General features: G+C 61.1%; 39 protein-coding genes (1 of these 39 running past the window's edge). 21 read left to right on the top strand and 18 right to left on the bottom strand.

Going from position 1 to position 57,671, the window contains the following annotated elements:
- A protein-coding gene (locus tag BV106_RS35050; RefSeq protein ID WP_051945088.1) for a serine/threonine-protein kinase crosses the window boundary here: on the bottom strand, positions 1-2,802 show its 5' portion. It extends 621 nt beyond the left edge of the window; the window shows 2,802 of its 3,423 coding nt (coding positions 1-2,802); the start codon lies at positions 2,800-2,802; its stop codon lies beyond the left edge, outside the window.
- A 118-nt stretch (positions 2,803-2,920) separates the two neighbouring features.
- Here BV106_RS35050 and BV106_RS04795 point away from each other — a divergent pair, with 118 nt between their 5' ends.
- Positions 2,921-3,661 (top strand): sigma-70 family RNA polymerase sigma factor, encoded by a 741-nt coding sequence (locus BV106_RS04795; RefSeq protein WP_051945085.1) that lies wholly within the window; start codon positions 2,921-2,923, stop codon positions 3,659-3,661.
- Between the two features lie 390 nt (positions 3,662-4,051).
- On the opposite strand, the gene BV106_RS04790 is transcribed toward BV106_RS04795, so the two are convergent.
- Entirely contained in the window at positions 4,052-4,948 is an 897-nt protein-coding gene (locus tag BV106_RS04790; protein WP_009958032.1) for an RNA polymerase sigma factor RpoD/SigA, read from the bottom strand.
- Between the two features lie 867 nt (positions 4,949-5,815).
- Here BV106_RS04790 and BV106_RS04785 point away from each other — a divergent pair.
- Positions 5,816-6,172: a VOC family protein gene (locus tag BV106_RS04785; RefSeq protein ID WP_265595347.1), complete on the top strand. Its 357-nt coding sequence runs from the start codon at positions 5,816-5,818 to the stop codon at positions 6,170-6,172.
- Positions 6,173-6,264: 92 nt separating this feature from the next.
- Here BV106_RS04785 and BV106_RS04780 read toward each other — a convergent pair whose 3' ends face one another.
- Both BV106_RS04780 and BV106_RS04775 read right to left on the bottom strand, forming a co-directional pair.
- A complete protein-coding gene (locus tag BV106_RS04780; protein ID WP_265595346.1) occupies positions 6,265-8,037 on the bottom strand; it encodes a hypothetical protein in 1,773 nt (590 codons plus the stop codon).
- A 447-nt stretch (positions 8,038-8,484) separates the two neighbouring features.
- Complete coding sequence (locus tag BV106_RS04775; RefSeq protein ID WP_038161292.1) at positions 8,485-9,390, bottom strand: LysR family transcriptional regulator; 906 nt, start codon at positions 9,388-9,390, stop codon at positions 8,485-8,487.
- A gap of 745 nt (positions 9,391-10,135) precedes the next feature.
- On the opposite strand from BV106_RS04775, the gene nhaA reads away from it, so the two are divergent.
- The 11 genes from nhaA (at position 10,136) to BV106_RS04715 (ending at position 23,463) form a co-directional block, all read left to right on the top strand.
- A complete protein-coding gene (nhaA, locus tag BV106_RS04765) occupies positions 10,136-11,998 on the top strand; it encodes a Na+/H+ antiporter NhaA (protein WP_038161286.1) in 1,863 nt (620 codons plus the stop codon).
- A 113-nt stretch (positions 11,999-12,111) separates the two neighbouring features.
- On the top strand, positions 12,112-13,014 hold the full coding sequence (locus tag BV106_RS04760) for a universal stress protein (protein WP_265595345.1): 903 nt from the start codon (positions 12,112-12,114) through the stop codon (positions 13,012-13,014).
- 171 nt (positions 13,015-13,185) lie between these two features.
- Positions 13,186-13,737, top strand: a complete 552-nt coding sequence (locus tag BV106_RS35045) for a GNAT family N-acetyltransferase (protein WP_051945082.1) — start codon at positions 13,186-13,188, stop codon at positions 13,735-13,737.
- Positions 13,738-13,768: 31 nt separating this feature from the next.
- Positions 13,769-14,233 (top strand): type III secretion system chaperone, encoded by a 465-nt coding sequence (locus BV106_RS04750; RefSeq protein ID WP_038161280.1) that lies wholly within the window; start codon positions 13,769-13,771, stop codon positions 14,231-14,233.
- 9 nt (positions 14,234-14,242) lie between these two features.
- The gene (locus BV106_RS04745; protein WP_038161277.1) at positions 14,243-15,193 is read left to right on the top strand and encodes a hypothetical protein; all 951 of its coding nucleotides are present in this window, start codon (positions 14,243-14,245) and stop codon (positions 15,191-15,193) included.
- Between the two features lie 158 nt (positions 15,194-15,351).
- Positions 15,352-15,768 (top strand): hypothetical protein, encoded by a 417-nt coding sequence (locus BV106_RS04740; RefSeq protein ID WP_265595344.1) that lies wholly within the window; start codon positions 15,352-15,354, stop codon positions 15,766-15,768.
- A gap of 384 nt (positions 15,769-16,152) precedes the next feature.
- Complete coding sequence (locus BV106_RS04735; protein WP_038161271.1) at positions 16,153-18,603, top strand: DUF1592 domain-containing protein; 2,451 nt, start codon at positions 16,153-16,155, stop codon at positions 18,601-18,603.
- Between the two features lie 49 nt (positions 18,604-18,652).
- A complete protein-coding gene (locus BV106_RS35040; protein ID WP_265595343.1) occupies positions 18,653-19,156 on the top strand; it encodes a four helix bundle protein in 504 nt (167 codons plus the stop codon).
- 154 nt (positions 19,157-19,310) lie between these two features.
- A complete protein-coding gene (locus BV106_RS04725) occupies positions 19,311-20,693 on the top strand; it encodes a DUF1552 domain-containing protein (protein WP_038161267.1) in 1,383 nt (460 codons plus the stop codon).
- 124 nt (positions 20,694-20,817) lie between these two features.
- Entirely contained in the window at positions 20,818-22,107 is a 1,290-nt protein-coding gene (locus BV106_RS04720) for a hypothetical protein (protein ID WP_038161264.1), read from the top strand.
- Positions 22,108-22,194: 87 nt separating this feature from the next.
- Complete coding sequence (locus BV106_RS04715; RefSeq protein ID WP_038161261.1) at positions 22,195-23,463, top strand: hypothetical protein; 1,269 nt, start codon at positions 22,195-22,197, stop codon at positions 23,461-23,463.
- 513 nt (positions 23,464-23,976) lie between these two features.
- Here BV106_RS04715 and BV106_RS04710 read toward each other — a convergent pair.
- The 4 genes from BV106_RS04710 to BV106_RS04695 all read right to left on the bottom strand — a co-directional run bounded on the left by BV106_RS04710 (position 23,977) and on the right by BV106_RS04695 (position 27,751).
- Positions 23,977-25,083, bottom strand: coding sequence for a hypothetical protein (locus BV106_RS04710; RefSeq protein ID WP_265595342.1), 1,107 nt, complete (start codon positions 25,081-25,083; stop codon positions 23,977-23,979).
- Between the two features lie 1,004 nt (positions 25,084-26,087).
- Positions 26,088-26,489, bottom strand: coding sequence for a VOC family protein (locus BV106_RS04705; RefSeq protein WP_038161253.1), 402 nt, complete (start codon positions 26,487-26,489; stop codon positions 26,088-26,090).
- A 406-nt stretch (positions 26,490-26,895) separates the two neighbouring features.
- Positions 26,896-27,279: a DoxX family protein gene (locus BV106_RS04700; protein ID WP_038161250.1), complete on the bottom strand. Its 384-nt coding sequence runs from the start codon at positions 27,277-27,279 to the stop codon at positions 26,896-26,898.
- Positions 27,280-27,307: 28 nt separating this feature from the next.
- Positions 27,308-27,751 carry a DUF5069 domain-containing protein gene (locus tag BV106_RS04695; RefSeq protein ID WP_051945076.1) on the bottom strand — a complete coding sequence of 148 codons (444 nt, stop codon included), beginning with the start codon at positions 27,749-27,751 and terminating at the stop codon, positions 27,308-27,310.
- A 145-nt stretch (positions 27,752-27,896) separates the two neighbouring features.
- Between BV106_RS04695 and BV106_RS04690 the strand changes: the two genes are divergently transcribed.
- On the top strand, positions 27,897-28,409 hold the full coding sequence (locus BV106_RS04690; RefSeq protein WP_051945073.1) for a TetR/AcrR family transcriptional regulator: 513 nt from the start codon (positions 27,897-27,899) through the stop codon (positions 28,407-28,409).
- A gap of 542 nt (positions 28,410-28,951) precedes the next feature.
- On the opposite strand, the gene BV106_RS04685 is transcribed toward BV106_RS04690, so the two are convergent.
- The 7 genes from BV106_RS04685 to BV106_RS04655 form a co-directional block, all read right to left on the bottom strand.
- On the bottom strand, positions 28,952-31,384 hold the full coding sequence (locus tag BV106_RS04685) for a DUF6288 domain-containing protein (protein WP_038161243.1): 2,433 nt from the start codon (positions 31,382-31,384) through the stop codon (positions 28,952-28,954).
- Positions 31,385-31,394: 10 nt separating this feature from the next.
- The gene (locus tag BV106_RS04680) at positions 31,395-32,645 is read right to left on the bottom strand and encodes a sialate O-acetylesterase (RefSeq protein ID WP_038161241.1); all 1,251 of its coding nucleotides are present in this window, start codon (positions 32,643-32,645) and stop codon (positions 31,395-31,397) included.
- Positions 32,646-32,686: 41 nt separating this feature from the next.
- Positions 32,687-34,765 (bottom strand): prolyl oligopeptidase family serine peptidase, encoded by a 2,079-nt coding sequence (locus BV106_RS04675; protein ID WP_051945070.1) that lies wholly within the window; start codon positions 34,763-34,765, stop codon positions 32,687-32,689.
- A 150-nt stretch (positions 34,766-34,915) separates the two neighbouring features.
- Positions 34,916-36,391: a hypothetical protein gene (locus BV106_RS04670; protein ID WP_038161238.1), complete on the bottom strand. Its 1,476-nt coding sequence runs from the start codon at positions 36,389-36,391 to the stop codon at positions 34,916-34,918.
- Positions 36,388-38,610: a c-type cytochrome gene (locus BV106_RS04665; protein WP_038161235.1), complete on the bottom strand. Its 2,223-nt coding sequence runs from the start codon at positions 38,608-38,610 to the stop codon at positions 36,388-36,390. Before BV106_RS04665 ends, BV106_RS04670 begins: the two co-directional genes overlap by 4 nt.
- Positions 38,611-38,690: 80 nt before the next feature.
- The gene (locus tag BV106_RS04660; RefSeq protein WP_038161232.1) at positions 38,691-39,791 is read right to left on the bottom strand and encodes a sialate O-acetylesterase; all 1,101 of its coding nucleotides are present in this window, start codon (positions 39,789-39,791) and stop codon (positions 38,691-38,693) included.
- A 12-nt stretch (positions 39,792-39,803) separates the two neighbouring features.
- Entirely contained in the window at positions 39,804-40,907 is a 1,104-nt protein-coding gene (locus BV106_RS04655; protein WP_038161229.1) for a cis-3-hydroxy-L-proline dehydratase, read from the bottom strand.
- A gap of 89 nt (positions 40,908-40,996) precedes the next feature.
- On the opposite strand from BV106_RS04655, the gene BV106_RS38115 reads away from it, so the two are divergent.
- Positions 40,997-41,401, top strand: coding sequence for a PAS domain-containing protein (locus tag BV106_RS38115; protein ID WP_265595341.1), 405 nt, complete (start codon positions 40,997-40,999; stop codon positions 41,399-41,401).
- Positions 41,402-41,458: 57 nt separating this feature from the next.
- Positions 41,459-41,734, top strand: coding sequence for a helix-turn-helix transcriptional regulator (locus tag BV106_RS38110; protein ID WP_265595340.1), 276 nt, complete (start codon positions 41,459-41,461; stop codon positions 41,732-41,734).
- A gap of 108 nt (positions 41,735-41,842) precedes the next feature.
- Here BV106_RS38110 and BV106_RS04645 read toward each other — a convergent pair whose 3' ends face one another.
- The 3 genes from BV106_RS04645 to BV106_RS04630 all read right to left on the bottom strand — a co-directional run bounded on the left by BV106_RS04645 (position 41,843) and on the right by BV106_RS04630 (position 48,235).
- Complete coding sequence (locus BV106_RS04645) at positions 41,843-43,336, bottom strand: neutral/alkaline non-lysosomal ceramidase N-terminal domain-containing protein (protein ID WP_038161225.1); 1,494 nt, start codon at positions 43,334-43,336, stop codon at positions 41,843-41,845.
- A gap of 225 nt (positions 43,337-43,561) precedes the next feature.
- Positions 43,562-45,103: a YifB family Mg chelatase-like AAA ATPase gene (locus tag BV106_RS04640; protein WP_038161222.1), complete on the bottom strand. Its 1,542-nt coding sequence runs from the start codon at positions 45,101-45,103 to the stop codon at positions 43,562-43,564.
- A gap of 570 nt (positions 45,104-45,673) precedes the next feature.
- Positions 45,674-48,235 (bottom strand): DUF4838 domain-containing protein, encoded by a 2,562-nt coding sequence (locus BV106_RS04630; RefSeq protein WP_038161216.1) that lies wholly within the window; start codon positions 48,233-48,235, stop codon positions 45,674-45,676.
- Positions 48,236-48,267: 32 nt separating this feature from the next.
- On the opposite strand from BV106_RS04630, the gene BV106_RS04625 reads away from it, so the two are divergent.
- The 5 genes from BV106_RS04625 to BV106_RS04605 form a co-directional block, all read left to right on the top strand.
- On the top strand, positions 48,268-48,501 hold the full coding sequence (locus BV106_RS04625) for a hypothetical protein (protein ID WP_038161212.1): 234 nt from the start codon (positions 48,268-48,270) through the stop codon (positions 48,499-48,501).
- A 202-nt stretch (positions 48,502-48,703) separates the two neighbouring features.
- Positions 48,704-49,975 (top strand): DUF1552 domain-containing protein, encoded by a 1,272-nt coding sequence (locus tag BV106_RS04620; protein WP_038161209.1) that lies wholly within the window; start codon positions 48,704-48,706, stop codon positions 49,973-49,975.
- Positions 49,975-52,707, top strand: coding sequence for a DUF1592 domain-containing protein (locus BV106_RS04615; RefSeq protein WP_265595339.1), 2,733 nt, complete (start codon positions 49,975-49,977; stop codon positions 52,705-52,707). The genes BV106_RS04620 and BV106_RS04615 overlap by 1 nt, the downstream gene beginning before the upstream one ends.
- Before the next feature lie 685 nt (positions 52,708-53,392).
- Positions 53,393-53,572: a hypothetical protein gene (locus BV106_RS38105; protein ID WP_265595338.1), complete on the top strand. Its 180-nt coding sequence runs from the start codon at positions 53,393-53,395 to the stop codon at positions 53,570-53,572.
- A 45-nt stretch (positions 53,573-53,617) separates the two neighbouring features.
- Positions 53,618-57,671 (top strand): Ig-like domain-containing protein (locus BV106_RS04605; protein ID WP_265595337.1); only part of this gene is annotated, 4,054 nt, incomplete at its 3' end.

Below are 57,671 nucleotides of genomic sequence, written 5' to 3'. Positions count from 1 at the left end.
CGGGTCTTTGTCCGCCATCTGGAGGATGGTCTGCACCTCCTTCAGCGCGGCCGTATGGTCCCCGGACTTCAGGTGGATGCCCGTCATCGCGAAGTGGATGGAGACGAGGATCTGGGCGTAGTGCCGGTTCCCAGGCGCTCCTTTGAGCGTGACGACCTGCTGGGTCAGGGCCTTCTGCAGCAGCGGACGCGCCCGCTCCCAGCCTGGCGTTTCGTCGATCAAGAGCGCGAGCTGACACAGCGTCTTGACGAGCGAATTGCGATACTCCGTGAGAGACGGGAAGGCGGACACCAGTTCCTCCTTCTCCTTGATGCCGCGCAGCATCGTCTGCTCCGCCTCCTGCTGCCGCCCCAGTCGCCATTGCATCACTCCCAGCCCATGCAGGCCCTCTGCCATGGCCAGCCGGTACTCGGGCACAGCGGGATTCTGCTTCATGAGCAGTTCCTGCAGGGCCACCGTCTTGTGAAATGCCTCCTCGGCCGGGCCAAACTGGTCGGCACGGAACAGCAGCCAGCCGTGGTTCCCGGTGCCGATCGCCAGAGCGTTGCGGTACTCGGTCACATCGGGGAACCGCGCCGCCAGATCGCTGAGCACCTCCGTCGCCCTGCGGGATGCCGTGGCGGCGTCGTCAGGTCGGTCTTGCTGACTGCAACACTTCGCCAGATCCGTCAGGATGCGGGACAGCCCCAGCTGATGATCCTGAGATATTGGGTCCTCCTGGATCAGGCGCTCCTGAAGGGCGAGCGCCTTCCGGAGCACTGCCTCCGCATCGGCCCAGCGTCCGCCCTTTGCCAGGAAGGCGCCATGGCCGCGCAGGGCCAGGGCGAGGGGGGCATTGGCACCCACCGTGGCAGGCCGGGCGGCCCCGTGCTGGGTGGCGGCCGTCAAGGCACTCTGAAACGCGGCTTCTGCGTCCGCAGGGCCGGAACGGGCAAGGTCATTTCCTGAATCCGCACGACTCTGCCCGCGGGTTTCGTCCTCAGCCAGCCCGCTGAGCAGCAGGCCCAGATTGGCATGGCTCGTGGTCAGCTCACTGGCGAACACCGCCTCCTTGGGGAAGCGGGCGGCCAGATCCTCCAAGATCTGGATGGCTCTGCGCAGGGAGAGGTCTGATTCATCAGAGCGCCCCAGCTTCTGCTGCACCACGCCCAGCACCTGCAGGCTTTTGGCCTCGATCTGCTTCGCCTTGGGTGCCGTCCTCTCTGCCTCAGGCAGTTGAGCCAGCCCGGAGATGGCTTTCCTCAGGCTGCTCTCCGCCTGCGCGGTATCACCGATGACAAACGAGATCGTCCCCAGGCGCAGGTAGGCTCCGGCCTGCTCCATCCGCACCGCGGGATCATCGCTCTGCTGCGCCACAAACTGCTGGTAGAAGGGGAGAGCGGTCTCCAGCAACTGCTGACGCAGGCTCTGGAGATTCGCCTGGGAGAGCCGCCGGTCGTCCGTCACCTTGTTCAGGAACTGGTCCACTGCCTCCCGCGCCCGGGCCAGGTTCGCCTGGGCTTCAGCCTGGCTCCTGCGGCTCTGGTCCAGCGCCTTCTGCGTATCCTTGCCCGCCTGGATGGCGCGGGCCGCCTGGGTGTAGCTGATGAAGGTGGCGGCCACCAGCGCGGCGGCCACCGTGGCCCCGGCGGTGACGATGGTCCGGTGACGCCGGACGAACTTGGAGGCCTGGTAGCTCCACGTGGGGGCGGCCGCACTCACCGGCTCCTGCCGCAGATGGCGGCGGATGTCCTGGGCCAGCGCGGTGGCGCTCTCATAGCGGCGGTTGCGGTCCTTCTCCAGCGCCTTCATCACCACCCAGTCCAGATCCCCGCGCAACCGGCGGGCGATGCGGCTGGTATCGGCCCGGCGGGCTTGACTCCCCGGGGCGGGCACCAGCTGGAGCAGCGCCTGGCTGGGGCGGGGCGGGGTGTGTTCCCGGATCCTGCGCAACCATTCCTCGAACCCCGCGGCGCGGTCGGTGTCCATTTGCAGGGGTGTGCGACCGGTGAGCAGCTCGTACAGAATGACGCCCAGGGTATAGATGTCACTCCGCGTATCCACATCCGGCAGGCTGCCGGCCTGCTCCGGGCTCATGTACTGGGGCGTGCCGATGATGAGGCCGCTGTGGGTGCGCAGGTGCTCCATGAGGGTGCCCACCCCGTCGGGCTGCCCCCCCAGGGCCTTGGCAATGCCGAAGTCGATCACCTTGGGCACCGCCCGGCCGTCGCGGTCGGCCACCAGGATGTTGGAGGGCTTCAGATCCCGGTGCAGGATCGCCTTCTGGTGGGCGTGCTGCACGGCCTGACATACCGGAATGAAGAGCTCCAGCCGCTGCTCGATGCTGAGCTGGTGCTGGTCACAGTAGGTGGTGATGGGCAGACCCTGCACCAGCTCCATCACGAAATACGGCCGCCCGGCGGACGTGGCCCCGGCGTCGAACACCGCCGCGATGTTCGGGTGATCCATCAGTGCCAGCGACTGCCGTTCGGTCTCGAACCGTGCGCTGATCTCCCGGCTGTCCATCCCGGGCTTGATGACCTTCAGCGCCACTTCGCGTCGGATGGGGTCCCACTGCACGGCCTTCCACACCATGCCGAAGCCGCCTTCTCCCAGCAGTTCCTTCAGTTCATAGCGGCCGATGAGTGTGCCCGCCGCAGCGAGGTCGCTCTGCGGATCGGCGGAAGCAGGAGGGGGCAAGGATGCCGTGGTCCCGAGCGACTCTTTCTGCGTGAAGCTGGCGAGATCGATCAGCCCGGAAAGAGGCTGGTCTTCACGGGACGGCTTGTGCGGGGCCGGTGGGGGATCGCTTGAGGCCGACATGGCTGCATCATGGGGTCATTTATGCGATACTCAACCGCGACGGCGCTTGTTGCAGGGTCATTTCCTCGCAATTGATTTGACGCTGCCGGGGCGGGGCTCTTTTTTCGGCACGTACCCTATGGAGCCCACGCAACATGCTGCCTTCCCTGTGACCCAGTGGACAGAGGTGGTGAGAGCCTGCCAGCAGGAGGACGGCACGCGCCGCCAGCGCGCGGTGGCCTCCCTGTGTGGGGAGTACTGGTATCCGCTCTACGCCTTCGCCCGCCGCACCGGGCGCAGTCAGCATGATGCGGAGGATCTGACGCAAGGCTTCTTTTGCCACGTGCTGGAGCGCAACCTCGTCGCCAATGCCGACCGTGAGCTGGGCCGACTCCGGACGTTCCTGCTGAGCATCTTCAAGCGCTACATGAGCGACGTGGATGACAAGGCCCGCGCCCTGAAACGCGGTGGCGGGCAACCGGCCGTGTCGCTGGACGCCCAGGATGCGGAGCAGCGTTATCTCTGTGAACCCGCCGATGCCGAAACGCCGGAGACCCTCTACCAGCGGGCCTGGGCTCTGGCAGTGTTGCAGAGCGCGGTGGAATCCCTGCGCTCGACGGAGCATGCTGGCGGGAATGGGCGACAGTTTGAGATCCTGGTCCCGCACTTGAGCCCCGACTCAGAAGCTGCCGGATCTGGGTATGAAGGCGCGGCAGAAGCCCTGAAGACCTCCGTGGAAAATGTGCGTCAGCTCGTGAGTCGCCTTCGGAAGAAGTATCGGACGTGTCTGCGCCAGCAAATCGCCGCGACCCTGCACGAGCCTGGCGAGGAGCAGATCGACCTGGAAGTCGCCGCGTTGAAAGCCGCCCTGAGGCGGTAGGGGGATGCCAGTGCGTCAGTGGGCGGTGCGTCAGTGCGTCAGACCTGAGGTCTGGGGCGAGGTGACACGGGCGTCCCGCCTGTGCGTGTTACCGGCATCCTGCCGGTCGTCACGCCAGGCGTAGCGCAGATCCTGTGCTCTGCGGCCACGTAACCTTGAACCTTGTTCCTGGGTAAAGGAGGCGGGGGTTCCCAGCCCCGCTCATCCAGACACCTCCTGACGTAGGCAACGGCTGGAGCAATCAAGCCTGCGCCAGCTCAAGTCTGGCGTCTGGCGTCTTCAAGTCTTCTGTCTCCCGCGCAGCGGGCAAAAAAACAGGCCGCGGATCTCTCCGCGGCCTGTTCTGAAAAACTTGTCTAGCTGGACCAGCGATCTGGTCCCTACCTGCGACTACTCCGCCGTCACCTTGTCCTTCTTGGACCGGCGCTTCTTGCCGCCCGCGTTGCGGAGGGCCTTCGGGATCGGGTCTTCCTTCTTCTGCAGCGCACGGCGCAGCTTGCGCAGCGCGATGTTTTGCAGCTGACGGATACGCTCACGGGTCACGCCGAACTCTTGGCCGACCTCTTCCAAGGTGCGGGCCTTCTGGCCGTTCAGGCCGAAGCGGGCGTCGATGATCTTGCGCTCACGCTCATCCAGAACGGTCAGGAGACCGTCGAGCTGGCTGTGCATGTTCTTGTGGCTGAGCAGGTCGAAGGGCGTCTGAGCGTTCTCGTCACCGACGATTTCGCCGAACTCCGTGCTGTCGTCCTCGCTGATCGGGGCGTCGAGGGACGCAGGGCGCATGGAGGCGACCTTCAGCTGGCTCAGCTTGCCACGGTCGATGCCGATTTCCTCGGAAAGCTCGTCATCAGTAGGCTCGCGACCCAGCTCCTCAGACATCGCCATGGCAACACGGCGCATCTTGGAGATCTTGTCCACCATGTGCACGGGCAGGCGGATTGTCTTCGACTGGTTGGCCAGAGCGCGCTTGATGGACTGTTTGATCCACCAGGCGGCGTACGTGGAGAGTTTGCCACCCTTATTAGGGTCAAAGCGCTCCACCGCCTTCATGAGGCCGATGTTGCCTTCGGAAATAAGGTCGAGAAGCGGGAGGCCGTAGTTGGCGTAGTCCTGCGCGATTTTCACGACGAGGCGCAGGTTCGCACGGATCATGTGCGAACGGGCTTCGGGATCACCCTTTTTGATGCGTTCGGCAAGCTCAACCTCCTGCTGCGGAGTCAGAAGATCGGTCTTGCCGATTTCGCGCAGGTAGATTTTGATGCCTCCATCGAGTTCCATGTTGGCCATAAGTGAGAAAGGGGAAAAATTTGGGGGGTTAGCAACCTAACTTGCTTTCTTGAAAATTCTTCCAAAAAATTGGGCAATTAATTTTAAGCAATTTCTCTGCCAGCGAACGCAGAGTTTTGCGGTCATATAGTGGTCTTCCTGATGGCGGGCTATGAGAAAGACGGAATTGCCGCCCTTCCGTTCAAACAAAAAAGCGGATTCTGGTCAATCTCAAAATCGAGAAATGCCAACAATTGGACACATTCAGTTTCAGTCACTTCCGTATCGTTGCTGGAATCTTCATAACGCGTGGCTCATGGGTTAGGACGATTGTGATCGCAAAAAATTGCGAATATTAATAAAAGGCCACTTTTTCCTGTCGTTGGCTCCGGAGCCGTCCACCCGAATGCAATGTCTGTTTTTTGCGAAGTGTTACGCCTGTTGTGCATTTGGTGCGCTTTTTCATGAGCCTTCTTTCACAGGAGCGGGGCCTCTGACCCCCCATTTCGGAAAAAGAAGGCTTCCTCGACCCTCACGCCCAGCATAGGGAAGGGCGGCAGTGTTCATCCTTGCAGTCATTTGGCTTCTCCTCAGCCTGTGACGCGCCCCATCCCCACCCGCCCCACCCGGGATCGCCGCCCGCTTCCGCCTCCCTGCCCGGCGTCAACTGCGCTGCGCGAGGCGGTGCTCTCTATTAAAGGAGAGGAAGCCATCACCCCCGAGCCCTGTAGCGCCGCGGAGTTCTTCAAAGTCCATGCTTCGGCTCCTTGGACGAACCATCTGCGGCGTTCGCCCGAACGAGATGGACTAAAAACCGACACTTTTGTAAGGCTACAGGAGTGTTTGCCGACACTTCAGCCGGTGAACCACACCTTCCAAGCCACGTTCATGAAAGCCTCCTTTAGCTCCATCACTCCATTGGTTCCCACCGGGGACAGCTTGGTCGCGGCGCTCAGCTTTTACACGGAGCACATGGGTTTCTCCATGACCTGGGAGGGCGGGGGCATGGCTGGCATCGAGCGAGACAGCGTCACCCTCAACCTTGTTGAGAACGATAATAAGACATGGGCGGACAATGCGAGTTTCAGCATCGGCGTCTCCGACCTTGAGGCGCTCTACAGCGAGTATCGCGCGCTTCCAGCCAAGGTCGGTCCACTCGAACTCAAGCCGTGGGGGAGGCGCGAGTTTCATCTCATCGCGCCATCAGGCGTCTGCTTTCAGTTTTACCAAACTGAAGTCGCCTAGCCACGACCCCCGGCTGGAGTTGAGTGGAGGAGGGGAAGTACATGTGAAATGTTTCAAAACGCGGACTGGCCCCTGACACCCCAGTGAACTGCTCACGCGAGCTCGGCGCTGAGCGCTTCACGTTCTCGCGACAGCTCCTCTGCACGTTCGTCACGCCCCAGCGTCTGCAGAGCCTTGGCGAGCTGGCCCAGGTCTTCGAGCATGGCCTTCTTGTCCCCATCTTCGCGAGACATCACCAGCTTCTCTTCCAGGCACTGCACAGCGGACTCCACGTACTCGTCGCCCATGTTCCCCGCGAGCAAGGCAAAACCCAGATTTCCCAAGGTGCGGGCCGTACGCTCCCGGTCACCCTGCTCCTTGAAGACGGGCAGCGCCTGCCGGAGATAGCCTGTGGCTGGGATGGTCTGGCCCATGCGCAAGTAGGAGCGACCGATGAGCAGATTCGCACCTGCAGCACCGAGGTCGTTCTCGATCAACTCCGCGCACTCCCGCTGGGTCAGCAGCCAGGTGAACAGCCGCTCCAGCACAAAGTACCAGGAACCAACCAGCTCCATCGGCAGGGAATCGACCAACTCCACCATGAGCGCGGCGCGCACCTCTGGGGAAACCACGTTCTTGCTGTCGATGCCGGAGCGCACAGGGGCGTTCGTGGCATCAGCTTCCTCATCGCCGCCGTCGTCTTCTTCATCCTCATCATCCAGCGAGGCATCCTCGTTGGGCAGCGGGTCGAGCCAGGCGAAGGCGGTGTCAAAGTGCAGCCGCTCCCGGGCGAAGATGGCAAGGGCATCCCAGAAGTGTTGCTGCGCGGCTATACTCGCCATCTCCTTCGCGAGCTGGATGAGGTGCTTCGCATGCGCCACATGGAAGGAGGCCTGCTGTTCGGCGGAGAGTCTGGCCTGGCAGACGGCTCGCACCGCTTCGTGCATCTGGTAGCGGCCGCCGCGCTCGCGTTCAGCTTCACCTTGGTCCAGCAGCCCTCTTGCGGTCAGGGACTCCAGCAGGGTCGTGGCGCCCAGCCCCTCCTGCGGGAGAATGGCCTGTACCGCACGTGCATCAAAGTCTGCAGGGAAAAGCCCCAGCAACGTGCAGAAGTGTCGCAATTCCCCAGGCAGCAGGTCGATGCACGCGCCAATGATGGAGTGCACTGGGGAGAGACCCGGGGTGAGGATGGCCTGCTGCACCACCACTGACGCTGACACTGGTGTCGGGGAGTCGCCTGTAGCCTTGATGAGCGTGCCACCCCAGAGCTTGAGAGCCAGCGGCGACCCAGCACAAAGATCTAGCGCGGCCTTCTTCTCAGCTTCGGGAAGACTCGTGGCAAGCAGGGTTGAGGCATCGCTGGTCTGCAACGGTGCAAGTGCGATGGTGCAGCCGTCTTCGGCTTCCAGGCTCTTTGTGGAGACCACAATGAGCTGGCAATCCTCCGGTACGGCGAGCGCCTCCACCTGCTCGGTGCTGGTCACGTTGTCCAGCACGATGAGCACGCTGCCAGTTTCTTCGATCGACTGTAGGTATTCATCCGGCAGGTCCATCTCTTCCGGCGCTCCAAAAGTCGGCTGCAAGGTGAGAATGACATCGCGCATGACCTCGCCCGGGGTGCCGGGAAGGATGTGGCAGGCAGCACTCCGGAAGTCGTAGTAGAGCTGCGCGCCGGAAAAGGTTTCCTTAAGCTCGTGGGCTAAGGCAATGGCGAAGGTCGTCTTGCCGATGCCGTCCTCACCGTGGACATAGATGGGAGCACCCGGCTGGCGAGAGGAAAGGGCCTTCTGCAATTCCCCCTGACGCCCGATTAAAGCACTGGCTTGAGGCAGGCGGTGCAGGATGGGTTGAATCGACTCGTGGTAGTGAGGAAGGGGGGTAGCCATGTGTAAGCTCACAGCTTGGCCTCGGCCCCTCCGTGTTGTCAATTTTCCCCACACAACGGCTCGGGAACCTTGCTAGGAGTCAGTCCTCGCACTGCAACTTTTGATTGGTGCTCTTGTGACGACATGAGGCTAGACAAGTACGCCTTAGATAACCCCTCCTGTGGTCGCCTGTCTTCTAACAGAGAGTTGCCCACACGCGGCCTGCCATTTGCCCTTTTGCCGCCGGCCTACGGACTGTTTTTGGCGGGGGCTTCATTTGAACGTTGGCAACGCTGGTGCTCTCGATACTGGTGCAGCGTTGGCAGGTGCGTACGGTGGCGGGAACGGTGGTGCGTGTGAAAGCGCGTTTTATCACGCGGCCGGAAAAGTGCAGGCTGGCAATTTCTGCCGGAGTCGGCGTCGATGACTTTTCCGCGGCTGGATGCCGAAGGACTTCGCTTTCGCCCACTACGAAAAAAACTCCGCATGGTTGTTTCCTGTAATAGCCGCCGCCACGGGATGCTTGACCCGTCGCTCTGTCGTGATGGCATAGTAGTCGCTGCCGCACCCGTCCACCCTGGCAATGACCTTGAGCCCGTAGTGTTTGAGAGTCGCAGCACTGACGGCGGTAGGGATCGCGGTGAATCCCCACTCCCCTTGTGAGGCTGCCACCATCATGAGTGTGGCATCTTCGAATTCTGCCACGACCCTGGGCCGGATGGATTCTGAGTCAAACCACGTCTCGAGCGCGATCCGGCTGCCCATGTTTTCACTCGGAAGCAAGGCGGGCGCGTTGTGAAGGCACCGTGGGAAGTTTCGGCGGAGCTTTGTCGCAAGAGGAGGCGCTGCGCAGAAAGTAACGCCTGAGCGGCCCAGGCGGTGGTTGTACACTTTCATCTTGAGACTGCTCGAGGCCGGTTCATCAGACAGGACAATGTCGAGGCGGTGGGTGCGAAGCTGATGAACGAGCGGGGCGAGTTCCCCCTGCCGACAGACGATGTGCGTAGGAATGCGGAACTGGAAGGCGGGCTTGAGTAACTCGAAAGCGATCTGCTTGGAAAGGGCGTCTGTCATGCCGACGTTGAATTTCAGAACCTTCTGGGCTCCCGGGAGGTGCTTGAAGGAGGTCACCAGTTCCCGCCCTGCAGCAAATATCTCATCCGCATAGCCCAGCGCCAAGCGTCCGGCGTCGGTCAGGGCAATTCCCCGTCCCTTTCGCTTGAAGAGTTTCTCGCCGAGCGATTCTTCCAGGCTGCGGAGCTGCGCACTGATGGCCGGTTGGGAAACGTTCAATGCTTCTGCTGCCTTGCGAACGCCACCCTTTCTGGCAACCGCCCAGAAGTAGCGCAAGTGGTGGAAGTTGAGCTGGTCCATATCATTTCAACGATAACTTTTTGTTATCGGTTGCATAAGAATGCAGTCATTGTGGCGCATTGTCCCGGCGGGTAGGGTGGGATGCCGATGAGAAGCAGACCGTGTGACCACAGGTTGGTCCTGATAGGTCTGAGACCAACGAGCCGGAATTCTACACCTATGAAGATGAACACCCGCACCTCCATCCCTGTACACATCATGCCGCACCATCTCACCCTCACGCCAACTTTGAATGCCTGCGTCCGGGAGAGTGTCGAAAAATTATCCCACTACGCGAACGATGCTCTGGCGGCCCACGTCGTGCTACGGAGGCACCATGGCACTGCGGAGGGAAGGCGCTTTTCAGCCAGCCTGCGCCTCGCATTGCCGGGGCGGGACCTCCATGCCGCGGCGACTCATGCGGACATGTACACGGCCATAGGGTTGATGACCAGGAAGCTCGCGCGCCGCTCAAGGAGGCGCAAGACCCGGCACGTCCGGGCCCGGATCCTTCCCGTTCGCGGGAGGGTGAGATGAGTTGAACTCCCGTTTCCGGCGTATCAAACGCGTCAACAACCCACATGGGGTTCGATGAGATACTTATGGTTTGCGCCACGCAACGGCGCAGAGCCGCCCCGCTGCGCTGAAAAAGAAAGCGGCGTGGGCTTTCCTGGGGGGCAAACCCCTCTTAACGGACCCGGCATGGCATCCGCACGAATGCCATGCCGGGCGTCACATTCCAACTATCCCCGATTCCCAGTCCACTATGGCCCATATAAGACCGACCAAACTCGACCGTCCGGTGGACCCCCAGCGTGACCATATCCTCGGGGATCCTGACGCCGAGTTGACGCTGGTGGAATATGGGAACTACACGCGACCCTCCTGTCACGCCGCGCACGAGGTCGTGGCAGACCTCCGGGACCGATTCGGGGAAAGGTTGCGCTATGTCTATCGACATCGGCCGGCAGGGGACAGCGGTCTGGCAAGGCGGGCCGCAGAGCTGGCGGAGCATGCCTTTCTTTTGAATGGCGAGTTCTGGCCTGTCCATGACGCTCTTATGAAAGGCGGCCAATCGTTCAAGTCTGAAGATCTTGAACGGTTCGCCGGCGAGTTCCAGCTTTCGCTTGATGACGCAGATCGCGCCTCCGTGTGTGATGCCGCAAAAGCGAGAGTGCAGGAGGATGTGGAAAGCGCGCACCGCAGCGGAGTGGTCATGACGCCCACCTTCTTCATCAACGGGCGACGCTATGAAGGCCCCTGGGATGAGAATGCCCTGGCAGATGCGATGCTGGGCACGCTTGGGCACCGGGTGCAGACCGCTGCGCTGAACTTTGCGCGGTGGGCACCCTCGGCGGGCATGCTGCTTCTTTTCATGTCGGTGCTCGCGGTGATCCTGGCGAACTCGGTGTTTGGCGGGTCCTTCGCCTCGCTGTGGGGTGTGATGGGCGGCGTCCGCATCGGTGAAGCTGCGCTGAGTCTCCCGCTGCTGGGCTGGATCAATGATGGGCTTCTCGCCATCTTCTTTTTCGTCGTTGGGCTGGAAATCAAGAGGGAGTTCACCATAGGACGCCTCGCGACATTGCGATCCGGTGCATTGCCTGTCATCGCTGCCTTTGGCGGTATTATTGTGCCGGTCCTGATCTATCTTTGTATCGCGCCATCGGGCCCGCTCGCCCGGGGATGGGCAGTGCCTATCGCAACGGACACGGCGTTTGCCGTGGCAGTCATTGTGCTGCTCGGAACGCGGGTGCCGGTCGAGTTGCGCGTGTTCCTGACGGCTGCCGTCATCATCGATGACCTGGTTGCCATCGCCATCATCGCGGTTTTCTACACAGAAGCGCTGTATCTGAACTACTTGATTGCCTCGGTGGCGATGACGCTGCTTTTGATCGGGATGAACCGGTGGGGCATCTATCGCCCGTTGCCCTACCTGTTGTTGGGCATCATTCTGTGGATCTGTCTGCATGAGTCCGGCCTCCACGCCACGCTTGCAGGGGTGATCCTCGCGCTGGTCACTCCGGCCCGGCCTCCTGCAAAGTTGAATGTGTTGATGGCCCAGGCCGAGGCCATCATCCGGGCCGAGACCCGCCGCAATGGCGGGGCGATGATGAGGCATGGACTTTCTGAACCAGCGTTGCGGGAACTGGATGCCATCCATGACCGAACGGAGTCGCCTACAGACAAGCTCCTCCGTTCGGTGGAGCCCTGGTCCAGCTATCTTGTGCTGCCGCTTTTTGCCCTCGCTAACGCAGGGGTGGTTCTAGCCTGGGATGTCTTCCAGTCACATGGAGGACTGATGCTTGCCATCACGCTTGGTCTCGTCGTCGGAAAGCCGCTCGGCATCGTGCTTGCTGCCTGGCTGGCGGTCCGCCTGCGAATTGCAACCAAGCCGCCAGAGTATGGCTGGCGTCAGCTTGCGGGTGCTGGCGCGCTGGCGGGGATCGGCTTCACCATGTCCCTGTTCATCGCGGGTGAAGCTTTCCCGGCACCTGCGGACTTTGCTGCTGCAAAGATCGCGATCTTCACCGCGTCGCTCATCGCCGGGGTTCTGGGCACGGTCATCCTTTGGCCGAGACGCGAGCTGGGAGATGCGAATGACAGGATCTCAGAGAGCTGCCCCAGCTGACCTGTGCGCATCTCCTTAACGAGGGCATGGGCCCTGCGAGCCTGCATGGATCTCAGCAAGTTCTACCCTGAACCCCACATCGAATCATTACCAACAAAACAAACATGACGAACATGAACCCAATCAGCCGCCCACCAAAAAGGATACTGCTGGCCACGGACCTGAGCGCACGTGGCGACCGCGCTCTGGACCGGGCGGCCCAGCTCTCCCGGCAGTGGGGGGCGGAACTGGTGATCGTCCACGCGATCGACCGGAAGCTGGAAAGCCTTTCTGATCTCGCCAACCCCCTTCCATCGTGGCGTCGGTCTCCCGTCCCTGAGATGAACATTCAAAAACAAATCAGGCGGGACCTCCGGGAGGAGGTCGACCATCTGAAGATTCTGATCGGGGAGGGGGACCCTGCCCGCGTGATCCTCGATACGGCAGCCAGAGAAGGCTGTGAGATGATGGTCCTGGGGATGGCTCAGGAAGACATCTCGGGACGGATGCCTCTCGGGAGCACCGTAGAACATCTAGTTCGGAAATCGCCCATGTCCGTCCTCGTGGTGAAGAACAGACCCAACGGCCCTTACCGGCACATCCTTGTGGGAACTGACTTCACGGAGGAGTCACGGTATGGGCTTGAATGCGCGGCGGGTTCTTTTGCTGGCAGCCGGTTTGCACTGATGCATGCATTTGAAATGCCCTACCGTGCTCTTTTGTCAGACACCACGCTAAGCCAGGAATTTGCGGCGATGGAACGGGCCACGATCACTGAATTCCTGAGAGATGCGGCATTGCCAGCACAAGTTCGCGAGGGCATCAGGACGATGATCGAGCATGGTCCTCCCGGCTTGATGCTCCGCCGCTATGTCGAAGAACAGCATGCAGACCTCACTGTCATCGGGGCCTATGGAAGAGGATTTCTCTTTCATCTGCTCATGGGCGGCAACACGCCGCGCATCGTTGACTCGGTGCCGAGCGACGTTCTACTTGTTCGGGCCCATCGACCGGGAGCAACGTCTCCGGATGAGTAGAGCCTTTGCCATCTTCTTCATGCCACTGGGATGTCTTGAGCAGCGTGCTGAGTTCATCCGTCCCTTTTTCAGGCGGTTGACAGGCTTCCTGCGGAGCTCCTTTCTTTGATCGGAGGGCTTGCCAATGTACTGTGATGGCCCGTATGGATCCCGTCCCCACCCAGCCATCCAATGCCTGACAACTGCCAGCTCCGCCCAGTCGCTCCCGACGACGCCGAACGCATGATGCGCTGGCTTTTGGACCCGGAAGTCGCAGACAACTTCGGCATGCGCTTGCGGCCGACCTTGTCATCGATTCAGCAGTGGATCGAAAAAGCCAGCCTGGGGCAGGAGACCCATGCCTGGGCCATTCATCATCGCGCTGCCCATGTTGGAAACGTCATGCTCGATTGCATCGACACTTTTCTTCAATCGGCCCGGCTCTCCATCTACCTCGGTGAAGCCTCGGCTCGTGGCCAGGGCGTCGCGTCCCACGCCATCCGGCTGGCGCTGGAGCAGGGTTTTTCCACGCATGGGCTCGAGCGAATCTGGCTGACCGTGCACGAACGAAACACGCGGGCGGCTTTGCTATACACGCGGGCGGGCTTTCGCATCGAGGGCGTGCTGCGGCAGGATTTCATCTTTCGCGGCGAGCGCATCAATTCCATTTTGATGAGCCTGCTCCGAATGGAGTTTAATGCAAATAATGCTGGAACAGCCAAAAGTCTTGACAGTCAGACGTGAGATCCAGATAAAGGCGTTCAGGGAAAAGACTATGACCACCAATCAGGACGCTATATCCATTGTTTCCCAGGCCCTCTCCCATCTGGGCCTGCAACCGCCCAACTCCGAGACGGAAAGCCTCTCGATCACGTTGCAGGACAACACCGTCATCCGCATCGATGTCGTCAATGAGGGGAAGCGTGTTTGCCTCTGGAACGAGTTCATGCCCTGGCCCGACCCGGAGGTGGAAGCGACGGTGCTGGAGAACCTGCTCCGACTGCATGCTCTCGGCACCGCGACTGACGGAGCCTCCTTCGCCGCGAAACGTGAGACTGGCAGCATCATCGTGTTCAAGAGCTTCCCGACTGCGCACCTGACGGCTGACTGGCTGACGGAGGAGCTTGAGAGCTTGGTCGATCTGATTTTCAAAGCGCGAGAGGTGGCTGCTACGGGGCGCCTGAACGGCGCAGATGGGAGCACCGACACCGATCTGGCGGACCTGTCATCCTTAGTCTGAGGTAACACTATGATCGGTAGCAATATCAGCTCGACGAGCCCGCTGACGGGTGTGGGAGGGGATGTATCCGTCGGCAGCACCCCGGAGCGCACCACCTCCCCAAAGTTTTCCGGGGCCATGGTCAACCCAGAAGGGGGCAGTGGCAGCACCAGTTGGATGCCCAGCGCCAAGCAGGTCGTGAGCGGTTTCATGGCCCTCGGGCGCTGGGCGGTCACGGCGGGCGTCTCCTACGGTGTCGCCACCACGGTGAGTCCTGTCTTGGGCCCCGAGATGGGAGCCTTGGCCGCCGTGAAGACAGGTAAAGCTGTTTACAACACGCTTGCCCCTCAAGAATCCAATCCGGCCAAAGTCCTCTCCGACAAGTCGCGGGTGGACAGCCTCAGCAGCATGTTCGCCATCGCCCAGAGCAGCGACAAAGTCAGTCAGCCCCACAAAGAAATCCTCAAGACCATCGATGACCTGGGCCCCCGCGCCTACTGTCGCGATGGCGTTGACGGAAATGGCGAGCCCAAATACAGACCGATGAACCAGGACGAGTTTCGGGCCGCCGTGCTGCATGGTGCCCATGTGGTGGTCCCCGGGAGCGAGACGCTGGACAAGTTCAAAGAGAATCCAGACAAGATCGACCGCTCCGCCACTGGCAAGTCCTCGCACTACACGAGCATGACGGACAAGACCGCGGTGAAACGTGAACAATACGGGATCGACATGCCCACCAGTGACGTCGGCGGCCCCTCGGGTGGCAACGGTTTCGGCCACCTCCTGACTGGCAAGACCCCCAACGGCGACACCTTTTTCCAATTGGAAGGGCACGGCACCTCGACCAGCGAGCAATGGCGGGGCCACACCAAGGACCTCTTCAGTCACCTCAACTCCCTCGCCAATGTCGGCCCGCAGGGCGTCATCGACATGGTCGAAGGTAGCCGCACCCACATCATCATCGCCCCGGAGAAGCAGTAGAAGCTCAGGTGCAATGCCCTCTCTTTGCCATAGCCTGTCCGTTAGCGTTATGACAGGTAGATGGTGAGCGGAAAGATACACTCGGATCCTTCCGACTTGTATCAAGATGACCTTTTCAAGGTTCGAAGTCTCTTCACTAAGAATGGAACGGGAGGCTAGTGGAATTGAAACCAACAATCACTCTTGTCACTTGTGTGTTGCTCTGCACCACATTCGGGCTTGCCTGTAGTGGCAAAAAGTCAAAGCTGGCGGGTGAGCAGGTTTCATTCTACCTAGCGGGAGGATATCAAGAAGATGACGTCACACTTCGAGTTGATGGCAAGATCTTGTGTAGCGAGAAAATCTCAACCGATCCGAGCTCTGGTCTCGCCAAATTTTTGGACTTCCGATGCACTGAAGATTCAGGCACAGTGAAAATCGATGTTCAGTTGTCAGACGGAAAAACTGTGTCTCGCAGCCTCCAATTCGAAATTGGGCAAGGGAGTTACATCCAATTGCACCTTTTCCGTGGAAATGATGTCAACCCGCCTGAGGTGGTTGAATTCCAGACCATCGCAAAACCTTATTTTTACTGAGAACCCCAGCGGGGCAAAGTTGCCGCTAACAGCCTATAAGCAGGGTGGTCCCACAGCAGCCCGCACGGGCGTACTGCTTGCGACAAACGGGCTCCAAGATCAAGCGTCTGGCGGAATCAATTCCACAGCGAGAACTTGCCTTCCGATTGTTCGAACGGGTGAACGCCTAGCCCCTCCTCTATACGGCATCCGGGCATCTGCAATTGAATGGAGGATTTCAAGGAAGACAGGCTATCGATGGATAGCCGCCAGGAACCTGCCGACGGGGTGAAAGAGATCCCAGGGTGAACCGTCGCTGAAATTCCCTGCCGCCGCCATCCCGACCCCCGAGTTCTCGGGGTTCGCGCATGAAGGCGGTGCGGGCTACGTAATGGTCACACTTCCATGACCCGTTTCGCTCCCAGCCTCCCCGCCATCTTGGTCGCCAGCCTTGGACTCGGCTCTGCCGGTGCCGTCCGCGCCGCCGGGCCGACTGACGTTTTCCTGGAGAAACACTGCATCAGCTGCCACGGCCCGGAGAAGGAGAAGGGGGACCTGCGGATCGACAAGCTCTCCCGCGATTTCAAGGTGGGGGCGGATGCCCATCATTGGGCGGAGATGATCGAACAGGTCAATTCCGGCGAGATGCCCCCGAAGAAGGAGAAGAAACCCACCCAGGAGGAGATCTCGGCCTTCGTCACGCAGCTCGACGCGCTGATCAAGGAAGGTCGGGCGGCCCGGATGGCGGCCCGACCAGCGGTGACGCACTACCGCCTGAGCCGGAAGGAGTATCAAAACACAGTCTATGACCTGCTCGGCGTGCGGTACGATCCCGCCAAGCCCGGGGAGCTGAACGAAGACACGCTGTGGCATGGATTTGAGCGCATCGGCTCGGAGCTTTCGCTTTCGCCGTCGCATGTGGATCGCTATTACCGGGCCGCCGGCACGGTGCTCGACCGCGCCTTCCCCGTCGCTTCGGGTGCTGAGGCTCGCAAAATCCGGAAGACTGCGGCGGATCTGCGCTACAACGGCGGGAAGGAACAGCAGGCGGCCCTGGACCGGTTCGGCATCAAGCGTCCGCTGCGTTACCTCCTCTTTCCAGGCACCGTTCAGAACGCGCTTTCACCCAACTGGTTTGGGAAACCAGGGCCGGAGTCCAGCGGGCTCTACAAGGTCCGCATCCAGGCCAGCGGTGTTCGTCCGCCCGGCGGCCAGCCCGCTCACCTGAGCATCGGCAAGCGCACCGGGGAGGAGACGGTGGACAGCCTCATCGACCTGGACATCACGGCCCCGGAGGACAAACCCCAGGTGTACGAGTTCGAGGTGTTTCTTGAGATGCCCGCGACGCTGGACTTCTGCGTCGTGGCCACGGATGTGGTGGACCGCAGGAGCGGCGCGGCCTTCCGCAACGCGCTCTCCAGCCGGGGCGGCTATGTTTTCACGCACAGCAGCGAGACCCTGCTCCTGAACCCGAACGCCCCGCAGATGTTCGATGACAAGGGGAACGGTCTCTTCTCGACGGTGCTTCTCGATTGGATCGAATGGGAAGGACCGCTGGAGACGGCAGCGGAAAAGTCCCGCCGCGCGGGTCTGGTGCCTGCCGATGACGCCACGCCCGAGGTAGTTGCAGAGCATCTGCAACGCTTCGCCGAACGCGCTTGGCGCCGCTCCGTCAACCAGGAGGAGCTGGAGCAGTATCTGAAGTCCTACCGCACCGAACGCGAGGCAGGTGAAAAGCCCGCCGAAGCCTACCGGGTGGCGATGCAGGGCGTGCTGACCTCTCGTAATTTCCTCTATCTCGTCGAAGGCGAGCCGCAGGCCCGCGAGCGTCTCACCGACCTCGAGCTTGCCTCGCGGCTTTCGTATTTCCTTTGGAGTTCGATGCCCGATGACGCTCTTTTCAGCGCAGCCAAAGGGGGCACTCTGAGCGGTGAGGGGCTGAAGAAGCAAGTGGACCGGATTTTGACAGACAGCCGGATCAACCGCTTCGTCGATGACTTCTCCCGGCAGTGGTTGCAACTGCACCGCGTGGGCATGTTCCCGCCGGACAAGAAGCTCTACCCCGCCTATGACCTGTGGCTGGAGACGAGCATGCGGGAGGAGCCGGTGGAGTTCTTCCGTGAAGTGCTCGTGAAGAACCTGCCCATGGAGAGTTTCCTCGATTCCAACTGGACCATGGCCAACTCCCGGCTTTGCGATTTCTACGGACTGCCCGAGCCCAAGACGGACGGCTTCCAGCGCGTGTCGCTCAAGCCCGAAGACCGCCGTGGCGGACTGCTCACCATGGGGGCGACGCTCGGCCTCACCTCCGACGGCACGCGCCAGCGTCCGGTGCACCGCGGTGTCTGGCTCAGCGAGGTGATTTTCGCCAAGACGCCCCCACCGCCTCCGGCCAACGTTCCCGCCATCGAGCCCAACCCGCCCCAAAGCCCCAAGGCGACCCTCCGGGACAAACTGGAGGCGCATCGTGACAACGTGAACTGCGCGGCCTGCCACGCAAAGATCGATCCCCTCGGCCTTGCCTGGGACAACTATGATGCCATCGGCCAGTGGCGCACGCATGAGAATGTCGCGGCCGGAGTCGGCAAGAACCCCTTGGTCAATCCCAGTGGCGAGATGCCTGACGGACGAGCCTTCAAGGACGCCAACGACTTCAAGCGCCTCTTGATCGAGGACCGCGACAAGTTCGTGCAAGCCTTCATCGAACACCTCAGCACCTACGGCCTGCGCCGCGTGCTCACCGTGGATGACGAGGACGACATCGCGGCCATTGCAGCAGAAGCGAAGAAGAACAACTACGGGGTGAAGGACATCGTCCGCGCCGTGGCTCTGTCCAACCTCATGCGGAAGAGATGATGGAGTAGTGGAGTATTGGAGTGATGGAGTGATGGAGTTTTGAATGAACATGAGCACCACCAGACGAAACAAGAATCGTGGACACCAGCAGTTGCTGGTCTGGCAGGATGCTATCGAGCTATATGGGCTCGCTTACGGCGCTGTTCGCGGGTGGCCTTTTGAGCTAAAGAAGCTCGCCTCACAGTCGCTCGCTTCCAGTGATTCCATTCATCGCAATATCGCCGAAGGTTACTGCCGCCGCACCGTGCGTGAGTACCTTCAGCATCTCAACATTGCTCTAGGATCACTTGGTGAAACTCTTTCGGGCTTCATCGCCTACTCACGCAATGGTCAGATCGAGCGCTCTACTTTTGAACAACTCGACACCCTGATTTTCCGGCTGGAGAATCGCCTTCTGAAGCTTGTCGGGGCTCTTGAACTGAAGCGCGATGCCAACGATTGGACCGAGACACTCGTCGTCCGCGAAGGCCTTGTTGAGTATAACGCAGATCCCGACGTCACCCACGACCTTGAGCTACTTCTCGAGAGGGAAGGAGTGATGGCGGAGGAGTGATGGAGTAGTGGAGTGTTGGATTGATGAAATGCATCGCTCCACCTCTCCCTCGTCGCACGTCTCCAATACCGCATCCTCCAACATTCCATTACTCCTTCACTCCAGTATTCCACCTCTCCACCTCCATTTCCCCGCCATTCCACCCCTCCGTCCCATGAGCAACTACTTGTCCCAATCCTGGCTGATCGACCGGCGCCATGCCCTTAAGGCATTGGGCTCTTTTATTTCCTTGCCGCTGCTGGAGTGCATGGTTCCACGTCAGGCAGCAGCAGCGGAGGCTGTCACTGCCACACCGCGGCGCAGCGCTTTCATCTATCTGGCGAACGGGGTTCACTCGCTGAACTACCAGATCACCAAGGGAGGGAAAGACTACCAATTCTCCCGGTCGCTCATGCCGTTGGAGAAGCATCGCCAGTCCATCACGCCCATCAGCGGCCTGCACCACCCGGGCAGCCTCAGTCATCACCACAACTGCATCAACATCTGGCTGACAGGTGGCAAGCTGGGCCCCTCTGACAAGAACACCATCTCGGTGGACCAGAAGATGGCGGAGATCACGGCACAGCACACCCGCTACCCTTCGCTTGAAGTGGCGATCACGCAGGAATCCCTCGCCTGGACGGCGGACGGAGTCCGGCTGCCGGCCATGCGTCGTTGCAGTGAGATCTTTGCCTCCATGTTCGAGGAGCCAAAGGGTGGCATCGCCGCCCAGCGGCGGGCCTTGCGTCGCAAGGGCAGCGTCCTGGATGACAACCTCGCCGAGGTGCGCCGGATGGAGAAGAAAATGGGCTCCCAGGACAAAGGGCGCATGGATCAATACCTCACGTCCGTCCGCGAAGCAGAGATCCGCACGCGGCGGGCTGATGCCTGGCTGGATACGCCACTGCCCACCATCTCTGACACCGATCGCCAGCGCACGAACCGCGACATCGCCGACACCAAGGCGGGGGACTATTTCCGGACGGTCTATGACCTCATGGTGCTCGCGTTCCAGACGGATGTGACCCGCGTGGCGACCTTCAGCCTCGGTGGCGAGGGCCAGGCCATCTCCATTCCTGAAATCGGGATTACGGAGTCGCGCCACCAGCTCAGCCACCACGGCGGCGATCAGGGCTACATGGAGAAGCTCACCAACTACGACACCTTCGCCATCGAGCAGTACAGCTATTTCCTCTCCCGGCTTGAGGAGACCAAGGATCTGAATGGCAAGTCGTTGCTCGGCTCCACCATGTCCCTCTTCGGCAGTGGCATGTCTTACGGCCACAGCCACGGCAACGCCAACCTCCCGCTGGTGTTCGCCGGCGGCTCGGATCTGGGCTTGAAGCACGGCCAGCATCTGGACTTCAACGCAGCAGCGCCCAACTTCCAAGGCTACTCGCTCGGTGCAGACGGCGGGCTTACCACCGCGCACTATCAAGTCTGCAGCCGCCCCGTGAACAGCGACGCCCACATGAGCAACCTGCTCCTCCTCATGGCCCAGCGCATGGGTGTGGAGACCGACAAGTTTGGCGACAGCAACAAGGTGATCGCGATCTAAGGCGGCATCAGGGAGTGGTGGATTATTGGAGTGATGGAGTAGAGGAAATCACTCCAGAGCTCCGCCATTTCATCATTCCAATACTCCAACACTCCATTTCTCCAACATACTCCCCCTCTTCTCCATGAACCGAGCCCCCTGGCTCCTGGCCCTGTGCCTCGGCCTCTCCCTTTCCTCCTCCTTCGCAAACGCCGCTGCCGCCACCGCAGCCGCAGACGAGCCGTTTCGTCCGGAGGCGGGGAAGTTCCCCCCTCTCGAGAAGGCTCACACCTACCGTGGTGAACTCGTATTTGTGGATCATGTCAACCGCCGCGGCAGCCTCCGCGTGCAGGGTGAGGGCGGCACTTATTTCCGCAATGCCCCGCAACCCTTTGCCCTGCTCCCTTACGCCGTCGTTCGTTATCACAATGCCCCGGCGGATCTGAGGGACATCCCACTTGGCACCGTGATGCACGTTCGGGCTTTCCTGCCGCCGGACCCGAAACTCTCTGCCGTGCCGGTGTTGCCGGTTAATAACAAGGATAAGATCGCGGGCTACAGCGGCACCGGCGTGGCACCGGCCGAGAACCACGTCCTCCTCCTGGAAGATGAGCCGAGCCACTGCCAGCGCGAAGGACTGGTCTGGAAGCTCAAGGAACTCGAGCTTAAAAATAATGAGGGGATGATCATCGCCAGTCGCGAGCCGAAGGCGGGACCTGTTGCGGGTGGCAAAGCCCAGGAAGAAAAGCTGACCTTCGACGCCGCCACGCGCGTCTGGCGGGGTCGCGAATCCCTCGCGATTGCCGACTTGGTCACGGAGGGCCTCTGGCCTGCCAGCGGCAAGAAATCACTCGATGGCCAGGCCGTCCTGCTCGGGATCACCTGGAAGCCCACGCCCGATGGTATCTTCACCCGCTTCCACATCTCGGACATCTGGCTGGATGACGCCTCGATGCAACGTGCGGCTCAGAATCAAACCGAGACGCACAAGGCTTTCATTCGCAGTCGCTGGATGCCTGCCTGGGTGGATACGGTCGAGTATGGCAAGTTCGGCCGCGCCACCGTGACCGCGACCTTGTTCGGCGGCATGGACGAATCTCTTTACGCCGATTTCCAGAAGGGTGGCCAGGTGCTGGTGAACGGAGCCGAGAATACCCTGAAGCATGCCGGCGGTGCTTACGGCCCGGCACACATGGCTTCCAAGGGCCCCATCCTCAACGTCACGAAGACGCCTGGCGAGGTCCCTGTGGGTAGCAGCGGCATCCAGGTCCAGTTTGAGACCGACCTCGTCATCGAAGGCATCCGCTCCGGGAGAGTCGTTCGCATCCGGCCTTCAGGCTGGCCCCAGGTGCAAGTGCCTCGGGAGGAATACGTGGGAGATGGCTCTAACGCCGAAGACCGCTTCCCGACCCCGGACTTCTTTCCCAAGTACTGACCTCCTGGAGTGCTGGAGTAATGGAGCGGTGGAGTATTGGAACCCCAGCACTCCAATACTCCAGCACTCCATTGCTCCGTTTCCCGCATGAAACTCGCCATCACCCTGCTCGCCACTCTCTCGTGCGTGCTCACCACCACCGCACTTGCCGCAGACGAGCCGTTCCGGCCTGAAGCGGGGAAGTTTCCTCCTCTCGAGAAAGCGCACTCTTATCGGGGTGAGTTGGTGTTTGTGGATCATGCGAATCGGCGGGGTAGCATTCGTGTGGAAGGGACGGCTGTGTTTCGCCGGAATAATCCGCATCCTTTTGCGATGCTCCCTTACGGCATGGTGCGCTATCACGGCGCACCAGCAGATCTGCGGGACATTCCGCTCGGCACCGTGCTGCACGTCCATGCCTTTCTCCCGCCGGACCCGAAGCTTTCCGCGGTGCCGGTTCTGCCGGTCAACAACAAGGAGAAAACCTCAGGCTACGGTGATGCCGGGAGTGCCCCTGCCGAGAACCACGTCCTCCTTCTCGAAGATGAGCCCAGCCACTGCCAACGCGAGGGCTTGGTCTGGAAGCTGAAGGAACTGGAGCTCAAGAACAACGAAGGGACGCTCATCGCCCGTCGCGAACCGAAGGCAGGCGCAGGCGGCGAAACCAAGGCCAGTGAGGAAACGCTGACCTTCGATGCCGCCACCCGCATCTGGCGTGGTCGGGAATGCCTTACGCTCGACGATTTGATCACTGAGGGGACGTGGCCCGCCAACGGCAAGAAGTCTCTCAATGACCAAGCCGTCCTGTTGGGGATCACCTGGAAACCCACGCTGGGCGGCGTGTTCACCCGCTTCCACATCTCCGACATCTGGCTGGACGCCGCCGCGATGCAACGCGCCGCTCATGTCCAGACCGAGACGCACAAGGCTTTCATTCGCACCCGTTGGATGCCGGCCTGGGTGGATGCAGTGGAGTACGGCAAGTTCGGCCGCGCCACCGTTACCGCGACCTTGTTCGGCGGCATGGATGAGTCTCTCTACGCGGAATTCAAGACTGGTATCGCCGCAGTGATGAATGGGGTGGAGAACACGTTGAAGCACACCGAAGGCGGCACCGCCGGACCCGCGCAGATGGCTGCACGAGGCAAAATCCTCGATGTCACGAAGATGCCCGGCGAGCCTCTTCTGGGCAGCAGCGGCATCCAGATTCGCTTTGAGACCGACCTCATCACCGAAGGCCTCCGCCCTACGCGGGTTGTCAAGATTCGCCCCGCAGCCTGGCCAGATGTCCACATGCCGCGGGAGGAATACCTCAACAGCGGGAACTTCAGCCACGAAGATCGGTTCCCGACGCCCGATATTTTTCCGAAGTATTAGGAAGGGGTTCGAATTGGGGAGTTGCAGGAACTAACGCCGTTCAGTTGCTCAGTCGAAGTTCTTCCTCGAAGAGGATATGGCGACGAGGTCAACGCCCCCTGCATCCTTTGGCGTCAAGACCTTGAATCGGCATCAGACTCTTATCTCCTTACGCGCATGCGCAGGCCAGATGATCCTACGGTGGGAGCCCTACGACAAAACGACCATCGCCAGCACGCGCACCTCTCGCGCGACCCTCCAGGCCGCAATACAAACGGGATGTCTGGACCCAGGGTCTTTGTCCACTTCGTGGCCTCCGCCCCTGGGCTGGGCTCTTTGGGGCCTTTCAGGCCCGAACATCAATTGAGTGAAGCCTTGGCGCCTCCGCGTTCTTGAATCCAGGTTCTTAGTCACTCAACAAAACGAGAGTGAAGCCGACCGCCAGGGACTGCGAGCATACTGCCATACGCTTTCCCAGTTTGCCGGTCTCTGTGAGTTAGGGAGTCCCTGGTCCACCCTCCGAGGCATATCTTGTTATGCTGCTTTCATCATGAGTTCGAGCACGTGGATCGTCTGCTCATGCCGATGCCCGGAGGTGCTCCGCATTCTGCCGATCTTCTCAGAAATGCTCTGTCGTAGAATTGGGGGGAGAACCTCATTGATTGACACTCGTTGATGAATCGCCTGGATGATCGGCTCGTGCGACCTCGGAGGTGCATCTGAGAGCAGTACATCGAGCCCCGTATCGACGAATGTCCAGAATGACTTCTTCTCTAGCAAGTGCAGGAAGCTAAGGATGCCGGAGGGTGAGCTTTGCTCAAACGCTGGGCGCAACGCAAGGATTGCATCCAATGACAGCAGCCGGGGAATGACGGGGAGAAGGACGGCGCGAGACTTTCGATCTTGGCGAATCAGAGCTCCCAAGTCTAACTCTGCAAGGCGCTCTGGGGCATGCAAAGCCAGAGCCCGGAGACAGTTGTAACGGGTGGACTTTGAGCCTGTCCGGAGACCTTCCATGAAGTACGGCGCGTCTTCTTTCCGGCCATAGTCAGCGATGTAGTAGAACTGCGCTCCATCACTGGATCGGTAAATGGTGTAGGCATCTTCCGAGTAGATACGGCTGAGGTAAAATTGCCCCAATTCCCGCAGGCTCCGGTTGGGATGAAGAGCCAACGAGAGAAGCTGCGACTTGGAAGGGGTGATCCCTGCCTCAAGCTGTGTATGAAAAAAGCGGCGCCGCACGAAAACGGACTTGTCCGATCCCAGCTTTTCAATCTCTTCCTCCGTCAGGTTGGAGAATGCGATCTCCTTCAAGAGGTGAAGTCGATTGGAAGGCTCGACGTCATCAAGCATCCATCGTCTGAGGTCTCCCTTTCCTGCAAGGGAAAGGGAATACAGGAACTTTCTAAAACGCCTGGAGAAGCCGAAGAGCTGATCGCGGTCTATCGAGGAGGTCCTCTCAATGAGGTCCCGCTTGATTTCTTTCAGGCCAGGATCGTCCTGCAACCGCTCCTTGCATGAGAGATAGAGAAGCAGGCGCTCATTGGCGTGAATGGCTTCCAGCGGAAGCAGTCTGAAGTTCTTAACAGTCCACGTTCTCGCGAGTTGCTGAATGACTTTGACCCAGTCCGAAAGGCGCAAGAGAATCCGGTTCTCATCTCCTGGTTGATAGTTTGCCATCAACTCCCGCAAACACTTCTCCCGCGTGTACCCGCACCGATGGATCGATCCGATCCAGTCAAGCAGCCTTTGCCCTGCCTCGCTGAACTTTTCCTGCGAAAATTCGTAGTGTCCAATGCGCCTCTCGAAGTCATCCCACCGTAGCTCAGGGCACAAATCCTCTGTGCTCGGGAAATTGGGTGAAACGGGCAACGGAGGCGTTGAGCGGGAGTCTGGCATTGGTTGGTATGCTGGGTGCCTGATATCCGGATACGCGGTTGGTTGTGGCATGTGCATGTCAGCCGCAGAAGCATAGCCGGTCTATATAAACAATCTATACGCAAAAAGCCAGCATGTTGCCTTTGCGATAAGTGAGTGCCCTCCCGAATGGCCAAGAGGGAGTCATACAGGAGTTGTGCCCTGTAGGGGCACGAGAGATGGCCGCATGGTCCGCACAGGGATGATTGACACTAGTTACCCTTGCGGCCGTGCAGCACCTCTTGGGCACACGGTAAGCTCCATGGTCAAGACGTCGCATACGGGGAAGCAAGTGCCTGCGAAGGAACCCAGGATGCGAAAGGCATTCAGACCGCCACAACTCCTCTAGAGTAGCAATTTCGAACACCCATACCCAACGTAGACTCGCTGGAAGCTCGTCAACGTTGGGCTTGTAGCCCTGTCCTCTTCGAGGAAAAAACTTCGAGGGAGCGCGTGGAAGGCGAGGAACCACCTTGAGGTGCCCGCTTCAGACCGAAGTTGATCCCAGTATGGGATCTGTAGCACAGCCCAAGGTTGGACGAGCCTAAGCGAGTCAACCTTGGGTACCGCCGCAGGAGATAATCAGGTGGGGAAGCCGACCGCATCCGCTTCGTCCCCACCGCCATCAACACCTCCAGCTCATACCTTCAGGTTCCTTGGCAGGCACTAACTGAAGCGTCTGCAAGCTTCGCCTCCTCGCCAACGCCCGTGATACGCCCGCAACGCAACTACTGCGGAGGCATGCCCTTCATACTAAACACGCCCCACTGATGCCCATCGGGATCGGAGAAATCGTGTTGATACATGAACTCGTCATCCTCGGGCTTGCCCTGGGTCGAGCCGCCGGCGCTCAAGGCCTTGGCCACCAGTCCGTCCACTTCCTCGCGGCTTTCACAGTTGAGGGAGAGCAGCACCTCGGTGCTTGTCTTGGTGTCGCAGATCGACTTCGGGGTGAAGCTGGTGAACTTCGCATGAGTCAGCAGCATGACGTGAATGGCCTCACTGATGACGATGCAGGCAGCGGTGTCATCGGTGAATTGGGCGTTGTGGTCGAAGCCCAGCGTCTTGTAGAAAGCAATGGACTTGGGCAGGTCGGCCACAGGCAGGGAGATGAAGATCTGTCGGCTCATGAGAAGGTTGGGTTTGGAATTTGGAGTCGGAAGTTGCTTGAGCGGGACTGCCGAAGCAGCCCGTCAAAAGCATGACGAACGTCCCCAAAGAGCCAGGACAATACGGACAACTTTTTTCGCTTTCGCCCTGGTTCCCGCAATCAAGAACGCAGAAAGCGCTCTCCGAAGCCACCAGTCTCGTGCCCTTGCCCCGTCCATGAGCGGATCTTGAAAATGGCGTGAACGCTGGTGAACCCGAAGGGATCGGAGGAGGTTCTATCCCATCACGTGCCGGAGGCGAACTCTCACCGCACGCCCAACCGCCATCTATGGCGGTGAACTCTCAGGTCGGAGCAGCTTTGATCGAGACGGCGAGAGTGCGACTTCTCCAAGTCGCCTCTCGCGATTCGCCTCTGAATTTTCCAAGCTACACCCTCGCTGTGGATTTGCGTTGGGAGCCGAATCCACGGCCCCAGACGACGAAGACATTCAGTGCCAGAAGGATGACTGTGACTGGTACGTGCGACCACTCTCCTTTCATAATGTGCAAACCCGTACCCAGGACCATGATGGTACCCAGTCCAACCGCCGCCCAGGTTGTAAGGACCGGCAGCACCCCGGTCAGCGCGGGCAAAATCAACCCGACCGCTCCGACGAGCTCCGCAATGCCAATGAAGGCAAAGAGGCCCTGCTGATTCGCCAGATCAGGCGCGGATGCGACAAACTGATCGAAGGCGAAGACTTTCATGAACCCGGAGGCACCGAAGGCCAGCGCCAGGAGAATTTGGACAATCCAGAGGGCGATTTTCATGGGTGAGTTCACTCGTGGTTCAGGGAGTTCAGGCGGCGACTGGGAAAGTCGCGGCGTCGTCCGCCTCCAGAAATTCCGCCAGCGTGGTGGTCGCGGGGTCGAGCCCCAGTCGGGTGCATTCTCCGGCAAACCATTCACCCTTTTCCGGATCGCCGTACATGGTCCAGTTGTCCACCTGGTCGGACCAGCTGGAGACTTCTTCAGCGGTTTTGGTGTCTCCGTGGCTTCCAAACCATGCGACCACTTCCTCGTCGGTCGCACCGGAGCGAAGCTGGGCGAGGACATCGTCTGCATTCACAGCCTTGAAGCCGAAAAGTGCCTGATCGAGGGGACAGGCATAGTGATACTCGCCGGTCTTGTTTTCGAGCGATGCCTGGCCTTTGTCGATCATGCGGGCCATCAGTGAGTAACCGCCCAGGCGGTGGCGGGGGCTGCGAGGGGCTTCCTTGTTCAGGTCGATGGTGTTTTTCATATTCTCAGGGTGTATTCTCGTCACTAGTCGCTTAAACGACAGATGTTGTTATTACATCACTAGACGTTTTTATAGTCAAATGCTATTTTACGGGGTGTCCTCCCCGTGCCCCAAACTTGATCCCCGTGTTCGCAGAACGCGGCGCATGCTCTTCCAGGCGTTCCAGGAGCTGCTGGGGGAGAAAGGATTTGATCAGATTTCCGTTCAGGACATCGCCGAGAGGTCCACGCTGAATCGGGCGACGTTTTACGATCATTTCCCCGACAAGTTTGCTCTGCTTGAGGCGATGATTGGGGAGCGGTTTGGCATGGCCATTGAGGCGCGGATGGGGAGCGAGGTGCCGACCTGTGACAAGAGTCTGAGGTCGCTGATTCTCGCCGCTTGCGATTTCCTCACGGATCTTTCGACGGGATGCGACAAGCACAGGCGTCAGTTCGAACCCATCGCGGAATCCTGCGTGAGGACGATCCTCCGCGAATCCATTCTCCGCGGTCTCGAAACCCACGGTGCGAAGAACCCGGGGCTCAAGGCAACGATGGTGAGCTGGGCGATCACAGGGGCGGCCATTCAGGGTGTCCGGGAGAAGAAGATGTCATCAGAGGAGCTGGCCGACGCGGTGTTGCCGACCATTCTGACAGCACTCGAGGCGGGAGACTGACGCCAGGCCGCGAGCAGGCCGGATGCTCACGTGCTGCGGAAGGGATACCGATGCCGTACACGTGGTCCGGGAGTCACTGCCACAGGTTCGCTTCCAAGATATTCCCTGCAAAGGGGGCGGCCACATGCTAGTCGTGCCCACTGCATGATGGCAAAAACCTACTCTGCCACCCTGCTCGGCGTGAACGCCGTAGAAGTGGAAATCGAATGTCACGAGGCAGACGGGAACCAGTTTCGCATGACGGTGGTGGGTCTGCCGGACACGGCGGTGAAAGAGTCGCGGGAGCGCGTGATGGCGGCGGTGAGCACGAGCGGCATTTACATGCCTACCAGCGGATACCTCACCTTCAACCTCGCGCCGGCAGATCTCCGGAAGGAGGGGCCCGGCTTTGACCTCCCGATGGCCATCTCTCTGGTGGCCGGGCGGGAGAAGCTAGCTCTCCACCCTGGAGGAGTGCAGCATCCGTTTTTCCCGCAAGCATCGCAGTCGCAGCAATATACTTCCCCGTTTTTACCTCAAAACCCCGAGGCGACCTGGAGACTTCATGGTCTTCTACGGGCCTTGAAATCCTCCAGGCTCACGATGGTGGGAGATTCGCTGCTCGATTCGATGGCCGTGACGAGTTCATCGAATTGCTTCAAGTTCTCGGAAGGGACTTTCTTGACGGTAGCGAGGTAGGTGCGGAGTTCATGGAGCTTTGGGACCAGCGGTTTGGCGTGGGTGCCGTAGCGCTTGAGGTAGCCGAGGCACTCTCTGCTGCGGTTGCGCTCGCCCCAGCGGTCGGGCTCGATGGTGGAGACGCAGAGAGCCATGCCTTCACGGATGTGGAGCCGGGAAAGGATGTCGAGTCCGGCGAGCCGCACGCCATCGGCGAACATTTCGTTGCTGGGCGCGATGCGTTCGATGGCTTTCACGATGTCAGGCAGCAGTTCGACCAGGTCGGTGTCGGTGAGGTTGTTGTAGCTTCTCGCAGCCGTTCCGCGGGCGATGCTGTCCTCGTGTTTCAGTAGCGACCGGAGTGCAGGGTAAAGCTGCTCGCGGTCTACGCCTTCGAGCGAATCCGCCAGGATGCTGCGGGGGCCACGCTCCCCGGGGTAGTTGGTGAAAAGCGCGAGGCTGGCGGCGAGCGACGCGTGCCGGCGCGGGTCTGCCGGATTCGCGCGCACGGTCAGGGCGAGCAGGTCGCTCACGCTGGCTCGGCGTTCGGTGGGGCTGAGCGCGGGGATGGCTTTGGCAGCGAGGCATTGCAGCCATGGGTCGGCGTCTTTGAGCGCCGCGCGGAGTTGCGGCGCGGCGGCATCGGAGCGTTTGCCGAGTGCGCCGAGTGCTTCGCAGCCTCCGTACTGGGCGGCGCGGTCTTTGCTGGCGAGCATTTTTTGCAACGTGACAAGGAAATCCCCCTCGCGTTTGCCAAGCGCTGCAGCGGCGCGTTTGCGGACGAAGGGCGACCAACTCGTGAGGTCGGTGAGGAGTTGTTCTGAGGTGCGCTGCTCGTAGCGGTCCGTGTCGCCCCGGTAGGCGAAGTCGCGCCCGGCGGCGATGACTTCGGAGACTTGATCGGCGTTGAGCGGCGCGATGGTGAACGGCTTTTTGCCGGTGAGGCGCAGGCTTTTCAACGGCAGGGCGAAGGCGAGAAGGTGGCTGCCAGTGCAGTCCCAGCCAGCGTAGACGTGGCTCTCCTCCTCGCCGACGGGCGACGGCTGATAGACGAAGGCAGTGTCCCACCCACGCGCGAGGTCGTAATACCACGCCTGCTCGCGGAGATACGCGCCGGTGGCCAGCGGGCCGCCGCGCGCGACGCCCTGCAGCGCCCACGTGTAGTTGAAGAAATTGCCCGTGTGCCCACGCTCCCGCTCGCTGTAAGCGGCAGTGGACATCTTCGTGAAAAACTCCGCAGCCTCGCGGTCGCCGAGCAGGTCGAAGAGCACGGCGGCAGCGGCGCACTTGCCGTTATCCTCGTGTGCAGGGAATGGCAGGTGGTCGCCATAGGGCACCGCGCCTTTATTGACATACCAGCGGAGAAAAGCGGCGGCCTTCGCAATGGCACGATCCACTTCCGGCTCCTTCACGCCCGCTTCGCGTGCCAGCACCATGCCGATGGTGAGACTGAGGCCGGGCTGATTCATCGCGCCGTAACCGCTCAGGTTTCCACCCGCTTCGGCGAAACGGTGCCCCCAAGTGCCGACGCCGCTCTGACCGCGCGCGGTTTCGAGCGCGAGACGCTGCAGGCCGGGCATCACGGATTGGTCGCCGGTAGCGATGACGTACTCGCCGAGGAACGTCATCAAGTAGCCGTAATACCACGACAAGTATCCGGTGGTCGTGAAGTCCGCCGCCCACTTCGCCTCGCGTTGAATGAGCGGCAGATGCTGCTGATTCCCACTGGCCAGCAGTCCGAGCGCATTGAGCGAACGCGGAATCGCATTCAGTCCGCGCAAGTAATTCGGCGCGGCCATGCGACTCGCGAGCGACGCGCTGCCCAGCTCGAGAATGCGCCGCGATTTCGCGCAGTCATACGGCGCGGTGGCGCTCAAAGTGCCGAACACCGGCAGCTTCAATTCTACGACCTCCGACTTCTCCGCCCGCCAGCGCAGCAGCCGCAACTTGCCGCCGCCCTTCTCCGACTCCGCCGCAGCTATTGCACCGGCGAGCAGGTGCCTTGCATCGTCGGAGAAGTTTTTACCGTCCACGCCAAGGATGACATCGCCCTTCTCCAGCGCCGCCTCCGCCGGCGAGCCTTTCGCCACCGACGTCACCAAAATCTGCCGTGTCAGCCGCGAGTGACCGCTGGCCGTGTGATACCACCCGCGCGCGCCCGTCGGCCCGAGCGTCCAGTCATGTTTCGCGTCGGCCGGCTTGCCGTCGCCTTTGGTGAAGTCGGGCAGCGCAGCCGAGTCGTTTTTGCCCGCAGCGAAGCAAGAGCCTGACACGGGTAGCATGACCGCAAGGGCGAGAGTGACGAGTGAGTTTTTCATCGGAAGTGGGTTAGCGCTTTTGCAGTTTCATCATCTGGAGCGTGGCTTCGGCAAAGGCCTTGCCCATCAGCGCGAAGGTTTTCGCGCAGCCGAAGTAGTGGTAGCCCGCGTTGGACGCGCCGCGCTGCCACAGCGCCACTTCTGCGGGGGAAATGAGGTCACTCTCAAATTTTTTCACATACTCGCGCTTCTGCTCCTCGGTCATCGCACCATCCGCGTTGGCGTGGTCTTTATGCCTCGAGTCGAGGAACTGGCGCATTTGCCGCACCTTCTCGCGCTTCTTATCAATCGCCTCCAACTCTTCCGACCAGAATGGCGCGGTCTCCACGGCGGTCACGTTGCCCGCGAACTCCGGCAGCGCTGCCGGTGCCGCCATCGCTTTGCGAAACTCTTGTGTATCCACGTCTGCATCGGGGCCGCCGACGCCCATCACTCCGATGACGAAGGGCATCTTCGGCGCACCCACATCGCGCCGCACATCGCGGATGAAATGCGCAAGCAACTCGCTGTAACGGTCGAAGCGTCCGGGCTTGCCGCGCGCGGGATAGGTGTGGCCATCCACCATGTCATTGAAGCCTTGGAGCCAGACAAACCCGGCCAGCTCGTAGCCCTGCGCCGCGTCATAGCCAGGTACAACGCGCTTCGGGTCGGCGAGAACCCTTTTCACGTGCTCGATCATGAAGCGGTAAAACACGCCGGTTTCCTTCACCTTGTCGGCCTTCCACTTTTCAAAGTCCTTTGGGATGCCGTGGCCCTCTTGTTTCGGGTAGTTCTCCTTCTGCCAGGCGCTCAACTCATACGGCCCCGCGCTCGGCGGACGGAACTCTGTGTGCAGACTCCTCCCACCCCAGGCCGTCTTGATAATGAGCACCGGTTCCGCCAGCGCCGCATCCATCGTCAGCCCGAACGTAAACTCCGGCCCGATTTTTCCTCCGTCGTTCGTGGGATTGTCACCCCGAGCTCCGAAGCCCGCCGTGAGCTTGCCCAGCCCTTCGCCATTGGCGCTGCCATCGTATCTGCCGGTGAGATACGAAATCCACACGCCCTCACACACCGTCGGCTTCCCATCTGCGCCACGCATCATTTTCAAAAGCGGCGCTGTCACCGGGTCATCGCCGATGTAGTCGAAGATTTCGATCTTCGCGTGCCCCTCCATGTTCGACTGCCCTGCGAGGATGAAGACTTTGAGCGGCTTCTTCTCCGTGGCGAAGGCGTGGCCGCAGATGATCGTGAGCGCGACGAGTGTGGGGATGAGTTTCATGTGTTGATGATTTTTTGTGGGGCGGGCGAACGAAAATGCAGCTACCTCTCCGACATCCCGAGCTGGTCGAAAAGAAAGGCGAAGACGTCGGCTTGTTGCGCGATCTTTTCGGTGAGGGCGGTGCCCATCCCGTGACCGGACGATGAGCTGAGGCGGACGAGAATGGGGTGCTCCGAAGACGTAGCAGCTTGCAGGCGGGCGGTCATTTTCCGCGAGTGCGCTGGGTTCACGCGGCCATCGGTTTCGCCGGCGAGGAAGAAGACGGCGGGATACATTGTGCCGTCCTTCACGTTGTGAAATGGCGAGTAGGCGTACAGCGCTCGGAAGTGCTCGGCGTCTTTCACGGTGCCGAATTCGGTGACGTTGAAAGCGCCGTTCGGGTCCAATTCGACGCGGAGCATGTCGTAGAGTCCGACGTGCGCGACAACGGCGCGGGCGAGCCCGGGGTGCTGGGTGAGGAATGCGCCCATAAGCAGGCCGCCATTGCTGCGGCCCTCGACAGCGAGTTTCTCCGGGCGCGTGTAGCCGCGCGTGATGAGGTGCTGCGCGCACGCAGCGAAGTCGTCAAAGACGTTCTGCTTGCGCGTGAGGTTGCCTGCGAGATGCCACTCCTCGCCGTATTCGCCGCCGCCGCGAATGTTTGCGACGACGTAGATACCACCGCGGTCGAACCACAGACGCTTCTCGAAATCGAAAACCGGCCTCATGCAGTGTCCGTACCCGCCGTAGGCGTACAGCAGCGCGGGATTGCTACCGTCGAGCTTCATGCCTTTGCGGCGCAGGATGTTCACGGGCACGCGCGTGCCGTCTTTGCTCACGGCGAATTCGCGCACGGCCTCGATGTCGCTGAAATCCACGGGCGACGTATTATAGAGCGCGGTCTTTTTCAGCACGCCGCTGGCCGGGTCGTAGCTCATCCACGCGGAAGGCGCGACGAAGCTCGTCTGGCGGAAAAGGATGCGACCCTCCGCTTCGAGCATCCCGCCGACGCCCGAAGCCTCGGTCAGCGGGAGGATGCGCTCATCCTTCCCATCGAGCGTGAACTGCCGCACCCGCGACGGCCCGCCGAGCATGTCCGCGATCAAAAGAAAGTGCGCCGTGGGCGTGATGCCCTCGATGACGGCATCGCTCTGCGGAACGACCATCACCGCGTCGCCCAGCACACCCGTTGCCGACATCCGTAGCACCTTTCCGCGCAGCGCGTCCTTCACCGAGCGCAGAAAAAGCGCGGTGCCATCGTGGCTGAACACGACCTCTTTCACGCCGTCTTCGTGCCGCGTGAGTTGCCGCCACGCCCCGCCGCCCTTCGCCTCGCAGATGTGATGCGCGAACTCCCCTCCGTCGCCATTCGCCACCGTCGCGAGCAGCCAGCGCCCATCATCGGAAGTCTCCAGCTCGATTTCCGCAATGCGCGGGAAATCGCGTCCGGCGCTGTATTCATCGGACCCGGCGGGTGTGCCGAGTTTGTGGAAATAGATTTGCTGAAAGAAGTTCAGGTCCGCCTCCTGCCTCTCGCCCTGGTGCGGATAGCGTGTGTAAAAAATGCCGCTGCTGTCTGGGGTCCACGCCGCGCTGCCGCCGCCCGTCGGATACTGCACGCGGGCGATGCGGTCAGGCAGACGCTCGCCGGTTTCCGTGCGGAAAAAATGCAGCGTGCCATCCTCGGTACCGTGCTCCGAGAGGCAGACAGCGATGAGTTTTCCATCGGGCGACGGCACGAACCAATCCATCGCGACCTGTCCCTTTGGTTCGAGTTCATTCGGGTCGAGCACGACGCGCTCCGATGCCAGATCATGCGCCGACGCCAGGGTGACGAGCAGCCGTTGCTGCTTCGGCGGCTGGAATTTCAGCGCGAAAATCTGCCCCGCTCTCGACACCAGCCCGCCGTGTGAAGGCGTGTCTTTTGCATAAAGAGCACTGAGCTTCGCCTTGATGCCCGCCCGCTCCGCGCGCCCATCCAGCCAAGCCCGCGAGAATTCGTTCTGCGCGTCCGTCCAGGCCTTCACTGCCGGCGAGCCGGTCTCCTCCAGCCAGCGATACTCATCCACGACCTTCACGCCGTGGTATTCGTCGGTGACGGTTTTCTTTTCAGTGACCAGAACGGCGGCAGCGATGGACATGGTGAGAGCGAGTGAGAAGAGCAGTAGTCGTGTCATGGTTTGCTGGCGGTGGACTCAGGTCGGGCGTCGGCCACGCACCAGGCCAGCCGTTCTTCCTCTTTCACTCCGCGCGGGCAGGAGCAAGGAGCGTGATGAGCGCGAGGATGTGCTTCACGGTTTTGGAATTTCGTTCAGCGTGTAGTAGGCGCGGTCGTGGAGCAGGGTTTCGCCGTCGCGCGACTTGAAGTCCGGGAGGTGAAAGTCGTGGACGTGGCCTTGCACGAGGCCGCGCACGCGCAGGTGCACGCTCATTGCGTCGGGAGAGACTTCGGCGGCGGTGATGGTCGGGCGCGCGTGGTCCACTTCAGGGCTGCCGTAGCCTTGCTGATAGATGTGCGTGTAGCTCTCCAGCGTGTAGCTCTCCGGGCGCGCAGCTTGCGCAGCGTCGGCGGGACGTGTGAAGCGCAGCGTGAAGCCGTCAGGCTGCGCGCGGATGTCGAGAATCTCGAATGGCGTGCGCCCGGTCCAGTCGATGCGCTGGAGCAGGTTGTCCTTCATGCCGCGCACCGGCCAACCGCGGTTCGTTCCGCCGGTGATGAGCTTGCCGTCAGGCATGAAATGCACTGAGAGCAGACCGGTGCCGAGTCCTTCGCGGAAGGGATAGCATGCGCCCTGCCATACGCCGTTCACTTTTTCCGTGGTGGCGCGCATCACGATGCTGAGCGTGTAGTCGCCGACGAAAATCTGATTGTCGAACGGCCCGAACTTTCCGCCCGCACGGCACACCTCGAAGCCGGTAATCGAGCGCCCCATTTTCTTGTAAGGAAACACCACTGCGTACGGCACGAGTTCCTTCACGCGCTTGCGCTCCACTTCCATGCGCGAGGGCGAATTCGGCATCACAGGTGCCGCGCCCATGTTCGGCGCAAAGGGATACCAGTTGAAGCTGATGGGATGCCCCATGAAGCCGCCGGGCCGCAGATGCTTCAGCGAACACGAGCCATTCCACGGCCCCTGACTCTCCGCGTAAAACATCTCGCCGCTCTCATTAGCGCCCACGCCCAGCGGGCTGCGAATTCCGCTGCAAAGAGGAATGGTTTTCCCGTCTGGTGTTATTTTCAGCGCCCAGCCGCGAAACAGCGCCTTCGAGTTGTAGGACTCGGAAAGCCCGAGCGCGACGTAGAGATTCCCCGCGTCATCAAACTTCGAGCCGCTCGCAAACTCGTGGTAATGCCCGAAGCCCCACGCATCGCTCACTGTATCGAAACGGTCCGCGTGTCCGTCGCCATTTGTATCCGCGATGCGAGTGACCTCCGTCGCGTGCGTGGCGAAGAACGCCCCGTCACGCCAAGCCAGCCCCAGTATTTCATCCAACCCGCTCGCAAACCGCTCAACGCGCGGACGCGGACGCTCATCCTCCACGCCGCTGAACAACAGAATCTCCCCGCGCCGCGTACCCACCGCCAGCCGCCCATCCGGGAGCGAAACGAAGCTGCCCGCCTCGACATAGACGCCGTCCGGCATCGGAACATCCACAAGCCGATAATACGCCGCCTCCCGCTCCGCCGTGCCCCAGGTGTCGCCGAAGTCCTCCGCCACAGCGGCGATGGGAAGCAGGCAGAGGAGGATGAGAAGGCGACGGCTCATGGCGTGGCAGTTAGGTGATATTCGATCTTCATCTCCGCGCTCCCTGGCAACAGGAGTTCCTTCGCGCTATCCGCGTCGCGGAGGAGCGGCACGGCGGGCAGACGGATGAGAAGATTTTTCCCGATGGCGAATTCGTTCGTGCCGCGCGGCTCAATGAGTTTCTCCACCGCCACGCGAAAGTACAGTCCGGGGGACGGAGCGGCAATTTTCAGAGTGCGTTCGAGGAAGATCTTTCCGGCGGCGTCGCGGCGTTCGATGAAAGCATCCTCCACGGTAAAGCCCCCGGCAACGTAGCGGAAAGTGGGGCGCTGCTGCGCGTCGAGGGTGTAGCCTTTGAAAGCGAACGGCGATTTTCCTGGCGTCGCGTCGAGCACAGGCCACGCGGCCGCCGGTGAATCCAGCACCGCGAAGGCGGGACCGGCCGGGAAATTTACCGTGTCTTTGCCGAGGATGCGTGCCTGCCCGGAGCCTTGGCCGCGCCAGAGACCGGAGGCTTCGATAAAGCCGCCGCTCCATACGCTCGCGAGGCGCATTTGCGCGGCGTCGAAGGCGAGGTTGATGCCGCCGGGGTAACCGACGCCGATGCCGCGCTTGCCGATCCCGGGAAAGGCGCGGCGCACGATGATGGCCTCGTCACGCACCTCCAGGACCAGCGGTTCCAGCACCAGCCCGGCGGGTTCGCCCGCCTCGGGGCCGCGCGCAAGGAATTGCCAGAGCGCATCGCGCTGCTGGCCGGGGTCGCCGCCGAGCACATCGGGCAGCAGGGATTTTCCATCGGGCCAAAATCCGGGCATGACCGTGAGCGGCGCAAATCGTTGCGGCTGCGCGAGGAAGTGATGGAACCAGCTCTCCTCCAGGCGCTCCGTCATGGTGGTGAGTTCCGGCCCGCCGATGGCTGCCTTCCGTCCGCGAAAAGTGTGGCAGGCGATGCAGTTGAAGCCCTTCGTGCCCGCGAGTTGGCGCCCCACGTTGTCCGGCTTCGCAGCGTGCGGCACGCGCTCGAATTTTGCGGGCAGCAGAGTGTCGATCTGCTTCAGCCATGCGACGAGCGGCTCGGTGTTCACCGTGCCGAATTTCGGCATCCGCGTGTTCAGGGAAGGCCGCACGCCCGCACCGTTGGCGACCACTTCGCGCAGCCACGGGGTCTTCAGCTTCGCGCCCACGCCTGTGAGCGTCGGCGGGATGCGGCCCTGCTCGCCGAGGCTCTCCTCGCTTCCGGTAAAGTATCCGCTGCGGGTGCTCGCCACGCCGCCCAGTTCATCGCGCTGATGGCACGCGATACAATTCAGCCGCGCGAGTGTGAGCTGCACCATCGCTGCCGGCTCCCACGCTTTTGCCTCGTCCGCGAGCGCCGCCTGCATCGCCGTACGCTGCGCGGCCGAGAGCAGGTAGTGCGGCCAAGCTCCACGCTGCTCCGACAAACAACCCTCGCCCGCGCGCACCTTGCTCAATTCAGGCAGCGCAGGTGGCGCGACCTTTTCACCCGTGCTGTGACACGCGTCGCATCGATGTTGCGTGAAGAGCACCTTCCCCCGCGCTGCGAGCGCTGCGTCGGGTTGGAAAACTTCCGTCGCAGCCTTTTGCTCGCGCAGCAAATAGTTCGCGATGTCCTCCGCCTCGAAATGCTCCAAATGACAGTCCGGCATCCGCCCGCTGGGCCGTGCCGCGAGTGGGTCTTGCAAAAATGCCGTGAGGCTCGCGAGCGTATATTTCCCCACTAACGGCCCGAGCGGCACCGAGCCGGGCAGCGACTTCTCCGGCGAGTGACACGCCACGCAGCCGACCGAGTGATACAGTTTCCGCCCGCGCTCCACCGCCTCCGCCGCAGGTAGCGCCTCCGCCAACGGTTTGCCCAGCGACGCAAGAAAATGCGCCAGCTCATTCGCCGTTCCCGCGCGCTCCTCCTCCGGCAAGTGCGCGAGCACATCCGGCATCGTCGTCCCCGGCTTCACACCCGACGGACTCGCGATAAACTGCCGGAGATGCACCCCGTTCACTCGCGCTCCAACCACCGACAAATCTGGCCCCATCTTCGCTGCAAAAGACGCCTGCTTTGTCCCGTGACAAGCCGCACAACTCAGCTCACTCACCAACACTGCGCCCGCGAGTTTCTCCACGCCCGGGTGCGTCAGCCCCCCGACGACCGGTGGCTCTGCCGCTTCCGCATGGCCGCCAGGGAGCATGAGGGTTGCCAGAAAACAGAGGATGGAATGCTTCATGGCGTTGCGAGCGGGGCGAGAAGTGCGGACGGCATGAATTCCAGGGGTGGGAGGGGCAGGATCTGTGGTTGCTGCGTAGCTCATTTTTTCTCCGCCAGCAGCTCCCCCATCGCCCAGCCGAGGCGCAGGCCGACTTCCATATATGTCTCCGCATTGCGATTGTAGTGGTAACCTTGGTTCTTCGGCGAAACGTCCGCCTCGCGCCACAGGTCGCGTGAATCCACGGCCTTCACGTTGCCGGCGAACTCGGGATGCTTCTTCGCGTCGCCGATGGCGAGCTGGGCTTCAGAGATTTGCAGGCCGAAGCCTTCGCGCCCGGTGAAGCCGCAGCCGGTGGCGAGGATGAATTTGGCGTTTGGTGCGGCGTAGTCCTTGCGCAGCGTGGGGATGAGGCGCGCGAGGTTTTGCTCATAGTGCGCCGCGTGGGCTGCGTTCTGGTCCTTGTTTCCCTGCCACCACACGAAGCCCGCGATTTCGTAGCCCTGGCCCTTGTAGCCGGGGTAAATTTTCGCGAGGTCGGCGAGCGCCTTCTTCGCGTTTGTCATGTCATCGTCGTATTGTTTTCCGGCATACCATTCGATGGGCTTGCCGGTCTTCTTATCTACCGTCGGCGGCGGCTCGGTCGCGAGTCCCTTGGCCTCGTCCATTGGCCAAGAACTCGGCATGTCCTTGTAACCGGCAAAGATCTTCGTGACCTTTGTTCCGTCGCGCTCGGTGACTTCTGCTTTGTATCGCTCGCTGCCCGGCGGCAGCAGATCCCAACCGAGGCTGCGGTTGCCGATGCAGCTTTTCAGAATGAGTGCCGGCTCGTCGAGAAGCTGGCCGATCACAAAGCCGAAGCCCAGCTCCGGTCCGATGGCGTTGCCGTTCGATGTGGCGGTGAGCGGGCCGCCCTTTTTTACCCGCGCATCGTAGTAGAAAACGTCCTTCCTCACGGTCCACTGGCCCGCATCGTCGAGCAGATAGGGATACTTCTTCTCGGTCCTCGTGAGCGTGGTGAGCGTGCCGGGTTTGTCTGCTGGCTCAATGTCGCCCATGCCGACCATGTTCGACTGCCCCATAAGGATGAAGACCTTCACCTTCTTCGTCTGATCGGCGGGTTTGTCATCGGGGCGTTCTACTTTTTGTGCAAAGGACGCGCTGCCCGTAGCAAGGATGCAAATGGCGAGGATGAGTTTCATCGTGATGGTGGGTTATTCGACGACGACAACAGCCTTCCCGAGCACGTCCATCTTCGGCGTAATGCCGAGGCCGGGCACAGTGCTGGCAGACATGAAGCCATCCACACGCTGTGGCGCACCGTCCGCCGTCGAGATGGTGACGTAGCTGTTGAAATCCGTGCTCGTGAAACGGAACTCCTCCGGCGTGCTGTGCGCGAGATGGGCGATGGCCGCCGTTGCGATGTCGCCACCCCATGAGTCTTCAAGAGTCATCGCGATGCCCATGCTCACGCAGAGGTCGCGGGCCTGGCGGATGCGCGTGAGACCGCCGAGCTTGCTGATTTTCAAATTCACCACGTCCATCGCGAGGTCGCTTTTGGCGCGGAGAAGCATCTCGAGGCCGTCTACATTTTCATCGAGCACGAAGGGGTGCGTACACTGCCGCCGCACGGCCAGGCACTCCTCGTAGGTGAGGCAAGGCTGCTCAAGATACACGTCCACATCGCGCACGGCTTTTGCCACGCGCACGGCTTCGTGCTGGACCCAGCCGGTGTTCGCATCGGCGACGAGGCGGTCGCCGGGTTGGAGCTTTTCCGCCACGGCGAAAATGCGCGCGATGTCCGTGTCCGGATCGCCGCCGACCTTGAGTTGAAAGCGCGTGTAGCCTTCGGCGCGATAGCCCGCGACCTTCGCCGCCATTTCTTCGGGCGACTCCTGCGAGATGGCCCGGTAGAGCCGCACTTTCTCCCCGAAGCGCCCGCCGAGCAACTCGCACACAGGCATTCCGGCGAACTGCCCGAGGATGTCCCAGCACGCCATGTCGACGCCGCTTTTCACATAGGGGTGGCCTTTGAGCACCGCGTCCATGCGATGATTCAGCTTCGCGAGCTGGCGCGGATCTTCGCCGAGCAAATGCGGCCCGAGTTCAAGCAGCCCAGCGCGCACGCCCTCGGCATACGCGGGCAGATAAAATGGTCCGAGCGGGCACACTTCGCCGTGGCCGACGATGCCCGCGTCCGTCTCCACACGGACGATGGTGCTGTCGAAGACCGTCACGGATTTTCCGCCCGACCATCGATAGGTCGTCTCGTGAAGCGGAAGCTCCACTCGGTAGGCGAGGATGCGGGTGATTTTCATGCGAAGGAGAAAACACTTGGCTGACTCAGGTTCGCTGGAATATTAGCCGCCGCACACTGCTTCGTCTTGGCGCGGAAAAGCACCCCCGCATGAAACTCAGCACAATCGCCGCCCTCCACGCTGCCGCACCCGGCGTGAGTATGCGGCTGCTGGAGCAACTTTTCGATCACACGCCGGACATCGCATTTTTCATCAAGGACGCGGCGGGCCGCTATCTTGTAGTGAACCGCTCCGTTGTCGAACGCCACGGCTTTCGTGACAAATCGCAGATGCTCGGACGCCGCCCGTGCGATGTGTGTCCCGGCGACTTCGGGCGCATCCCGAGCGAGCAAGATTCCTACGTGCTGCGCACCGGGCGCCCCATCATCGAGCGCCTTGAACTCCAATGGTACTCGCCGCACAAGCCCGTCTGGTGCCTTACCACGAAGCTGCCCATCTGCGACTCCACGGGTGCCGTCACCGGCATCATCGGCATTTCGAAGGATGTGCGCTAGCCCGTCGCGGCACAAGAGATTCCCGATGGCGTCGCCGCCGCACTTGCACGGTTGGAGATGGGCTATGCCGACCCCCTCACGCCCGCCGAGCTTGCCCGCATCGCGAAGCTCCCGACCGCGAGATTTGCCCGCATCATAAAGCGCATCTTCGGGATCACTCCGATCCAGCTTATTTCAAAAACGCGCATCGCCGCCGCCTCGCGCCTCCTCCGCGAAACCGAGCGCTCCATCGCCGAGATCGCGCACGAGTGCGGCTTCTATGACCATAGCGCATTCACCCGCGCCTTCCGCGCCGTGTCGAGCGTGACGCCGACGCAGTTCCGCGCAGGGTAGATGGGACGTCACAACGGAGAGGCCAGACTAAACCGCCCGCGCTACCGCGAGCGCATCAAACAGGGCCGACTCCAGATCGGTCGAGGAAATTTCGCGAGCATCAGCGGACTATGGCTTCTCTTTGTGTAGTTCGCCGAGCATCTCGACCAAGGCGTCCACCATCTTCACCGAGGCGTCGAGCTGTACCTTGTTGACGCCGATCCATGTCTCGTAGCCGCCGAGCTTGTGCTGAGCGGGTGTCGGCAGGTAGCCATGCGAGCCGTTGGCGATGGAAATGTTCATCAGAGGCCGGATCGGGCTGCGCTGCTTCAACTCCAGGCCGATCTCCGCGAACACCTCGAAGGGCATTGCTGCCACGGCCAGGTCGCCGATGCGGTGCGTCTGCACGATGACGTCGAGCGTCGGGGGCATCTCCGGCGAGGCATAAGCGAGCACCGTGCTGTAGGTGCTGTAGCGGCTGGTGCCCATGGGTTTGATCCGTTTGGCCTTGACCGACTGCGCCCACTCGACCTCCTCCTTCGTCGGGTAGCGGCGTTCGAAAGTGAGCGTTCGTTGCAGCGACGTGAGCTTCACGTGATCGTGCCATTTGAGCGTTTTGTGAGCCGCCATCACCTTGTCCGCACACAGATGCGCCACCTCGCGGGCCTTTTCGAAAGGCTCATACCGTTTCTTTGGCTGCGGCCCGCGCTTGGCCAGCTCTTCATCGGAGTAGCGCTCCAGATTGTTCACATCGCCGCTGGTGCCGTTGGCCATGATGCCGACGAACGGTGGATCCTGATGCCGGTCAGCACCGAGCAATTCACCCACGCGGTCGGCGAAGATCGCGAAATAATCCGCCGAGATCGTGTTCTCCGTCACGCCGCCGACGTAGTGCAGCCCATACGATGCCATCAACGAAATGGGTTTGCCCGAGGCCGCTCTCACCGAAAGGAAGGTGATCTGCGGATCAACAGGCCCGGCGGGCCGCAGCAGGCCTTTGTAACCGGGGTTGGTATCGACCTGCTCAATGTTGTCGTGCGCACCATAAACCGTGCGGCTACCGGGCACCAGGAACCATCGGCGGTTGAAAACTTGCGTCGGCTCCTCGGCCACGCCCCAGGCGACCTGTGCCGGTTCGAGTTGGTTGTGCGCGCGTAGCACGCCCTCGGCGATCCGGCGGGTCAGAAAGGCGCTGTAATCGTAGTAGGGCTCGCCCTCCCGCTGTTCCAGCTTCGCACAGCCCGAGGTGTGAGTGTGTGTTGCGGAGATGACGACGCACTGCGGCGGGATGCCGGTCATTTTTTCGATGATCCGCTTGGCACCTTCGGCGACCTCAGCAGAAATGTGCCGCAGGTCGCACACGACGAACGCCAGCTTGGCCTGACCGTCATCGAGCACCAGGCTCCGGGCGTGCAGCTCGTCATGGACGTGGGTCGCTGGCGGGCGACTTGTGTGAATCTTCGGGTCGGCACCAATTGCTGGCGTAATGTTGCTCGTGGCCGCGCCTGCTCGAAAAACCAGCGCACCGGGCGTCTCGGCACCGACAAGACCCAGTGATGCAAATGCCAGACACAAGTTGGTGACGATGAACAGACGTTGGGGGCGAATCTTGGGCGGCTTCATGTCTAATGCTGGGAGAAGAAGGTGATCGAGCGAGTCGTCATCAGCGCTTCTCAACGAATATGCGCGGAGTTTTCCTTCCGGCTGCGCCAAAATTGTTCAGCCAAGCTTGATGGCGAACTCGTCGAAATCGTGCGCTTGCTATCTTGCCATGTGGAATTGAGAGGGGTTCATCGCTGATTCCAGCATGAACTCTGGCCATGGCGACACTTGGGCCTGATCGTGATCTTACGACCATAATGCTCGATCCAAGGTTCGGTAGTTCACCGCTTCGAGAACCTGCTCGCCGGTGATCTTTTCCAGTCCAGCGAGATCGGCCAAAGTCCGGGCAACCTTCAGGATTCTGTCATGTGCGCGAGCGCTAAAATTCATGCTCACCATGGCATGTTCCAAATAGCCAGCACCTTCAGCATCCAGCTCGCAGTGCTTGCGAATGAGGCGCGAGGACATGCCTCCATTAGTGTGAATGCCTGCATCTCCCGTGAATCTATCACGTTGCCGGCTCCGGGCATTTTCCACTCTTTCCTTAACAGAAGCGGAGTTCTCCGTCACTTCTTTGGAAATAAGTTCCTTGTACTCGATGTTGGGAACGTCGACATGCAGGTCAATGCGATCAAGGAGGGGGCCGCTGATCTTCTGCCGGTACTTCTGGATCAACGTGGGGCCACAGCGGCACTCTCTTTTTAGGCTTCCATAATACCCACATGGACAAGGATTCATCGCTCCGACCAAAAGATAACCTGCGGGGAAAGTAACGGTTCCGGCAGCGCGAGCGATGGTGACTTTGCCATCCTCCAGGGGTTGTCTCATGACCTCCAGGGTCGAGCGGCGGAACTCAGGCAGTTCATCCAGGAACAACACGCCATGGTGTGCCAGGCTGACCTCGCCCGGCGCTGGGTTGCTGCCACCTCCCAGGAGACCTGCGTCACTGATGGTGTGGTGCGGAGCACGGAATGGCCTTGTGGCGATAAAGGACTTGTCCGTGCCCAGCAGACCGCCTGCACTGTGGATTTTGGTGGCTTCAATGGCCTCCTCTTCACTCATACTTGGCATGATGGTGGGAATGCGCTTGGCCAGCATGGACTTCCCGGTGCCAGGAGGACCAATAAACAGGAGATTGTGCCCACCCGCCACAGCCACCTCGATGGCCCGCTTCGCGTCCTGCTGACCTTTGACCTCGTCAAAGTCGATGCCGTAGTCTGCGTGCGCCTGGAAGAGTTCCGTAGCTCTACAGGGTTCCGGCGCGATGGCTTTCTCGCCGCGCAAAAATTCCACGGCTTCCCGCAGATTGCCCACCCCAATCACTTCAATGCCCTGAACCACACTGGCCTCGACTGCGGATGCCTTGGGAACCAGCAGCTGTCTACGTCCTTTGCTACGAGCTTCCAGGGCAACCGCGATGACTCCCCGCACGGGGCGAATTTCCCCATCCAGAGCCAACTCTCCCACAATGGAGCACTCGTGCAGGCGCTCCATTGGCAGACGTTCTCTGCCTGCGACCAGCGAGATCGCCAGGGGCAAATCAAAGGCGGGCCCCTCCTTTCTGAGATCGGCTGGGGCAATGTTGAAGGTGATGTAGCCGCTCGTCGGCATGTAGAACCCACTGTTGTGCACGGCTGCCATGACCCGCTCCCTGGCCTCCTTCACGGAAGTGTCAGGCAGACCCACCACCGTCATGCGAAACTGGTTCCCGAAGGCCTCGTGGCATTCGATCTCAACTTCGACGGCGTTCACGCCGAGCAGGGTGGCAGAAAAGGTCCTGGCAATCATGGTACTGTGCAGATGAGTAGCATGCCCCCTCGTGTTTGCACCAAAAGATGGTGGAGGACGGATATTTGCCTGGGCCTGAGTTCGAGGGCGTTGCTGTATGGCCTCCTGATGAATATTGAAACACCGTAGGAGTTGGGTCGTGGTCAGGGGCGCTTCCGTTTACACTCCTGCCCCTGCGGGTACTACGGTGACCTCAAGCGCGAGTGCCGCTGCGGGGCCAACGTGATCCAGAAGTACCACCAGAAGATCAGCGGCCCCTTGTTGGACCGCATCGGCCTCCATGTGGATGTGCCCACCGTGGAGTACGAGACCATCGCTGGCGCAGAGACCGGGGAGACCTCCGAGACAATCCGCCAGTGGCGGATCTTGCGGCGGACGAGAAGGTTCTATCCCATCACGTGCTGGAGGCCATCAACTACCGCACCCTGGACCGGGCGATGTGGAGTTGAGTGGAGGAGTCCTGTGGGCGGGCGGATGGTGCGGCTCGGGCAGTCTGACATGAGTCTCACAGGAGCCGCGTGAGCGGGGGGGAGGCAGCACGCGGCAGGAGGTCGGTCGTGATGATGAGGCTCAGTTGGCCTCGAGGGCGCCCTTGGCATCGGCGCGGCGTTGCTTTTCCTTCTCCCAGTTTGCGGGCGGCGCGTAGCCATTCAGCCGGGCAAACTTGGAGGGGTCCAGGAAGTCTGGCTTGGGAGTGGCGGAGAGGGCGGAGCGCTCCACCACGGTGCCACGCACGCGCTGGCGGCAGACATTGAAGTACCAGGGATAGGTGGCGGCGGGCTTGCGACCGGAGACGCCATTGAGCGGGTCCACAGCGTCGTCCAAATCCGCGCTCAATGGCAGGCGCATCTCCACACTCCAGAATTTGTCCCCACGGTGGGTGGCGACCTTCGCGCCGGACTTCCAGGCGGGCTTCGGCTCGCCATTGTGATCCACATCGAGCATGAGGCCGGCGGCATTCACGGCAATCTGGTAGAAGGCATGGTTCTGCGTTTCGAAGAGGAGTTGCAGGTGATCCCCGTCCAGGACGCGCGGGTCATCCTGCGTGTCGCCAGTGGCCTGGACGTTGGCCATGTCCGGGTCATCGCAGCGCACGCCGAAGTAAAGCGCATTGTCCGAGAAGAAGACGTGGAAGCGAGTCTTCGACCGGGTGGGTTTGCCAGTGGTGCAGTCGACGAGTTCGCCGGTCTGATAGGCAGACATTTTTTTCCACAGGGGCTCATCCAACTTTCCGTCGAGCGTGATTTCCTTGCCGTTCTTGTCATTGATGCGGAGCACGCGGGCATTCTCACGACCGGCAGTGCGCAGCAGCTGCTCGCGACGGGCGGCGAGGGGCTGGATGTAGTCCGCCACCAGGGCGATGCGTTTCCCGGGCAGGGAATCCGGTGCCACCTTTTGCTGCGCTTTGGCGAGGAGGGCGAAGGACTCGGAGATCTGCTCGGTAGACTGGTTCATGCTCATCCAATGCGCTTCACCGTAGGCGATGAAGGCCTTCATCTCCTCACTGGCGGGGCCGTAGAGGTCGCGGCAGTATTCATCGACCATGGCATCCACATCCAGGCTGGTGTCCCACCAGAGGCGGGAGGTGACGTAGAGATTGAGCGCATTCACACCAAAGGCCTTCAGGTCTGCCTCGCGATAGACCTCAATGTAGTCGCCCATGGAGATGCCCTTCAGCGAGCGCAGGTCCTCCGCGATGGCGTGGGGGAAGTACACGGGGAGGAAGGCATAGGCACGCTCCTGGCGGGGGTGCAGGTAGTACTCATAGAGACAGAGCTGCGGTGCGCCGGGGGTGAGTTTTGCCTGCCAGTTCCTGCGAAGTTCATCGATCCACTCGCGGCGTTCCTTTTCATAGAAGGAGGCGCGCTGCTGGGCGATGCAGACGATGATGTTCGGGCTGAGCTTTTCCAGCTTGAGCGGAGGCAGGGCCGAGGCACCGTAGGCGAGGCAGATGATTTTCCGGTCGGGGTGGGACTTCAGCAGCTCGCGGCCCACGGCGTCCACATAACTCCACACATAGTCTGAGAAGCGGCCGAAGGAGCCGCGCTCGGGAGTCTCCTTCCCCTGGCACAGGTCGCACTGGCACATGCCCACGTAGCCGTCCGCCGGCATGACGGAGACGACAGGGACATCCATCTTATCAAACATGGCGCGCACGTACTTCACATTCTGCTCGCGCAGTCCGGGTGAGGAGAGGCAGGGCTTGCCAGACTCGGCGGTATCGCGCTTGCCATCGATGAGGGTGTAGTACTCGGGGTGGGCCAGCTTCACCTCCTCACGTGCGTGCACATTATTCGTACCGTGGGCGACGTAACCAGGGCCGATGAGGTCGGGCGCTTGATTCAGCCCGAGGCGGAGCTGCCAGAGGGTTTCCACGGTTTTCCCCCCAAAGCGTTTTCCATATTGATATGGATAGCGCAGCGCGAAGTCGGGCCGGACAGTGCGGTCTGCCTTGGGCAGGGCGATGCTGGTGTGCCGGGGCACAATCTCGCCAATGTCCCCGGGCAGGTACCAGCGCACGCCGAGGCCGCGCAGAAACTCATGCACCGCATTGAGCGAGCCGCGCTCGTCCTGCTCCCACACGCCGAGCTCCTGGTTCTGCATCTTGAAGGTCTGGCGGAGGTTCAGGTCCATCTCCCACTTCTCCCCGGTGAGCGCATCCCACTCGCGGCGCACGCGGTCAAGATCGCGGGCATGGTGCGGCCAGGGCTCACGCGGAGTGTAGTCGCGGTCACGCCCCACGAGGGCGAGCCACGTGTCCCCTGAAACCATGCGGAAGCCGCCATGCAAGAGGTCATCCCCACTGACCTTGAGCGTTTCCGTGCCGGGGCTCTTCCCAACGTAGATGGCGATGCTCCCGCCGCCGGACGTTCTGGTCACAATGGGCAGGGTGGCACCGCTTATTTTCTCCACATATTTCTGCAACTCCTGCGCGGCAAGCCGGGCCGTTCGCGCTGGCTTTTCCGCAATGACAATCTCCGCACGCGGTTGACCGCCCGCGACGATGAGGGGCTGGGATGCTGGGGCCTGCCCAGTGGCATGTGGGATCGCGGCGAGGGTGAGTAAGAGAACGAAAAGGAGGGGAGGGTGATGCAAGAGCGAGCGATGGAGGTGCGCGAGGAGAGACTTCATCGAAGCTTCCTAACGGGGCTGGCGGAGAATTCTTGTGGGGATTTGGTGGATGGAGCGTCATCCACAAGAACTGTGAGCTGGACACAGAAGGCGCCGGTTTCCTGGAGCAGGCCATGACCAGCATGATCTTCAGCGCCCGCGCTCACGACCGCATCCTGAAAGTGGCCCGCACCCTGGCAGATCTCGCGGCGGACGATAAGGTGCTATCCCATCACGTGCTGGAGGCGATCAACTACCGCACCCTGGACCAGGCGATGTGGAGCTGAGGGGGGAAGAAGTGGACGTGAAGAGCGGCAGCACGAAGACCTGTCGCATTCATGATGAGGGACAATCTCGTCCTGGCAGAGGGGTGTTCTTACAGGTTCGAGGCCGGTAACAACCTGAGCCTGCGAACCGCCTCCTGCCCGACTTTCCTGCAAAATTCCCCCATTTCTGGGCGATTAGTAATTACCCCCTTACGGAACCCGCATGAATCGTCGTCGTTTTATCCTCCAATCCCTCGGTGCCACGCTTGCGTTGCCGGGGCTCACTTCGCTCAAGGCCAGTGCTGTGGGGGGCAATGCGGCCGTCCAGATGGCCAAGGGGGCGGGCATGGGCGCACGGCGCTTTGTGGCGATCGGAAACCTGCTTGGGTTCCAGGTGAAGCAGCTTTTCCCCACGACCACAGGTCGAGATTACGAGAAGACGGCCCTGCTGGAGCCCATCTGGGAGAATCGCAGCCAGATGACCGTCTTTCGCGGTCTCGACCACGGGGTGAAGGGCGGGCACTTCGCCGTGCACTCCTTCCTCTCAGGCGTGCTGAACTCCGAGGCGCAGAACCGCCCGGACGGCAATGTCACGATCGATCAGTACCTCGCGGAAGAGGTGGGTTTTGAGACGCGGTTCCCCTCGCTGACCGTCGGTTCGGAAGGCGGCATTCACGGTGGCTGCCAGATCGCCTGGACCAAGTCGGGCGTGCGGGTGCCGCCCATCACGAATCCGGCCGAGCTGTTTGAGAAACTTTTCGTCAGCGATTCGACGGAACGCCAGGCTCGCCGTGTGCAGGAGAACGGGGTGCAGGCCTCGATCCTGGACTCCGTGCGGGAGGAGGCCAACCGCCTCTCCCACCAGGTGAACAAGGAGGACAAGGACAAGCTCGACGAGTACCTGACCTCCGTGCGCGATGTGGAGAAGCGCCTGGAACTCCGGAAGCGCTGGACCACCCAGCCCAAGCCGAACGCACCCTTTGACAAGCCGGCGAACCGCAATGCCGTGGAAGATCTGCCGCTGCTGTATGAGCTGATCACGCTCGCCCTGCAGACGGACAGCACCCGCATCGCCACGCTGGAGATCGGTGGTGACTTCATGCCGCAGCACCTGGGCATCAAGAAGGACTACCACGGCCTGTCGCACCACGGGAATGATCCCGAGGCGATCGCCAGCCTGATCACGCTGGAACAGTACCAGATCGAGCATTTTGGCAAGTTCGTGAACCGTCTGTCCAAGGTGAACGACGGGGATCGCACCCTGCTGGACTCCACCACCGTGCTCTTCGGCAGCGGCATGGGCGATGGCAACTCGCACCGGAACTCCGATTTGCCCATCCTCCTCGCGGGTGGCGGCTACAAGCACGGCGAGTACCGTCAGGTGCCGCGTGAGGGCATCAACAAGGTGCCGCTCTGCAATCTCTTCGTGGATATCGCGCAGAAGATGGGCGTGGAAACGGATCAGTTCGGGAGCAGCACAGGCCGTTTTGCTTAATGCGCGTTTTACATTCTCTCTGTCTCGCCGCCGGAGTGTCGGCGATCGCTCTCTGTGGTGCGGCTGCGCAAGGTGACGACAAGTCACCAGCGGCTCCGTCCCCCAATCCGCAGCCTGCGGCGAAACCGGAGGCGGCCCAGCCCGCCACCGGAGTGCAGCCAGCTGCTCAGGAGTCGGCGCCCAAATCTGCGGCTGTGCCCCAACCTCCGGCGGCACCTGCCGCCTTGAAGGCCGCGGCACCAGCACCTGCTCCTGCGTCTACACCTGTGCCGGCGCCCGCGCCCGTTGTGGCCTCCAAGCCCCAGGTGGCGCTGACTCCACCGCAACAGGTGAATCATTTCCTGGGCAAGTACTGCATCGAGTGTCACGACTCCAGCGTGCAAAAGGGTGACCGGGACTTCGAGGCCTTCAGCCTGCCCTTGAAGTCCGTCGCCGACCTGATCTCAGCCAAGGAGATCATCGATCAGATTACGTTGAAGGAGATGCCGCCGAAGAAGGCGGATCAACCCTCAGACGAGGAGCGGATCGCTGTCTTGCGCGCGTTGCGGGACGGCACTGTGGCGGCGCGCAGTCATCTGGAGAGCTCCGGTTCCCGCACCGTGATGCGGCGCCTCTCGAGCCGCGAGTATGAGAACACCCTCGCCACGCTCTTCGGCCGCCGCGTGGATACGCTGGGGCTGACCGCCGATTTCCCGAAGGAGAAGACGAGCCGGCACATCGATACCATCGGGCAGACGCTGGTGACCTCCGGGTTCCTCGTGGACCAGTACTTCCAGGCCGCCAACCGGCTGGTGGAGACGCGGCTGGGCAAGCCAAAAATGGAGCCCCAGCAATGGCGATTCAATGGCCACTTCGTCCAGTACGAGGAGCTGCAGGGTTCGCACAAGGACGCCTTCAACTTTGGTTTCCTGAACCTTTACGAACAGCCCAATACTGATACGCGCCAGGGCGGCTACGGCCATATTGAGGACTTCCTGCAGGGAGTGCCTGTGTCCGGACTGTACGACATCGAAGTGGAAGCCCAGGCCAAGCACCGGGACACGCACTATGATCCGGCGATCTTCGGCATTGATCTCTCCGAACCCTTCATCCTCGGTATCGTGCCCGGAGATGTGACCAAGGGCCACATCCACTACCCGCAGGCCATCGAGCCCGTGCTGGCAACGAAGACTGTGCCGGATGACAAGCCGACGCGCCTCTACTTCCGGGTGTGGCTGGAGGCGGGGCAGACGCCGCGCTTCATCTTCCCCAATGGCCCGTATGAATCGCGCGCCTCGGTGATCACGATCAACCAGAAGTACAAAGACGAGTTCAAGGAAAAAATCCCGACCTCCCTGGTGGGCCGCGCCCACATCCTGCGGGAGGGCAAGCTGCCGCACATCCGCATCAGTGAGGTCAAGATCAAGGGCCCCGTGACCGAGAATGCTGGAAGCTTGGAAGAGGCCGCTGTCTTCGGCAGCGAAGGGTTCAAGGAAGATCGCGCCACGGATCAGCTCTTCGCCTTCGCCGAGAAGGCCTATCGCCGGCCGCTGACCGACAACGACCGCCAGCCTCTGCGGGCGCTCTATGACAAACGAGTGGGTGAAAAGGCCTCGCCCCGTCAGGCGGCGCTAGATGTGGTGAAACTCATCCTGTGTTCCCCGTCCTTCCTCTATCTGAGCGAGATCACGGATGAATCCTCGAAGGCGCTGAAGCCCTACGATCTCGCCTCGCGCCTGTCCTTCGCCCTCTGGGCTACGCCTCCGGATCGCGCCCTGCTCGATGCCGCCAAATCAGGTCAGCTCACTCAGGATGCCGAGCTGAAGAAGCAGGTGCAGCGCATGATGTCCGATGAGAAGGTCACGGCGTTCATCAACGGTTTCCTCGACAGCTGGCTGAGTATGCGCGACCTGGGCAGCCAGCCACCCCCGCGTGAGACGAACCGCTCGTACTACGCGGAGGATCTCCCAGAATCGATGAAGACAGAAGTGCGGATGTTCTTCCGGGACCTGCTCAAGAACAATGGCTCCGCAGCCCAGTTCCTCAGCTCGGATTACACCTTCGTGGACAAGAAGCTCGCAAAGCTCTACGAACTGCCCGAGGCAAAGTCACTGCGTCTGGCCGATGGCTTCAAGAAGGTCAGCTTCCAGGGCAACCAGCATCGCGGTGGCCTCATGGGCATGGCCGGCGTGCTCACAGTGAGCGCCAATGGCGTGGAGACATCCCCCGTCACCCGAGGCGTGTGGGTCAGTGAGAACATCCTCGGCATCCATCCGCCCCCCCCGCCGGATGAAGTGCCCGCCATTGAGCCCGATGTCTCCGGTGCCACCACCATCCGCGAACGCCTGGCCAAGCACAGCACGGACAAGACGTGCGCGGAGTGCCATCACAAGATCGACCCCCTGGGCTTCAGCCTCGAGGCCTTCGACCCCATCGGTCGCTGGCGCACCACCTATCCCAAGCCCAAGAAGAAGGACGCTCCCGCGCCGGTGATTGACACCAAGGGCGAGTTCCCCTCAGGCGAGACCTACCAGGATTTCGCGGGGTTCAAGGACATCCTCCGCAAGACCCGCGAAGATCTCTTCATCCGTCACCTCATTGGTGAGATGCTCAGCTACAGCACCGGGCGTCTCATGGAGTCCACAGATGACTTTGTGATCCAGGACATTCACGAGCGGGCGAAGCTCCAAGGCCTCGGCCTGCGCTCCATCGTCACCGAATGTCTAACGAGCGAGATCTTCCGTTCGAGGTAATGCCCGCTGCGCGGGAGACGCATGACTAGAAGACACAAGACTCAAGACCTGAGCCGGCGCATGATTGCAGGTGCAAGGCGCGATGGTTAGTAAGAGGAGGGAGGGACATTCCTGTCCCGGTCCCCGGGTTGGTCTGACCCGCAGTGGACAGGGTTCTACCTCCATAACGTGTTGAGGTGACAAGGTCATCCCAATTCGCTCCGGTCCGGCATGGACAAAACAATCAACGGAGGGGACTATCCAAAAGGATAATTGATTGCAAAAGCTATAATATTCATCAAAACAATATTTGCGGATTTTTGATTGCGCGTTTGTTAAATACACCGTTAGAAATAACAAACCCATGCATCATAAATTCTGCATAATGCAGGAGCATGTCAGCCACGACCTCGTAGACGAGACAAGGAGTGGCGTATGTTCCTCGAATTTCAGCACTCTGGAGAAAGGTGTCTCCGTGCCCTTCCTTCCGGGAAGCGGAGAGAGGAAGTCCATGGCTTCTCTCCTGTATGGCACGCTCGCTGGCATCACCATGCTCGCGATGGGAAGTTGCTCCCCCAAAGCTGAGTCAGACAAGGATGTCCTATCCAAGGTGGAGCCATCAAAAGTCGCGTTAGCCCCCCAACCTCTGGCTCAGGGATCAGCGACGACATCAGATCCCCTGTTCCTGGTCCAAACCTCGCCCTCGATGAAGTCTCGAACCCTCGAGGCACGATCCAGCATCATCCCGGGCCGTGAGGCTAAATCTGGTGAAAAGGCTCTGAGAGTCCAGGATGTGAAAGCTGACCAGGCAGTGCAAGTCTCTCCCGTGATCATCGACAAGCAAAATCGGGAGTTGATGGACGCACTCACCGTGAAACCGCGCTAGTCCCAAGGCACACCCGCCCCTCAAATTTTCCCGCCCAAATCTGCCATGAAACATCGCCAATTCATTTTTTCGATATCGATGTTAATAGGGTTCGGGTGCGCTTTCTCGCAGGTCGCGAGGGCGCAGTCTGCCAATCACGCGCCGGATGCCCTGGGCATTGTGCCTGACTACCTGGGCGTGTACTACAGTGACAGCACCAGCGACGACATCACGGCGTTCGAAGGGGTGGATACGGACGCCTCAAAGGACGGGGAGTTCGCCACATCCTCTGCTGGCACGTTCTGGTTCAAGCGGCATACTCCTGACACGCCTCCTGGGGCGCTCCCGCTGGATGAGGTGGATGTTTTTCTGAAGGGGACGAACGGGAGCTGGACCTACCAGACGACGCTGCAGCCTCCGCTGGCGGCGGGCAGCACCTCGGGGTTCGGCACCAGCATCACGGCTGATGGTTCGCGGATTTACATCGGTGCACCGGGGGCTCTCAATGCCTCGTCTGTGGCGAGTGGCGCGGTGTACATCTACGAACTCAGTGGCAGCTCCCTGTCGCTGGTGGACACGGTGGAACCGGCCAGTGGGGTGGCGGGAGATCAGTTTGGTTTCAGTCTGGCGGTGGATGGCACGAGGATGCTGGTAGGCTCCCCTGGGAGGGACCGGACCACGCCTTATACCATGACGGATGCCGGGGCGGTCTTCTTCTATGAGTACAGCAGCCCCTCCTGGTCCGTGGTGCATACGGCGTGGAGCCTTGCCGGGCATCAGGATGGGCGTTTTGGTTTTTCCGTGGCGTTGAATGGCCGGGTGCTGGCGATTGGCGCTCCTTATGAGCAGGGTTGGATCACGGTGGGCAACACCACGTATGTGATGGGGGAGGTGGGCACGATTCACGTGGGCCAGTGGGATCGTCCGAATGACCTGCTCGGCTTTTACAATCTGTTTTCCCTGTTCTCTCCGGTGCAAGCGCAGGTCCAGGGGCTGGGGGGATCGCACTTTGGCTGGTCTGTGGCGGTGGATGACAAACTGCAGGTGGCGGTAAGCATGCCGGACTCATCATGGGTTCCCACCGATAACATGACGGGGTGGGACGCTGGCCTGGTCATGGTGATGAACTGGAATGGATCGGTGGACAACTATTCCTTCAACATCAATGGCTTCTCCCACGGGGCCATGGTGCCGGGGGACCGGTTTGGCGAGTACGTGGAAACGGCCAATGGCTCGATGGACTTCGGTGTCAGCACCTCGCTCCGTGACACGGACAACCGGGCGGTGCACTACTATGCGGTGGCGGCGGTTCAGTTGCAGCCGGGCGTGCCGGGCACCCCATTCCGCGTGGGGGATGTGTTTGGCATGGATATCGATCTGGACCCGCTTACGTTCTCGATTCCGACGCTGGACAATCCCAATGGCACGCACTTCTCCCTGACGCCTACCGGGGAGCTCCTGGCCGGAGAGAGTCTGCAATGGGTGGCGAACGGGCTGCAATCGCTGACCTTGAGCGTGGCAGACGGTGATGGGGCTCACACGGAGAGAATCTTCACCCTGGACGTGAGTGGAGCCTCTCTCGATACGGATGGGGACAGGATGCCTGACTGGTGGGAGACGGCGCACGGTCTTGCCACCAATGATCCTGACGATGCCGGTGAAGATCCCGACGGTGATGGGTTGAGCAACCGCAGTGAATTCCAGGTGGGGAGTGATCCCGCGGATTACTTCAGCCAGGGTGGGGCGCTGATCGTGCCGGTGTTGGAGATTGTTTCCGGCAACCACCAGCATGCCAATGCGCTGGACTTCACCAGCAGCCCTCTGGTGGTGAAGGTGAAGAATCTGGCCACGGGGGTGGAGCTGGTGAATGCCCCGGTGGAGTTCTCCGTCACGGAGGGGGAAGGCAAGCTGGCCCCGACGAGTGCGGGAACTCCCACCCTGAGCGATGTGCTGGAGGTGCGAAGCAGTAGCGCAGGCCTGGTGGAGGCCTACTACAAACAGCCGGAGACAACACTGCCTGAGGCGCAGATTACCGCCAGCTCAGGCACGGGCACTCCCGTGGAGCTGAGGGTGTACGCCACCATCATCACGGGCAGTCCGAATCCTCTGGAAGCCACCGTGACTGCCAACAGCACCAGCGGGCCCAGGACGGTGACGCTGACGAACCGCGGGACGCAACCGCTGGATTATAACATCGAACTTCTGAACACGGAGGTGCCCGGTGGGGGCGACTACCAGTACCGGGACTCTGATGCGCCGGGAGGGCCTGTCTTTGCCTGGAATGACATCCGCACCACGGGCACCCACCTGGTGGGACTCTCCAGTGAGGACGATTCCTCTGCCCCGGTCGACCTGAGTTTCTCGTTCCCGTTCTACGGCCAGACGTTCACGGAGCTCCATGTGGGGAGCAATGGCTATGTCACGTTTGGCAGTGGCGCCTCGACGCCTTCCAACGGGGCGCTTCCCAATGCCTCTCTTCCGGTCAATCTCATTGCCGCGCTTTTTGACGACCTGCATCCGGGCAGCCATGGCGACATCTACTACCAGGACAATGGCACGGAGTTCATCATCCAGTTTGAAGAAGTGGCCTTCTACAGTGGATCGGGAAATGTCACGTTCCAGATCGTGCTGAAGCCGGACGGTGAGATCCTGCTGTACTATAAAACGCTGACTGGCGCTGTGGATTCGGCCACGGTCGGGGTGCAGAATCTACCGGGGGATCAAGGGCTCACGGTGGTGTCAGATGCTGCGTATCTGAAGGACAGCCTGGCTGTCTCCATCAAATCCCTGGCTCCGTGGCTGGCGGTGAGCCCTCTCTCTGGCCAGATCCCGGCGGGGCAGAGCGTGAATGTGACGGCCACCTTTACAGCGCCGCCCTATGCTGCGGTGCCGCTGGAGGGCACGATCGTGGTGACTCCTGATGCTCCGGGTGAGGATGCGCTGCATCTGCCGGTGGTGCTTTCCGTTAACCCGCGTCCGGTGGTGCAAATGCTCGCACCTCCTGTGGGCAAGATCTATCTGGAGGGGGCCAATATCCCGTTGTCTGCCTCTGCCGTGGATGAGAGCGGTGTCATCACGAAGACGGCGTTCTACTCAGGGGCGACGCTCCTGCAGGAGCTGACGTCTCCTCCCTACCAGTGGACGTGGAACAGTGTGCCGGCGGGAACGTACAGCGTGACGGCGCGTGCTTATGATGATCTGGATGCGGAGGGCATTTCCGCCCCACGCACGGTGATCGTGCAGGCAGACTCGGACTCTGACGATCTGGGGGATGACTGGGAGGTGCTCCACTTTGGGGGGCTGGGTGAAGATGAGGCGGGGGACTACGACAACGATGGGGCGACGAACCTGGAGGAGTTCCAGGCAGGTACGGACCCTGCGAGCGATGACTCTGATGGGGACGGCATTACGGATGGTGATGAGATCGACCACGGGCTGAACCCGCTGCTGGCTGATGCCTATGATGACGAAGACGGGGACCGCTACCCCAACATCTATGAGCTGCGCAACGGCAGTGATCCCAATCTGATCTCCTCTGTGCCTGTGCCGCACTATGTGGTGGATGCGCTGGGCGGGGGCAGCCACACGACCATCCAGGAGGCCATCGATGCGGTAACCCAGGACTTCCAGATCGTGAAAGTGGGCCCGGGGGTGTACACGGGGACCGGCAACACGGCTCTGCAGATCAACAACTACAAGATGCTGTTGATCTCAGCAGACGGGGCTTCGAAAACCACCGTCGATTGCGAAGGCCTTTCCCAAGGCCTGACCCTCAGCACGGAGTCTGTGGTGGACGGCTTCACCTTTAAAAATGCGGAGGGATACTATGGGGCTGCGTTGGGGATCAGCTACGCCAATGTGCGGATCACCGGTTGCGTGCTGGCGAACAACCATTCCTCCGCCAATGGTGCGGCGGTCTATACAAGTGGTGGTGATGTGGTGCTGGTGCACTGCACGCTCACTGGCAACACCACGGGGTCGGGCGGGGAGGCGGTGTATGTGTACGGCGGCAACCTTACCGTGGCGAACTCCATCCTCTGGAACCCAGGGAGCGCGGCGGAGCTGACCGTCGGCTACGGCAGCGCGGTGGTCACGCACTCCAGCATCCGCGGTGGTCATG

Source organism: Verrucomicrobium sp. BvORR106 (assembly GCF_000739655.1).
In the GTDB taxonomy this organism is placed as follows: domain Bacteria; phylum Verrucomicrobiota; class Verrucomicrobiia; order Verrucomicrobiales; family Verrucomicrobiaceae; genus Verrucomicrobium.
This window is presented reverse-complemented; position numbering and strand designations above follow the sequence as displayed.

Coding starts and splice junctions, on each gene's coding strand:
- BV106_RS04795 (WP_051945085.1), top strand. CDS start 2,921: ATGGAGCCCACGCAACATGCTGCCTTCCCTGTGACCCAGTGGACAGAG.
- BV106_RS04790 (WP_009958032.1), bottom strand. CDS start 4,948: ATGGCCAACATGGAACTCGATGGAGGCATCAAAATCTACCTGCGCGAA.
- BV106_RS04785 (WP_265595347.1), top strand. CDS start 5,816: ATGAAAGCCTCCTTTAGCTCCATCACTCCATTGGTTCCCACCGGGGAC.
- BV106_RS04780 (WP_265595346.1), bottom strand. CDS start 8,037: ATGGCTACCCCCCTTCCTCACTACCACGAGTCGATTCAACCCATCCTG.
- BV106_RS04775 (WP_038161292.1), bottom strand. CDS start 9,390: ATGGACCAGCTCAACTTCCACCACTTGCGCTACTTCTGGGCGGTTGCC.
- nhaA (WP_038161286.1), top strand. CDS start 10,136: ATGGCCCATATAAGACCGACCAAACTCGACCGTCCGGTGGACCCCCAG.
- BV106_RS04760 (WP_265595345.1), top strand. CDS start 12,112: ATGAACCCAATCAGCCGCCCACCAAAAAGGATACTGCTGGCCACGGAC.
- BV106_RS35045 (WP_051945082.1), top strand. CDS start 13,186: ATGCCTGACAACTGCCAGCTCCGCCCAGTCGCTCCCGACGACGCCGAA.
- BV106_RS04750 (WP_038161280.1), top strand. CDS start 13,769: ATGACCACCAATCAGGACGCTATATCCATTGTTTCCCAGGCCCTCTCC.
- BV106_RS04745 (WP_038161277.1), top strand. CDS start 14,243: ATGATCGGTAGCAATATCAGCTCGACGAGCCCGCTGACGGGTGTGGGA.
- BV106_RS04735 (WP_038161271.1), top strand. CDS start 16,153: ATGACCCGTTTCGCTCCCAGCCTCCCCGCCATCTTGGTCGCCAGCCTT.
- BV106_RS35040 (WP_265595343.1), top strand. CDS start 18,653: ATGAGCACCACCAGACGAAACAAGAATCGTGGACACCAGCAGTTGCTG.
- BV106_RS04725 (WP_038161267.1), top strand. CDS start 19,311: ATGAGCAACTACTTGTCCCAATCCTGGCTGATCGACCGGCGCCATGCC.
- BV106_RS04720 (WP_038161264.1), top strand. CDS start 20,818: ATGAACCGAGCCCCCTGGCTCCTGGCCCTGTGCCTCGGCCTCTCCCTT.
- BV106_RS04715 (WP_038161261.1), top strand. CDS start 22,195: ATGAAACTCGCCATCACCCTGCTCGCCACTCTCTCGTGCGTGCTCACC.
- BV106_RS04705 (WP_038161253.1), bottom strand. CDS start 26,489: ATGAGCCGACAGATCTTCATCTCCCTGCCTGTGGCCGACCTGCCCAAG.
- BV106_RS04700 (WP_038161250.1), bottom strand. CDS start 27,279: ATGAAAATCGCCCTCTGGATTGTCCAAATTCTCCTGGCGCTGGCCTTC.
- BV106_RS04695 (WP_051945076.1), bottom strand. CDS start 27,751: ATGAAAAACACCATCGACCTGAACAAGGAAGCCCCTCGCAGCCCCCGC.
- BV106_RS04690 (WP_051945073.1), top strand. CDS start 27,897: ATGCTCTTCCAGGCGTTCCAGGAGCTGCTGGGGGAGAAAGGATTTGAT.
- BV106_RS04685 (WP_038161243.1), bottom strand. CDS start 31,384: ATGAAAAACTCACTCGTCACTCTCGCCCTTGCGGTCATGCTACCCGTG.
- BV106_RS04680 (WP_038161241.1), bottom strand. CDS start 32,645: ATGAAACTCATCCCCACACTCGTCGCGCTCACGATCATCTGCGGCCAC.
- BV106_RS04675 (WP_051945070.1), bottom strand. CDS start 34,765: ATGTCCATCGCTGCCGCCGTTCTGGTCACTGAAAAGAAAACCGTCACC.
- BV106_RS04670 (WP_038161238.1), bottom strand. CDS start 36,391: ATGAGCCGTCGCCTTCTCATCCTCCTCTGCCTGCTTCCCATCGCCGCT.
- BV106_RS04665 (WP_038161235.1), bottom strand. CDS start 38,610: ATGAAGCATTCCATCCTCTGTTTTCTGGCAACCCTCATGCTCCCTGGC.
- BV106_RS04660 (WP_038161232.1), bottom strand. CDS start 39,791: ATGAAACTCATCCTCGCCATTTGCATCCTTGCTACGGGCAGCGCGTCC.
- BV106_RS04655 (WP_038161229.1), bottom strand. CDS start 40,907: ATGAAAATCACCCGCATCCTCGCCTACCGAGTGGAGCTTCCGCTTCAC.
- BV106_RS38115 (WP_265595341.1), top strand. CDS start 40,997: ATGAAACTCAGCACAATCGCCGCCCTCCACGCTGCCGCACCCGGCGTG.
- BV106_RS38110 (WP_265595340.1), top strand. CDS start 41,459: ATGGGCTATGCCGACCCCCTCACGCCCGCCGAGCTTGCCCGCATCGCG.
- BV106_RS04645 (WP_038161225.1), bottom strand. CDS start 43,336: ATGAAGCCGCCCAAGATTCGCCCCCAACGTCTGTTCATCGTCACCAAC.
- BV106_RS04640 (WP_038161222.1), bottom strand. CDS start 45,103: ATGATTGCCAGGACCTTTTCTGCCACCCTGCTCGGCGTGAACGCCGTC.
- BV106_RS04630 (WP_038161216.1), bottom strand. CDS start 48,235: ATGAAGTCTCTCCTCGCGCACCTCCATCGCTCGCTCTTGCATCACCCT.
- BV106_RS04620 (WP_038161209.1), top strand. CDS start 48,704: ATGAATCGTCGTCGTTTTATCCTCCAATCCCTCGGTGCCACGCTTGCG.
- BV106_RS04615 (WP_265595339.1), top strand. CDS start 49,975: ATGCGCGTTTTACATTCTCTCTGTCTCGCCGCCGGAGTGTCGGCGATC.
- BV106_RS38105 (WP_265595338.1), top strand. CDS start 53,393: ATGAAGTCTCGAACCCTCGAGGCACGATCCAGCATCATCCCGGGCCGT.